Source organism: Lysobacter sp. Soil_N_51, from assembly GCF_057655755.1.
The window spans coordinates 171,853-228,539 of sequence record NZ_JBDGLR010000001.1 but is presented as its reverse complement, the minus strand read 5'-3'; the positions used below and the strand labels follow the sequence as shown (position 1 = coordinate 228,539).

The 56,687-nt window shown below is 66.2% G+C and carries 51 protein-coding genes and 3 tRNA genes (2 of these 54 only partly in view); 31 read left to right on the top strand and 23 right to left on the bottom strand.

Annotated features, from left to right (window positions below; translation table 11 throughout):
• A protein-coding gene (gene xseA / locus AC3A4T_RS01035; RefSeq protein WP_487673694.1) for an exodeoxyribonuclease VII large subunit crosses the window boundary here: on the bottom strand, nucleotides 1–234 show its start. 1,101 nt of this gene lie to the left of the window's left edge; 234 of the gene's 1,335 nt are visible here — the first part of the coding sequence; its start codon is at nucleotides 232–234; the stop codon falls past the left edge of the window.
• Between the two features lie 275 nt (nucleotides 235–509).
• Here xseA and ispG point away from each other — a divergent pair, with 275 nt between their 5' ends.
• The 5 genes from ispG to AC3A4T_RS01010 all read left to right on the top strand — a co-directional run bounded on the left by ispG (nucleotide 510) and on the right by AC3A4T_RS01010 (nucleotide 11,739).
• Nucleotides 510–1,781, top strand: a complete 1,272-nt coding sequence (ispG, locus tag AC3A4T_RS01030) for a flavodoxin-dependent (E)-4-hydroxy-3-methylbut-2-enyl-diphosphate synthase (protein ID WP_056111654.1) — start codon at nucleotides 510–512, stop codon at nucleotides 1,779–1,781.
• A 76-nt stretch (nucleotides 1,782–1,857) separates the two neighbouring features.
• On the top strand, nucleotides 1,858–2,532 hold the full coding sequence (locus AC3A4T_RS01025) for a phosphatase PAP2 family protein (RefSeq protein WP_487674025.1): 675 nt from the start codon (nucleotides 1,858–1,860) through the stop codon (nucleotides 2,530–2,532).
• A gap of 277 nt (nucleotides 2,533–2,809) precedes the next feature.
• Nucleotides 2,810–6,103 carry a S8 family serine peptidase gene (locus AC3A4T_RS01020; protein ID WP_487673693.1) on the top strand — a complete coding sequence of 1,098 codons (3,294 nt, stop codon included), beginning with the start codon at nucleotides 2,810–2,812 and terminating at the stop codon, nucleotides 6,101–6,103.
• A 151-nt stretch (nucleotides 6,104–6,254) separates the two neighbouring features.
• Complete coding sequence (locus AC3A4T_RS01015; RefSeq protein WP_487673692.1) at nucleotides 6,255–7,523, top strand: YadA-like family protein; 1,269 nt, start codon at nucleotides 6,255–6,257, stop codon at nucleotides 7,521–7,523.
• Nucleotides 7,524–8,418: 895 nt separating this feature from the next.
• A complete protein-coding gene (locus AC3A4T_RS01010; protein ID WP_487673691.1) occupies nucleotides 8,419–11,739 on the top strand; it encodes a S8 family serine peptidase in 3,321 nt (1,106 codons plus the stop codon).
• Nucleotides 11,740–11,943: 204 nt separating this feature from the next.
• Here AC3A4T_RS01010 and AC3A4T_RS01005 read toward each other — a convergent pair whose 3' ends face one another.
• Entirely contained in the window at nucleotides 11,944–12,330 is a 387-nt protein-coding gene (locus AC3A4T_RS01005; RefSeq protein WP_487673690.1) for a hypothetical protein, read from the bottom strand.
• A gap of 324 nt (nucleotides 12,331–12,654) precedes the next feature.
• Between AC3A4T_RS01005 and AC3A4T_RS01000 the strand changes: the two genes are divergently transcribed.
• The gene (locus tag AC3A4T_RS01000) at nucleotides 12,655–13,725 is read left to right on the top strand and encodes a sensor domain-containing diguanylate cyclase (RefSeq protein WP_487673689.1); all 1,071 of its coding nucleotides are present in this window, start codon (nucleotides 12,655–12,657) and stop codon (nucleotides 13,723–13,725) included.
• A 452-nt stretch (nucleotides 13,726–14,177) separates the two neighbouring features.
• On the opposite strand, the gene AC3A4T_RS00995 is transcribed toward AC3A4T_RS01000, so the two are convergent.
• The 5 genes from AC3A4T_RS00995 to AC3A4T_RS00975 form a co-directional block, all read right to left on the bottom strand.
• Nucleotides 14,178–14,807: a hypothetical protein gene (locus tag AC3A4T_RS00995; RefSeq protein ID WP_487673688.1), complete on the bottom strand. Its 630-nt coding sequence runs from the start codon at nucleotides 14,805–14,807 to the stop codon at nucleotides 14,178–14,180.
• 14 nt (nucleotides 14,808–14,821) lie between these two features.
• Entirely contained in the window at nucleotides 14,822–16,225 is a 1,404-nt protein-coding gene (locus AC3A4T_RS00990) for a pectin acetylesterase-family hydrolase (RefSeq protein ID WP_487673687.1), read from the bottom strand.
• A 674-nt stretch (nucleotides 16,226–16,899) separates the two neighbouring features.
• Nucleotides 16,900–17,769 carry a DMT family transporter gene (locus AC3A4T_RS00985; protein WP_487674024.1) on the bottom strand — a complete coding sequence of 290 codons (870 nt, stop codon included), beginning with the start codon at nucleotides 17,767–17,769 and terminating at the stop codon, nucleotides 16,900–16,902.
• Between the two features lie 38 nt (nucleotides 17,770–17,807).
• Nucleotides 17,808–18,848: a UDP-N-acetylmuramate dehydrogenase gene (gene murB / locus AC3A4T_RS00980; protein ID WP_487673686.1), complete on the bottom strand. Its 1,041-nt coding sequence runs from the start codon at nucleotides 18,846–18,848 to the stop codon at nucleotides 17,808–17,810.
• 61 nt (nucleotides 18,849–18,909) lie between these two features.
• Nucleotides 18,910–19,968, bottom strand: coding sequence for a quinone-dependent dihydroorotate dehydrogenase (locus AC3A4T_RS00975; protein WP_487673685.1), 1,059 nt, complete (start codon nucleotides 19,966–19,968; stop codon nucleotides 18,910–18,912).
• A 676-nt stretch (nucleotides 19,969–20,644) separates the two neighbouring features.
• Here AC3A4T_RS00975 and AC3A4T_RS00970 point away from each other — a divergent pair.
• Complete coding sequence (locus tag AC3A4T_RS00970) at nucleotides 20,645–20,866, top strand: hypothetical protein (RefSeq protein WP_487673684.1); 222 nt, start codon at nucleotides 20,645–20,647, stop codon at nucleotides 20,864–20,866.
• 341 nt (nucleotides 20,867–21,207) lie between these two features.
• Here AC3A4T_RS00970 and AC3A4T_RS00965 read toward each other — a convergent pair whose 3' ends face one another.
• Nucleotides 21,208–21,432, bottom strand: a complete 225-nt coding sequence (locus AC3A4T_RS00965) for a hypothetical protein (protein ID WP_487673683.1) — start codon at nucleotides 21,430–21,432, stop codon at nucleotides 21,208–21,210.
• 36 nt (nucleotides 21,433–21,468) lie between these two features.
• Between AC3A4T_RS00965 and AC3A4T_RS00960 the strand changes: the two genes are divergently transcribed.
• The gene (locus AC3A4T_RS00960; RefSeq protein ID WP_487673682.1) at nucleotides 21,469–21,705 is read left to right on the top strand and encodes a hypothetical protein; all 237 of its coding nucleotides are present in this window, start codon (nucleotides 21,469–21,471) and stop codon (nucleotides 21,703–21,705) included.
• Here the strand turns inward: AC3A4T_RS00960 and AC3A4T_RS00955 are convergent.
• The 8 genes from AC3A4T_RS00955 to AC3A4T_RS00920 form a co-directional block, all read right to left on the bottom strand.
• A complete protein-coding gene (locus AC3A4T_RS00955; RefSeq protein WP_487673681.1) occupies nucleotides 21,684–21,908 on the bottom strand; it encodes a hypothetical protein in 225 nt (74 codons plus the stop codon). The two genes, AC3A4T_RS00960 and AC3A4T_RS00955, sit on opposite strands and share 22 nt — an antisense overlap.
• A gap of 156 nt (nucleotides 21,909–22,064) precedes the next feature.
• Nucleotides 22,065–22,355 carry a DUF4190 domain-containing protein gene (locus tag AC3A4T_RS00950; protein WP_487673680.1) on the bottom strand — a complete coding sequence of 97 codons (291 nt, stop codon included), beginning with the start codon at nucleotides 22,353–22,355 and terminating at the stop codon, nucleotides 22,065–22,067.
• A gap of 210 nt (nucleotides 22,356–22,565) precedes the next feature.
• A complete protein-coding gene (locus tag AC3A4T_RS00945) occupies nucleotides 22,566–22,793 on the bottom strand; it encodes a hypothetical protein (RefSeq protein ID WP_487673679.1) in 228 nt (75 codons plus the stop codon).
• Nucleotides 22,794–23,107: 314 nt separating this feature from the next.
• Entirely contained in the window at nucleotides 23,108–23,335 is a 228-nt protein-coding gene (locus AC3A4T_RS00940; protein WP_056111701.1) for a hypothetical protein, read from the bottom strand.
• 386 nt (nucleotides 23,336–23,721) lie between these two features.
• Nucleotides 23,722–24,594 carry a hypothetical protein gene (locus tag AC3A4T_RS00935; protein ID WP_487673678.1) on the bottom strand — a complete coding sequence of 291 codons (873 nt, stop codon included), beginning with the start codon at nucleotides 24,592–24,594 and terminating at the stop codon, nucleotides 23,722–23,724.
• A gap of 110 nt (nucleotides 24,595–24,704) precedes the next feature.
• Entirely contained in the window at nucleotides 24,705–24,995 is a 291-nt protein-coding gene (locus AC3A4T_RS00930) for a hypothetical protein (protein WP_487673677.1), read from the bottom strand.
• 15 nt (nucleotides 24,996–25,010) lie between these two features.
• A complete protein-coding gene (amaB, locus tag AC3A4T_RS00925; RefSeq protein ID WP_487673676.1) occupies nucleotides 25,011–26,543 on the bottom strand; it encodes an L-piperidine-6-carboxylate dehydrogenase in 1,533 nt (510 codons plus the stop codon).
• 107 nt (nucleotides 26,544–26,650) lie between these two features.
• Nucleotides 26,651–26,727 (bottom strand) — tRNA-Arg (locus tag AC3A4T_RS00920).
• A gap of 345 nt (nucleotides 26,728–27,072) precedes the next feature.
• On the opposite strand from AC3A4T_RS00920, the gene AC3A4T_RS00915 reads away from it, so the two are divergent.
• Together AC3A4T_RS00915 and AC3A4T_RS00910 are read left to right on the top strand one after the other, a co-directional pair.
• Nucleotides 27,073–27,570 carry a hypothetical protein gene (locus tag AC3A4T_RS00915; RefSeq protein ID WP_487673675.1) on the top strand — a complete coding sequence of 166 codons (498 nt, stop codon included), beginning with the start codon at nucleotides 27,073–27,075 and terminating at the stop codon, nucleotides 27,568–27,570.
• Nucleotides 27,571–28,448: 878 nt separating this feature from the next.
• A complete protein-coding gene (locus AC3A4T_RS00910) occupies nucleotides 28,449–32,933 on the top strand; it encodes an autotransporter domain-containing protein (protein ID WP_487673674.1) in 4,485 nt (1,494 codons plus the stop codon).
• Nucleotides 32,934–33,384: 451 nt separating this feature from the next.
• Here the strand turns inward: AC3A4T_RS00910 and AC3A4T_RS00905 are convergent, their stop codons facing one another.
• Nucleotides 33,385–33,558, bottom strand: a complete 174-nt coding sequence (locus AC3A4T_RS00905) for a hypothetical protein (protein WP_487673673.1) — start codon at nucleotides 33,556–33,558, stop codon at nucleotides 33,385–33,387.
• 552 nt (nucleotides 33,559–34,110) lie between these two features.
• Here AC3A4T_RS00905 and AC3A4T_RS00900 point away from each other — a divergent pair.
• Together AC3A4T_RS00900 and AC3A4T_RS00895 are read left to right on the top strand one after the other, a co-directional pair.
• Complete coding sequence (locus AC3A4T_RS00900; RefSeq protein ID WP_487673672.1) at nucleotides 34,111–35,091, top strand: GlxA family transcriptional regulator; 981 nt, start codon at nucleotides 34,111–34,113, stop codon at nucleotides 35,089–35,091.
• 116 nt (nucleotides 35,092–35,207) lie between these two features.
• Nucleotides 35,208–36,269, top strand: a complete 1,062-nt coding sequence (locus tag AC3A4T_RS00895; RefSeq protein WP_487673671.1) for a DJ-1/PfpI family protein — start codon at nucleotides 35,208–35,210, stop codon at nucleotides 36,267–36,269.
• A gap of 186 nt (nucleotides 36,270–36,455) precedes the next feature.
• Here the strand turns inward: AC3A4T_RS00895 and AC3A4T_RS00890 are convergent, their stop codons facing one another.
• A complete protein-coding gene (locus AC3A4T_RS00890) occupies nucleotides 36,456–37,058 on the bottom strand; it encodes an energy transducer TonB (protein WP_487673670.1) in 603 nt (200 codons plus the stop codon).
• Nucleotides 37,059–37,365: 307 nt separating this feature from the next.
• Between AC3A4T_RS00890 and AC3A4T_RS00885 the strand changes: the two genes are divergently transcribed.
• Nucleotides 37,366–37,716, top strand: a complete 351-nt coding sequence (locus tag AC3A4T_RS00885) for a nucleotide pyrophosphohydrolase (RefSeq protein WP_487673669.1) — start codon at nucleotides 37,366–37,368, stop codon at nucleotides 37,714–37,716.
• Between the two features lie 171 nt (nucleotides 37,717–37,887).
• Here the strand turns inward: AC3A4T_RS00885 and parC are convergent, their stop codons facing one another.
• A complete protein-coding gene (gene parC / locus AC3A4T_RS00880; protein WP_487673668.1) occupies nucleotides 37,888–40,131 on the bottom strand; it encodes a DNA topoisomerase IV subunit A in 2,244 nt (747 codons plus the stop codon).
• Nucleotides 40,132–40,283: 152 nt separating this feature from the next.
• On the opposite strand from parC, the gene AC3A4T_RS00875 reads away from it, so the two are divergent.
• The 3 genes from AC3A4T_RS00875 to AC3A4T_RS00865 all read left to right on the top strand — a co-directional run bounded on the left by AC3A4T_RS00875 (nucleotide 40,284) and on the right by AC3A4T_RS00865 (nucleotide 43,508).
• Nucleotides 40,284–41,105 carry a glutaminyl-peptide cyclotransferase gene (locus tag AC3A4T_RS00875; protein ID WP_487673667.1) on the top strand — a complete coding sequence of 274 codons (822 nt, stop codon included), beginning with the start codon at nucleotides 40,284–40,286 and terminating at the stop codon, nucleotides 41,103–41,105.
• Nucleotides 41,106–41,362: 257 nt separating this feature from the next.
• Nucleotides 41,363–42,079 (top strand): heavy metal response regulator transcription factor, encoded by a 717-nt coding sequence (locus AC3A4T_RS00870; RefSeq protein WP_487673666.1) that lies wholly within the window; start codon nucleotides 41,363–41,365, stop codon nucleotides 42,077–42,079.
• Between the two features lie 7 nt (nucleotides 42,080–42,086).
• Nucleotides 42,087–43,508 carry a heavy metal sensor histidine kinase gene (locus AC3A4T_RS00865; RefSeq protein ID WP_487673665.1) on the top strand — a complete coding sequence of 474 codons (1,422 nt, stop codon included), beginning with the start codon at nucleotides 42,087–42,089 and terminating at the stop codon, nucleotides 43,506–43,508.
• Nucleotides 43,509–43,622: 114 nt separating this feature from the next.
• Here the strand turns inward: AC3A4T_RS00865 and rnk are convergent, their stop codons facing one another.
• Nucleotides 43,623–44,060 (bottom strand): nucleoside diphosphate kinase regulator, encoded by a 438-nt coding sequence (gene rnk, locus AC3A4T_RS00860; RefSeq protein ID WP_487673664.1) that lies wholly within the window; start codon nucleotides 44,058–44,060, stop codon nucleotides 43,623–43,625.
• A 467-nt stretch (nucleotides 44,061–44,527) separates the two neighbouring features.
• Here rnk and AC3A4T_RS00855 point away from each other — a divergent pair, with 467 nt between their 5' ends.
• From AC3A4T_RS00855 to AC3A4T_RS00785, 15 genes are all read left to right on the top strand, one after another.
• Entirely contained in the window at nucleotides 44,528–45,112 is a 585-nt protein-coding gene (locus AC3A4T_RS00855; RefSeq protein ID WP_487673663.1) for a sigma-70 family RNA polymerase sigma factor, read from the top strand.
• A 9-nt stretch (nucleotides 45,113–45,121) separates the two neighbouring features.
• Nucleotides 45,122–45,883 (top strand): anti-sigma factor, encoded by a 762-nt coding sequence (locus tag AC3A4T_RS00850; RefSeq protein WP_487673662.1) that lies wholly within the window; start codon nucleotides 45,122–45,124, stop codon nucleotides 45,881–45,883.
• Between the two features lie 194 nt (nucleotides 45,884–46,077).
• A tRNA-Leu gene (locus tag AC3A4T_RS00845) sits at nucleotides 46,078–46,162 on the top strand.
• A 303-nt stretch (nucleotides 46,163–46,465) separates the two neighbouring features.
• Nucleotides 46,466–47,155 carry a winged helix-turn-helix domain-containing protein gene (locus AC3A4T_RS00840; RefSeq protein WP_487673661.1) on the top strand — a complete coding sequence of 230 codons (690 nt, stop codon included), beginning with the start codon at nucleotides 46,466–46,468 and terminating at the stop codon, nucleotides 47,153–47,155.
• A complete protein-coding gene (locus AC3A4T_RS00835; RefSeq protein ID WP_487673660.1) occupies nucleotides 47,152–48,591 on the top strand; it encodes an ATP-binding protein in 1,440 nt (479 codons plus the stop codon). Before AC3A4T_RS00840 ends, AC3A4T_RS00835 begins: the two co-directional genes overlap by 4 nt.
• Nucleotides 48,592–49,596: 1,005 nt before the next feature.
• Nucleotides 49,597–50,388, top strand: a complete 792-nt coding sequence (locus tag AC3A4T_RS00830; RefSeq protein WP_487673659.1) for a hypothetical protein — start codon at nucleotides 49,597–49,599, stop codon at nucleotides 50,386–50,388.
• 2 nt (nucleotides 50,389–50,390) lie between these two features.
• Entirely contained in the window at nucleotides 50,391–51,608 is a 1,218-nt protein-coding gene (locus tag AC3A4T_RS00825; protein WP_487673658.1) for a TrbL/VirB6 family protein, read from the top strand.
• Between the two features lie 96 nt (nucleotides 51,609–51,704).
• Nucleotides 51,705–52,199: a DUF4189 domain-containing protein gene (locus AC3A4T_RS00820; RefSeq protein ID WP_487673657.1), complete on the top strand. Its 495-nt coding sequence runs from the start codon at nucleotides 51,705–51,707 to the stop codon at nucleotides 52,197–52,199.
• Nucleotides 52,200–52,330: 131 nt separating this feature from the next.
• On the top strand, nucleotides 52,331–52,750 hold the full coding sequence (locus AC3A4T_RS00815) for a DUF4189 domain-containing protein (RefSeq protein ID WP_487673656.1): 420 nt from the start codon (nucleotides 52,331–52,333) through the stop codon (nucleotides 52,748–52,750).
• 46 nt (nucleotides 52,751–52,796) lie between these two features.
• Complete coding sequence (locus tag AC3A4T_RS00810; RefSeq protein WP_487673655.1) at nucleotides 52,797–53,300, top strand: DUF4189 domain-containing protein; 504 nt, start codon at nucleotides 52,797–52,799, stop codon at nucleotides 53,298–53,300.
• Between the two features lie 14 nt (nucleotides 53,301–53,314).
• Nucleotides 53,315–53,806, top strand: coding sequence for a DUF4189 domain-containing protein (locus tag AC3A4T_RS00805; RefSeq protein ID WP_487673654.1), 492 nt, complete (start codon nucleotides 53,315–53,317; stop codon nucleotides 53,804–53,806).
• A 70-nt stretch (nucleotides 53,807–53,876) separates the two neighbouring features.
• Nucleotides 53,877–54,377, top strand: a complete 501-nt coding sequence (locus AC3A4T_RS00800; protein ID WP_487673653.1) for a DUF4189 domain-containing protein — start codon at nucleotides 53,877–53,879, stop codon at nucleotides 54,375–54,377.
• Between the two features lie 5 nt (nucleotides 54,378–54,382).
• Nucleotides 54,383–54,874, top strand: coding sequence for a DUF4189 domain-containing protein (locus tag AC3A4T_RS00795; RefSeq protein ID WP_487673652.1), 492 nt, complete (start codon nucleotides 54,383–54,385; stop codon nucleotides 54,872–54,874).
• A gap of 276 nt (nucleotides 54,875–55,150) precedes the next feature.
• Entirely contained in the window at nucleotides 55,151–55,477 is a 327-nt protein-coding gene (locus AC3A4T_RS00790) for a hypothetical protein (protein ID WP_487673651.1), read from the top strand.
• Nucleotides 55,478–55,551: 74 nt separating this feature from the next.
• On the top strand, nucleotides 55,552–56,010 hold the full coding sequence (locus tag AC3A4T_RS00785) for a hypothetical protein (protein ID WP_487673650.1): 459 nt from the start codon (nucleotides 55,552–55,554) through the stop codon (nucleotides 56,008–56,010).
• Nucleotides 56,011–56,098: 88 nt separating this feature from the next.
• Here AC3A4T_RS00785 and AC3A4T_RS00780 read toward each other — a convergent pair whose 3' ends face one another.
• From AC3A4T_RS00780 to rnd, 3 genes are all read right to left on the bottom strand, one after another.
• The gene (locus AC3A4T_RS00780) at nucleotides 56,099–56,320 is read right to left on the bottom strand and encodes a hypothetical protein (protein ID WP_487673649.1); all 222 of its coding nucleotides are present in this window, start codon (nucleotides 56,318–56,320) and stop codon (nucleotides 56,099–56,101) included.
• Between the two features lie 225 nt (nucleotides 56,321–56,545).
• Nucleotides 56,546–56,621, bottom strand: a tRNA-Ala gene (locus AC3A4T_RS00775).
• Nucleotides 56,622–56,666: 45 nt separating this feature from the next.
• On the bottom strand, nucleotides 56,667–56,687 hold the end of the coding sequence (gene rnd, locus AC3A4T_RS00770) for a ribonuclease D (protein WP_487673648.1). 1,104 nt of this gene lie beyond the right edge of the window; only the last 21 of its 1,125 coding nucleotides appear in the window; its start codon lies beyond the right edge, outside the window; it ends in the stop codon at nucleotides 56,667–56,669.

Genomic DNA, 56,687 nt, shown 5'->3' with positions numbered 1-56,687 from the left:
CAGGCCTTCGCGCGGGACGAATTTCAGCCAGCTGCTCTTGGGCTTGAACATCGCGCAGCGGACCTGGGCGCGCGCGTCCTTCAAGGTCATGTACAGATGCCCGGACGAGGGCCGCGACAGGTTGCCCAGTTCGCCTTCGACCCAGATCAGCGGGAAGGTGTCTTCCAGCAGGTCGCGGGCCAGGGCGTTTAGCTGGCTGGGGGTCAGGACTTCGTCGGCTTGGCTGGGGGGCATTTGATGGTGTGGCTGGTGGCAGGGGGCGGGCGTAGGTGCGCTTTTTTTGACGGGCTGGGAGATGCGTATTTCGTTGCAGCCTCGTCGCTGTCGATGGTATCGCGGTGAGCTCGCTACCGGCTTCACCGCCTGCCGGCCTTCGCCTTGCGCTGGCCTTGCCCTGGCTTCGCGGAGCCCGCGCCATGCAACCCCGCGACCCGCCGCACCACACCGTTCCCCCCGCGCTTCACCTCAGCGACACGTAAGCCGCGTGCCCCGGCGTTACAATGCCGGCCATGAATTCAGATGCCGCCTTGCCCTGCGCCCATCCCGGTTTCGGCCCCCTGCCGCGACGCCTGACCCGATCGGTGACGGTCGGCGGGGTCCAGGTCGGCGGCGGCGCGCCGGTGGTGGTGCAGTCGATGACCAACACCGACACCACCGACGTCGCCTCCACCGCCAAGCAGATCGGCGAATTGTGGCGGGCCGGCTCGGAACTGGTCCGCATCACCGTCAATACCGTCGAGGCCGCCGCGGCGGTGCCGCGGATCGTCGACAAACTCGCGATGATGGGCATCGAGGTGCCGATCATCGGCGACTTTCACTACAACGGCCATCAACTGCTCACCGCCGAGCCGGCCTGCGCCGAAGTGCTGGCGAAGTACCGGATCAACCCCGGCAACGTCGGCTTCGGCAAGAAGAAGGATAGTCAGTTCGCCACCCTGATCGAGTTCGCGATCAAGTACGGCAAGCCGGTGCGCATCGGCGCCAACTGGGGTTCGCTGGATCAGGCCCTGGCCACCCAGCTGATGGACGAGAACGCCGCCCGCGCCGAACCCTGGGACGCCGGCCGGGTGCTGCGCGAGGCGCTGATCCGCTCGGCCCTGGATTCGGCCGCGCGCGCGGTCGAACTGGGCCTGCCGGCCGACCGCATCGTGCTCAGCGCCAAGGTCAGCGGCGTGCAGGAACTGATCGCGGTGTATCGCGAACTGGCCACGCGCGGCGATTACGCGCTGCACCTGGGCCTGACCGAGGCCGGCATCGGCAGCAAGGGCATCGTCGCCTCCAGCGCCGCGCTCGGCGTGCTGCTGCAGGAAGGCATCGGCGACACCATCCGCATTTCGCTGACGCCCGAACCGGGGCAGTCGCGCAACAACGAAGTCATCGTCGCCCAGGAACTGCTGCAGACCATGGGCCTGCGCGCGTTCACCCCGATGGTGACCGCCTGCCCGGGGTGCGGCCGGACCACCAGCACCTTCTTCCAGGAGCTGGCGCAGACCGTGCAGGAACACGTGCGCAACAAGATGCCGGAGTGGAAGATCACCCATCCGGGCGCGGAGAACCTCACCCTCGCGGTGATGGGCTGCATCGTCAACGGCCCGGGCGAATCGCGTCACGCCAATATCGGCATTTCCCTGCCGGGCACCGGCGAGACCCCGTCGGCGCCGGTGTTCGAGGACGGCGAGAAGACCGTGACCCTGCGTGGCGAACACATCGCCCAGGACTTCGTCGCGCTGATCGACAGCTACGTCGAACGCAATTACAACGCCCGTGTCGCCGGCGCCTGAGTCGCGCGCCGCGGCCGAGCGCGCCGCCGCGGCCGATCAGGCCGCCGCGGTCCGGGGCGGTTCGAACGCCAACGCCGTGCAGCAGGTCACCCGCTTCGGCGCGGCGGTGCTGCGCCGGCACGGCTGGCTGTTGCTGCTGGTGTTCGCCGGCCTGCTGCTGCCGCTGTGGGGCTTCGCCGAACTGGCCGACGAAATCCACGAGCAGGAAGCCATCGTGTTCGACGTGCCGGTGCTCGAGTACGCGCACGGCCTGACCCGCGAGGGCTACGACAAACTGTTCGTGATTGTCTCGCAGTTGGGCTATCAGTACGGCGTGGTGCCGTTCGACATCGGCCTGGTCGTGGTGCTGGTCGCGCTGCGCCGTTTCCGCGAAGCGATCTTCGCCGCGATCGCGCTCGGCGGCTCGGGGCTGCTCAATATCGCGGCCAAGCAGTTCTTCGCCCGCGAGCGTCCATCGCTGTGGGAATCGATCGCGCCGGAACACAACTACAGTTTTCCCAGCGGGCACGCGATGGGGTCGATGACCCTGGCGGCCACCTTGATCCTGCTCAGCTGGTCGACCCGCTGGCGCTGGCCGGTGCTGATCGTGATGGCGCCGTTCGTGCTGCTGGTCGGCTTCTCGCGCCTGTACCTGGGCGTGCATTTCCCCTCCGACATCCTCGCCGGTTGGGCGGTCGCCACGGCCTGGGTGGTCGCGGTGTACCTGGTGGTCTATCGCGGCGGCCTGCTGCGTCCGTGGCCGAAACGCTGACCCGCGCGTCGGCGCGCTGATCCCGCCTTGTCAAGCCCGAAGCGGTCGCCGAGCGACCGCTGGTCGGGCCGCTGCATGACCCGTTCATCAGAAACGGCACTCGCGTCGCACGCCTGGGGTGGGGTAGTGTCGACTGGCACGCGTTGTGGATATCAGGGGTGGTTTTTACCCGCGTGTGACACCTCGGCAGTCGAATCATGATCACGGACCACTCCGCTTGCGCCATGTGCGCGGGCGGAGCGGATTGTTTTGCAAACTGGAGTGGGGGACGTTTCAGATGCAGCAGGTGTTGAAGAAATCTTCGATTGCGCTCGGTATCGCCGCGGTAGCCGCGATCGCCGGCGCCAGCGTGTTCGGACTGAGCGGTGGGGGCGGCGCCGGAAAGGCGGCGATCGGTGGCGCTCCGGCGCCTTCGTTGGCGGGCGAGGCCACGCTCAATCAGCAGCGTTACATCGTGGTTTATCGCGAAGCGCCGTTGAGTGCCTACAAGGGCGAACTCAAAGGCCTGGCGGCGCCCAAGCGCCTGCCCAGCGCCGTCGGCGGCGCCGGTCGCATCGACGTGCAGAGCGCGGCCGCGCGCAGTTATGTGCAGTACCTGGGCGGGGTCCAGGCCGATCATGAGCGCCGCATCCACGGCCTGCTCGGTCGCAGCCCGCGCGTCGACTTCCGCATGCGCCATGCGCTCAACGGCATCGTCACCGAACTCACCCCGGCCGAGGCCGACCGCATCTCGCAACTGGACGAAGTCCGCTTCGTCGAGCCCTATCAGGTGTACGACCAGGCCACCGACGTCGGCCCCGGCCTGATCGGCGCGCCGGCGCTGTGGAACGCCACCCCGACCGCCTACCGCGGCGAGGGCATGGTGATCGGCATCATCGACTCGGGCATCAACTTCGGCAGCCCGGCCTTCAGCGCGATCGACGACAGCGGCTATCACCACGTCAATCCGCTCGGCGCCGGCACCTACCTGGGCAGCTGCGCGCCCGGCGGCGTCGACGAGGGCCGTTGCAACGACAAGCTGATCGGCGGCTACGACTTCGTCTGCGCCGCGCCCGGCAACCAGTGCGGCGTGGCCGACATACGCGAGGAGCCCGGCTTCGGCGACACCAACAGTCACGGCAGCCATGTCGCCGCGACCGCGGCCGGCAATGCCTGGAACACCACCTTCCGCGGCAACAACCTGCGTATTTCCGGTGTCGCTCCGCGCGCCAACATCATCGCCTACGACGCCTGCTACACCGAGATCTCGACCGGTCGCGGCCGGTGCCCGAACACCTCGACGGTGCGCTCGATCGATCAGGCCATCGCCGACGGCGTGGTCGACGTCATCAACTACTCGATCGGCGGCGGTTCCAACCCGTGGGGCGAGGCGACCTCGCTGTCGTTCCTCAACGCCACCGACGCCGGCATCTACGTCGCCGCAGCGGCGGGCAACGACGGCCCGGATTCGTTCACCAGCGACCACCTGGAGCCGTGGGTCGGCACCACCGCGGCCTCGCAGCACGGCCGCGGCAGCTTCGAATGGGTGCTGGCGATTTCCGGCCCCGGCGCGGTGCCGGGCACGGTCCAGGCCATCGAGCTGACCGAGGGCAATGGCGGCACGCCGTTCGCCGTTTCGCTGCCGAGCACCACCCCGGTCCGGGTGAGCGCGGGCATCGACAGCGCCAACGACGGCTGCGCCGCGTTCCCGGCCAACACCTTCCAGGGCGCGATCGCGGTGGTTCGCCGCGGTACCTGCAACTTCACCGACAAGGTCGCCAATGCGGCGGCCGCCGGCGCGGTCGCGGTGGTCATCGCCAATAACCAGATCACCGGGCTGAGCCCGTCCGTTCCGGGCGCGACCGTCCCGGCCTTCGTCGCCAGCCAGGCCGACAGCAATGCGCTGCGCGACTTCGCCGCGAGCAACGGCAACACCGCCACCGGCGGCATTCCGTTCCCGGCGGTGATCATCCACAACACGCCCGACCAACTGGCCGATTTCAGCTCGCGCGGTCCCGCCGCCGACCTGGATATGGTCAAGCCCGATATCACCGCGCCCGGCGTGGACGTTCTGGCCGTCACCGCGGGCACCGCGATCAGCGGCAGCGAACAATCGGTGGGCCTGCTCAGCGGCACCTCGATGGCGTCGCCGCATCATGCCGGCGCCGCCGCGCTGGTGCGCCAGGCGCGTCCGACCTGGACCGTGGCCGAGGTCAAGTCGGCCCTGATGATGACCGCCAAGCAGGAAGTGCTGAAGGAGGACGGCGTCACCCAGGCCGACGCGCATGCGATGGGCGCCGGACGCATCCAGATCGATCAGGCCATTCGCGCCGGTCTGGTGCTCAACGAGACCAAGGCCAACTACCTCGCGGCCAACCCGGCCACCGGCGGTCAACTGGCGAACTTGAACCTGCCGAGCATGGCCAAGTTCAACTGCGCCGGCTCGTGCTCGTTCACCCGCGTGGTCCGCAACACTTTGAGCACGCGTCAGACCTGGACCGGCAAGGTGCAGGGCCTGAGCGCGCTGGTCTCGCCGTCGCTGTTCACGCTCAACCCGGGCGAAACCAAGTCGATCAAGATCACCGTCAGCACCAACGGGTTGCCGCAGACCGGCGCGTTCAACTTCGGCAAGCTGGTGTTGACGCCGTCCGGCGGCAATGCCACGCAGCCGGTGTTGCGCCTGCCGATCGCGGTCGCGGTGCAGCCGCCCAAGATCGACGCCACCCCGGCGGCCACGGCTTTGTCGCTGCCGGCCGGCGGTAGCGGTTCGGTCGCGCTGCGGATCGGCAACATCGGCGGTTCGAGCCTGGATTGGCAGATCGACAACACCGGTACCGGCAGCCGCACCCTGGTGGCGACGTTCGGCAACGGCGCCAACGGCCGTCGTTCCACCCGCTTCACCGATGCGGCCACGGTCGGTGCGCGCGCGCAGCTGTCGGCGGAGGATTTCACCCTGACCGATGCGACCGCGATCACCCAGATCCGGGCTGACGGCTTCGTCAACGGCGGCACGCTCGCGACCGCGCAGAGCATCAACTGGTCGATCTTCCGCGATGTCGGCGACAACCCCGAGGGCAATTCGGAATCGACGCCGCAGTTGGCGGTGTGGAGCTACACCGCGGCGCCGACCGCGGCGGGCGTGTCGACCTCGGGCTTCGCCACCATCAACCTCAATCTCGCGACCGCGGGTCAGAACGTCAATCTGCCGGCGGGCCGTTACTGGTTGGTGGTGTCGGTGCGCGCGCCGCTGGCGACGAGCTGGTTCTGGTTCAACGCCACCAGCGGCGACAACGTCTACCGCGGGCTGATCGTCAATCCCGACGGCAGCGGCGCGTGGTCGGCGCTGGCCGGCGCTCCGGGCCTGGCCTATGGCCTGCAGGGCGCCAACAACTGCGGCGCGAGCTGGATCGGCGCGCCGACCCGGGCGTTCGGCCGGGTCGCTCCGGCGGCGGGCATGGACACGCAGGTGCAGATCAACGCGGCCGGTCTGGCCGCGGGCAGCTACGTGGGCTACGTCTGCGTCGCCAGCAACGATCCCAGCCGTCCCAAGGCGGCGCTGCGGGTGGCCCTGACGGTCACGCCCGCTCCCTGAGTGCGAGCCGCATCGGACCCTGGCATGCGCCCGGGTCCGATGCCGAATTAACCCGGCGGGGCCGCATGCGCGGCCCGCGCCGACGAATCTTTCCGCCGCCGCGCGCGATCACCGCGTCGCCGCGGCGCACGACACCATTCCGGGGGACCGTTTGAACATTACCCACAAAACCATTCTCGCCACCGCGCTGTCGCTGGTCTGCGCTTCGGCCTGGGCCGGCGAACCCTGCCTGCTCGACGACGGCTTCGGCGGCACCACCAACGGCGGCGCCACCGCGCCCGGCGGCAGCGCCGTGGCCTGCGGTGAAGGCGCGACCGCCAGCGGCGACTTCTCGGTGGCCACCGGCGCCGGCGCGACCGCCAGCGCCGTCGGCGCTTCGGCGATCGGCGCGGGCAGCACCGCGTCCGGCGACCAGAGCACCGCGGTCGGCACCGGTTCCACCGCGTCGGGCGCGAACAGCAGCGCGATCGGCGACAGCGCCGTGGCCGACGGCGAGTTCGCGACCGCCAGCGGTTCGAGCAGCATCGCCAGTGGCCAGTTCGCCACCGCCAACGGCGCCGGCAGCTCCGCGAGCGCGGTCAACAGCACCGCGCTCGGCGCCAACAGCTCGGCCACGGCCGACAACGCGGTGGCGCTTGGCGCCAACGCCCAGGCCGACCGCGCCAACACCGTCTCGATCGGCGCGGCCGGCGCCGAGCGCCAGCTCGTCAACGTCGCCGCGGCCACCGCCGACACCGACGCGGTCAACCTGTCGCAGCTCAACACGCTGACCGGCGCGCTCGGCGGCGGCGCCAGCTTCGGCGGCGGCCTGTTCACCCCGCCGACCTACGTGATCCAGGGCGGCAACTACAACGACGTGGGCTCGGCGTTCGCCGCGGTCGACGGTCGCCTGACCGATCTGTACACCCGGGTCGGCGCCGGCGTGGCCTCGTCGGTGACCTACGACGACGCCTCGCGCAGCCAGGTATCGCTGCAGGGCGCGGGCGGCACGCGCGTGTCCAACGTCGCCGCCGGCACCGCGCCGACCGACGCGGCCAACGTCGCCCAGGTCCAGGCCGGCGACGCGGCGACGCTGCGCAGCGCCAACACCTACACCGACGCGCGCGTGACCCAGATGCTGGCCGCGCCGACCGAGGCGGTGAACCGCCTGCGCGACGACATGAACTGGCGTTTCAACAAGCAGGACCAGCGCATCGACCGGATGGGCGCGATGACCTCGGCGATGGTGCAGATGTCGGCCAGCGCCGCGGGCCTGCGCACCACCAACCGGGTCGCGGTCGGCGCCGGTTTCCAGGGCGGCGAGCAGGCCTTGTCGATCGGTTACCAGCGTGCGATCAGCGATCGCGCGACGGTCACCGTCGGCGGCGCGTTCAGCGATTCGGAAAGCTCGGTCGGCATCGGCGCGGGTTTCGGCTGGTGATCCAGGCGGCGCATCGGCTGCCGGTTTGGAGGCGATGACGCCGATGCGGGATCGGCCGGTGGGGTGAACGACCGGCCGGCCCTGATACTGCGATGCGATACACGACGGCGCCTGTGAGGGCGCCGTTTTTTTGTCGGCTTCGACATCAGAGTGCATCGATGCGGGTTATCGATTTCGCATCTGCCCCGGCTGGGTGCAATTGGCGTCGCGTGTTCGGGTCGGGTGATTCGACGCGGCGGAACGAAAGGCGTCGGGGCTGAAGCCCCTCCCACAAACGGCTTCGGGCTTGCGCCGATTTCGTATCGATTGCGGGGGTGTGCGATCACATTGCATCGAACCGAACCGAACCGAACCGAACCGAAACGAAACGAAACGAACCGAGGCAAGGTGGTCCAAGGTGATTCGAGTCGAGTCGAATCAAGGCGAAGCGAGTTGTCGTAAGCACGAAGTCTGTTGTGGGAGGGGCTTCAGCCCCGACGCTGTTCGCCCAGCTCGCCACGATGCACCGCAGCACGCCGGTTCCATACGCACAAGCACGGCGGCAACAAAGCCCGCTCGCGAAAGACGCGTGCGCAATGCGCGAAGCGCCGCATCCCGATTCATGAGGTTGCGGCGTTGAAACATGCAGAAAAACCATCTGCAACGGCACCGAAACTGTGCCGATGATCACGCCGTAAGCTTTCGCTCTCGCGCAGTGTGTGCGCAGGTGGGGAGTGCCTGCCGGGGACGTATGGGAATCGGCCGACGCGTGCACCGCGCCGGTCGCTGCGTCCGCGGCGTCAGGCCGCCGGCATTCGTCGGGGGCGATGCTCCCTCCTGAACTCTGGACCGCGACGTGCCTGGACAGGGCAGGCATGGGGCGGTCTCTTCGCGAACGAACGTGGAGGACCACTCGATGCCACATGCAGTCAATCGATTGACGATCGCCGTCAGCCTGATCGGGCTGGCCGCGCTCGCCGGCGCCGCGGTACGCGGCCTGAGCGGCGACAGCCCGGCCGACGCCGGCGCGATCGGCGGCGCGCCATCGCCGCAACGCGCCAACAGCGGCCTGGAAACGCAAACCAGCCGCTACATCGTCTTGTACAAGGAAGCGCCGCTGAGCACGTATCACGGCGAAATCGCCGGCCTGCCCGCGCCGCAGCGCCTGGCCGGCGCGCAGAACGCCAACAGCGCCGCGGCCAAGAGCGCGAGCGGCGGCACCAGCCGCATCGACGTCCACAGCGCCCAGGCGCGCAGCTACGTGCGCCATCTCGACACCGTGCAGCGCGATCACGAACGCGGCATCAGCTCGCTGATCGGCCGTCCGCTGGCGATCGAGCGGCGCATGCACCACGCGGTCAACGGCGTGGTCACCCGCATGACCCAGAACGAAGCCGCGCGCATCGCCAAATTGCCGGGCGTCGAACTGGTCGAGGAATACCGCGAGTACCCGCTCGCCACCGACGTCGGCCCGCAGCTGATCGGCGCGCCGGCGTTGTGGAACGCCAACCCGACCAACTTCCGCGGCGAAGGCGTGGTGGTCGGCATTCTCGACACCGGCATCAACTTCGGCAGCCCGGCGTTCGCGGCGATCGACGACACCGGGTATCACCACGTCAATCCCAACAGCAGCGGCAACTTCATCGGCACCTGCGCGCCCGGCGGCGTCGACGAAGGCCGCTGCAACGACAAACTGATCGGCGGCTGGGACTTCGTCTGCGGCCCGCCCGGCAATACCTGCGGCGTGGCCGGCCTGCGCGAGGAACCCGGCTTCGGCGACACCAACAGCCACGGCAGCCATACCGCCTCGACCGCGGCCGGCAACGCCTGGACCGCCAACTTCAAGGGCCGCGACATCCGCATCTCCGGCGTCGCGCCGCGCGCCAACATCATCGCTTACGACATCTGCTATACCATCGCCGCGACCAACCAGGGCCAATGCCCGAACACCTCGGCGGTGGCGGCGGTCGACCAGGCGATCGCCGACGGCGTCGACGTCATCAACTACTCGATCGGCGGCGGCGCGTCGCCGTGGGGCGAAGCGGTGTCGCTGGCCTTCCTCAATGCCTCCGACGCCGGCATCTTCATCGCCGCGGCGGCCGGCAACTCCGGTCCGGGCCCGAACACCACCGGCCATCGCCAACCCTGGACCTCGACCACCGCGGCGGCCCAGCACGGCCGCGGCACCTTCGCCTATCTGTTGCAGGTGACCGGCCCCGGTGCCGTGCCGCCGGCGCTGCAGGCGATCGAACTGACCGAGGGCAGCGGCGGCACCGCGTTCGCGGCGTCGTTGCCGCCGACCACGCCGCTGCGGGTCAGCGCTGGCATCGATGCCGCCGACGACGGCTGCAACCCGTTCGCCGCCGGTACCTTCAGCAACGCGGTCGCGGTGATCCGCCGCGGCACCTGCAACTTCTCGATCAAGATCCAGAACGCCACCGCCGCCGGCGCGGTCGCGGTGGTGATCGCCAACAACCAGCCGGCCCTGACCACGCCCAGCGTCCCGGGCACAACGATCCCGGCGTTCATGGCCTCGCAGACCGACAGCGATGCGCTGCGCGATTTCGCCGCCGGCAACGGCAACACCTCCACCGGCGGCATCAACTTCCCGCCGTCGCCGATCCCGAATACGCCCGACGTGCTCGCGGCGTTCAGCTCGCGAGGACCGGCCGCGGGCCTGGATCTGATCAAGCCCGACGTGACCGCGCCCGGCGTCAACGTGCTCGCGGTGATTTCCGGCACCACCCTGACCGGCAGCGAGAACCTGGTCGGCCTGCTCAGCGGCACCTCGATGGCCTCGCCGCATCAGGCCGGCGCCGCCGCGCTGTTGCGTCAGGCGCAGCCGACCTGGACCTCGGCCGAGATCAAGTCGGCGCTGATGATGACCGCCAAGCAGGAGGTGTTCCGCGAAGACGAGGTCACCCCCGCCGACGCGTTCGACATGGGCTCGGGCCGGATCCAGGTCGATCGCGCCACCCAGGCCGGTCTGGTGCTCAACGAGACCACCGCGCGCTTCCTGGCCGCCGACCCGGCGACCGGCGGCGATGTGTCCGCGCTCAATCTGGCGAGTCTGGAAAAGAGCGAGTGCGTGGGTTCGTGCACGTTCAAGCGCACCTTCCGCCATGCTCAGGGCAAGCCCGAATTGTGGCTGGCGCAGGTCAAGGGCCTCAACGGCATCGCCTTCCCGCCGATCTTCGTTTCGGCGCAGGGCAGCAGCACCACGGTCAACGTGTTGGTGCTGAGCCAGAACTTCGCCAAGGACGGAAGCTGGCACTTCGGCAAGCTCGAACTGCAGCCGCTGTTGAACCGCAACGCGCCGCAGCTGCATCTGCCGATCGCGGTGTCGGTGCCGCCGCCGGCGATCGAGCTGAGCCCGTCGCAGGTCGCCTTGACCCTGCCGGCCGGCAGCCGCGGTTTCGCCGACTTCAGCATCGGCAACACCAGCGCCGCGCCGCTCGAGTTCCAGGTCGACAACACCGGCACCGCGTCGCGCACCTTGATCGACGCCAGCGCCGAAGGCGTCAACAGCGGCTTCCGCAGCACGATCTATACCGACCCGGCCAGCGCCGGCGTGCCGGCGCAGTTCTCCAGCGACGACTTCACCCTGGCTGAAACCACCCAGCTGTCCAAGCTGTTCTCGGCGGGCTTCGTTTCCAGCGGGCAACCGCTGGCGAGCACGGCGGCGAGCTTGAACTGGGCGGTGTACGCCGACAACGCCGGTAGCCCGAGCAGCAATCCGCTCGCCGGCAACGCGGTATGGAGCTACACCGCCGCGCCCACCGCGACCGGGGTGAGCGTGCAGGGCGCCAACATCACCCTGGACCTGGCGGCCGCGGGCCAGAACGTCGAACTCGCGCCGGGCCGCTACTGGCTGGTGGTGAGCGCGCGCACCAGCTTCGCCAACCGCTGGGTGTGGTTCGCCTCGAACACCGGCGACAACCAGTTCCGCACCATCGCGCCGAACGCGGGCGGTGTCGGTAGCTGGGGCGCTGGCGAGGGCTTCGCCGGGCTGGCTTACAGCATCGACGGGCAGAGCCAATGCGGAGCGCCGTGGATCGGCGCGCCGCAGCGGGCGTTCGGGCGGGTGCCGGGCAACGGCAGCTTCGCCAACCGGGTACGCATCAACACCGCCGGCCTCGCGCCGGGCGCGCACAGCGGCTACGTGTGCGTGGCCAGCGACGATCCGATCCGGCCGAAGGTGGCGTTGCGGGTGGCGTTGACGGTCACCGCGCGCTGAGTCGCGGCATTCGAAAAGCCGGGTCCGTGCGCGGGCCCGGCTTTTTGTTGCGTGGGCGTCGGCTGGTTTTGCAATGGTTGTGGTGTCGCGGTCGCGGCTCACGCCGCTCCTACAGGGAGCCCATGTAGGAGCGGCGTGAGCCGCGACCGCAAAAATCCAACAACGACGAACCTCGAACGCGGCATCGCAACCTTCAGCCGCGACTCACCACTCCCGCCACTCCTCGGTAATGTCGTCACCCTCGGCGCACAGGCCGGCCACCACCGCCGCGCCCAGGATCAACTCGCATAACCCTTCGCGCTGATCGGTCTCGATCAGGCTGTGCCCGCAGCGCGCATTGAGCGCATTCAAGCCCAACACCGCGTCCTTGACCGCGCCGTGCGCGGCGGCGCTGTCGCCGCGTTCGGCCGCCGCGCTCATGGTGTCCAGAAAGCGGTCGATGATGCCTTCGCATTCGTCGATCTGTTGCGCGCTGTAGCCGGCATCGACGCCGTCCTGCGCGAGGTCTTCGCGGTAGCTGCGCATGCCGTCGAGGATCTCGCTCTTGAGCTCGACGTAATTGTTCGTTTCCACCTGCACCTTGCCCTCCATCGTGGCGATCCGTGGCCGGCGCCGCGCTCGTTCGCGGCATCGCCTTGCCGTGGTGAGTCTATCGGTTCGACATTGCAGGCAGTGCGGCAGCGCCCCGTTCCACGGTCGCGCAATCGCTGTGACGGATATCGATGGTTGAGGCTGTTGCGCTCCAGTCGCATTGACGCCGCCGGGCCGGCATGCTGCATCCGGCTGTCCGATCAGGCGCGGGCAGGGCCGGGAACGGCCGGTTCAGACCGTTTTGTTAGACTGGCCGCCGTGACCCGCCGTCCGCGAAAACGGTGCCGACGCGCCGTAACCCGGACACTTACCGGACGTGGTGCCGTGCACAAACCGCAAATTCCCGCAAACGAAACCGCGCGCCTGGAAGCGCTTCGCCATTACGGCGTGCTCGACACTCCACCGGAACAGGACTTCGACGATCTGGTTGCGATCGCCGCGGCGATCTGCGACGTGCCCACCGCGCTGGTCAGCCTGATCGACGCCGATCGCCAATGGTTCAAGGCGCGCATCGGCCTGGACGCGCAGCAGACCCCGCGCGATCTCGCGTTCTGCGCACACGCTATCCTCGAGCCGAACCGGACCATGGTCGTGCCCGATGCGCGCAACGACGAACGCTTTTTCGACAGCCCGCTGGTCACCGACGATCCGCATATCCGTTTCTATGCCGGCTCGCCGCTGGTCACCCCCGGCGGCGAAGCGATCGGCACCTTGTGCGTGATCGACAGCGAGCCGCGCGAATTGCAGCCGCATCAGTTCAACGCCTTGCAGGCCTTGTCAAAACAGACCTCGCGCCTGCTCGAACTGCGCCGGGTCAGCCGCGCGCTGGCGCAGCAGTTGCAGGAAAGCGATTGGTACGAACACAAACTGCTGCAGTACCAGGCCGAACTGGAAGCCAGCAACGCCGACCTGACCGCCTTGACCCGCACCGACCCGCTGACCGGCCTGCCGAACCGCCGCGCGTTCGCGCTGGCGCTGGAACAGGCGGTGGCGCGCAGCGACGCGGCGGCGCCGCTGCAGGTCGCGGTGCTCGACATCGATCATTTCAAGCTCATCAACGACGTCCACGGCCATCCCGAAGGCGACCGCATCCTGCAGGCCGTGGCCGACGCCTTGCGTCTGTATTCGGCCGGTCCCAACAGCGTCGCGCGCTACGGTGGCGAAGAATTCCTGATGCTGTTCGAAGCGCCGTCGGCGCAGGCGCAACTGCAATGCGAATTCGTGCGCGAAGCGATCGCCAACCTGCCGGTCGGCCTGCCGCTGACGGTCAGCATCGGCCTGGCGGGTCATCGCGCGGGCGAGGAGACCGCCGCCACCTTCGCGCGCGCGGATCAGGCGTTGTATGTGGCCAAGCGCAGTGGGCGTAATCGGGTGATTGTTGCCGACGAGGTGTAGTTACAGCGAGTAGACGCAGCTTCCCGAAGCATTCCCCCCTTTGAAAAAGGGGGGGCTAGGGGGGATTTGCTTTTATCCGCAGATCACCGCGCCCCGCACGAAGAGCAAATCCCCCGCGCGAATGAGCGAAGTACAGACATCTCGCGTGCGCAGCGCGCCGCCCCCTTTTTCAAAGTGGGCTGATTGACGTGCAACGCTGCGAGGGCGAGATGGCGCGCCGATTCCAAACCAAGACGCAGCTTCCCGAAGCTTTCCCCCCTTTGAAAAAGGGGGGCTAGGGGGGATTTGCTTTTACCCGCGGATCGCCGCGTTCCCGAAAAAGAAACGGGAGCATTTGTCACGATCCGTACGCGGTCGCGAAAACAGGGTGCCGGAAATAGGAACCGAACCAACGACCTGTCGAAATCTGCTGGCGGAGCAGCAGAGACGATGATCGCTGCTCGAATCAGCAATCACCGATACACCCGCTCCCGCTCCGCTTGCAACCGCTGACGCAGATACTCGTCGCGCGTGACGCCGCCGGGAATCTGCTGCATCGCCAACACCTCGGCGACCACCACGCGTTCGCGCTGCTTGTAAGCCTGAAACTTCGTGTCGCGCTGCTGCTGTTCGATCCACTGCTGCTCGCGGCGTTGCGCATCGGCGCGGTAACGCGCAGCCAGTTGCTGCACCATCGCCGCCTGCTGCGCTTCGTCGGCGACGGTGGCCTGGATCAGGCCGACCCGCAGCAGCATCGATTCGCCGGCCGACAGCTCGCTCGCGTTTTCGTAGCGTTCGATGTCCTCGCGCAGCGCCTGCGCGCGGCGTTCGCGTTCGGCCGGCCCGAGCGAGGCGGCCTTGCGGAAGAAGTCGTGGGCATCGGACTGGAACTGCTTGCGTTGCTGGTAATCGCGCGCTTTCGGCGTCGCCAGCAGGTTGTGCAATGAAGGATCGGGATTGCCGGCGGCGAGCGCGGCTCCCGTCGATGTCGTGGGCGCGGCCTGCGCGCGCGCCGGGCGCAGCGGGTTCCAGCCCAGGCTGACCGCCGCGGCGCAAGCCGCGACGGTCAGTGCCACACCCAGCATGAGGATGTTGCGATTCATGCCTTATCGTCTCATCAGGCCAGCAGCTGGTCGACCAGCCAGTACAGCAGGTTGAACGGCTTGGCCTTGTCGGCCGCGTCGCTGGCTTCGCTGGCGTCGAGCACCTTGCCGTTGCCGTCGAGCACGCTGTCGATGAAGTTCTTCAACTCCAGGTTCTGCGCCTGCACGTCGCCGTTCTTGAAGTCGACGATGGTCGTGCAGTGGCTCTCATTCAAGGCGCGGTACTGCGGGAAGTAACCGCCGAAGTTGTCCAGCGTGTTCAAGCGCGCGGCCAGGCGGGTGGTGTCGGCGCCCCACTTGGCGTGGATCAGCGCTTCCTTCGCGGCCTGGTTCGGCGCCTGGGCGATATCGTCGTGGAAACGCTCGTACGAGTACGACGAATAGTTCAGGTCCTGCCAGAAATGGGTCTGGCCCAGGCGGTCGTTGCGGTGCTTGTTGGCCAGCGCCGGATAGATCGAACCCAGTTCGTTGAGGTCGATCTGCGGCAGACCGGCGGCGAGGAAGGCCAGCGGGCCGTTCGGCGCGTCCAGGCCCCACACGTCGCGGATCTTGTTCATCAGCGGCTGCGAGGGGTATTCGGCCGGATTGCCGTTGCGCGGGGTCGGGAAGATCGGGCCGGAGTCGTCGATCAGGTACGCGCTGCTCGGCGCCAGATCGCTGCGCACCGAATCGTAGGCGATCAGGCTGCCGGCGCCGCCGGCGCTGCAACCGGTGCTGAGCATCTGGCCCGGACGCGGCAGGTTGTCCTTGAGCCAGGCGGTCATCGCGCGGGTATTGCGCAGGCCGTTGTGGTGCCACACCAGCGGCTGCTGCTGTCCACTCGGATCGGGATACACCGCGACCTTGTCGCCGCTGTAAATATCGCCGGTGCAGTAGGGCACGTAGACCATGTTCCAGTTCTGGGTCTTGACCGCATCGAACGGGCTCACCCGCGTCACGAACGGGCTGACCAGGCTGGCGCCGGGGTTGAGCAGCTTCATGTAGTCGTCGGGCACGCCGTTGGGATTGCGCGCGCCGCGCACGCCGGTCGCGCCGGTGCAGCTTGCGTAGTCCCAGCACGCGCCGCCGCCTTCCATGTAGATGATGGTGTTGGTGGTGTTGGGCACGCGGTTGACGAAGATCTTGTACGGCGAACCGTTGCCGCAGATCGCGCCGGTTTCCGCCGGCAGTTGCACGGTCTGCCATTGGTAGTACGCGGCCGGGTCGAAACCGTCGGCGCGCGCGGCGTCGCGGCTGAGCAGCGGGTATTGGCCGGTGCGTTGCGCGGCCTGGACCTTGTTGTCGGCCTTGGGCGGCGACACCAGGTTGCGAATGGTCTGGAAAAATCCGTAATCGCCCTGTTCGGCCTGCGAGGGCAGGCTCGACAAGGCGACGGCGCCGCCCACGAGGGCGACGGCCAGATAGCGGCTTACTGCCATGATGTCTCTCTCCTTTGAATCGTCATGAAGGGAGGAGCGAAACGCGTATTCGGCGCGTGCTAGGGCGTGCGCGCGGCCGGTTCCCCTCCGTACTGCAGCGTCCGGAATAGCGGTGGCGACGTGACGGGTCAATCGCGACGGCGCGTGTTTATCGGCCGCGCCGCAGATTGGCCGCGAATGCGGCTACCGGTGGCCGCTATTGCCCCTGAAACCGTCACGAAACGGCGCGGCGCGCGCGCGGCTTCGTGCGCTGCAGCATGTGATCCGCATCGCCTATTGCGCGCGCGTGTGCCGCGTCACTGCGACTGCGTGTCGGCGGTGACGTGTCGGCCGCTGATGCGGGGACGGATGTGACGTGGGCCGCGGCCGCGATGGTGCGTATTCGCCGCGATCGATGAGCGCGCGGTCACCGAGTGGTTTCGCATCGCGGGGTAGGAGCGGCGTAAGCCGCGACCGCGCCACATCACGTTCGCGATGAAAGACGGTTTTGTCGCGATCGGTTGGTTCGCGGTACAGCTAGCCCAGGTCGCTGTGGCTTCGTATTGCACTGTAGGAGCGGCGCAAGCCGCGACCGCGCTGGATCATGTTCGCGGCGAACGATGGTTTCGCGGTTATCGGTGGGGGCGCGGTCGCGGCTTGCGCCGCTCCTACAGGTAGCCCAGCTCGCTGCCTCGCTACTCGCCAGGCACCGCGCCCGCCGTCGATGCGGCCGACGCGCGCCGCCGCGCCAGCACCGCTTCGCGATGGGCGATGTAGGCGTTCGATCCGAGAATGATCGCCGCGCCGATCACCGTGTAGATGTCCAGCGATTCGCCGAACCACAGCCAGCCCGCGGCGGCGACCAGCGGCAACTGGGTGAAGCTGATCGGCGTGAGCGCCGAGACCTCGCCGAGCTTCAACGCATGCGTCCACAGCACCTGACCGCCGGTGCCGAACAGGCCGGCGGCGGCGATCCACAGCCAGGTGATGCCGTGCGGCCATTGCCACACGAACAAGGCCGGCAGCAGCGACATCGGCACCCAGAACGCATAGGTGTACAGCACGATGGTGTTGGCCGAATCGACCTTCGACAGTTGCTTGATCTGGATCGCTATCACTCCGCCGAGCACCGCGGCGAGCAGCGCCGCCAGGCTGTCGACCGAGAACTCCGCCGAGCCCGGCCGCACGATGATCAACACGCCGATGAAACCGGCCGCGACCGCGAGCCAGCGCCGCGCGCGCACGTGTTCGCGCAGGAACAGCACCGCGGCGATGGTGACGAAGATCGGCGTGGAGTAGGTCAGCGAAATCGCCTGCGCCAACGGCAGATGACCCAGCGCCCAGAACCCGGCGAGCATCGAGAACATGCCGATCAGGCAACGCACGAAATACTTCGGCAGTTGCCTGGTGCGCAGTTCGGCGCGCTGCGCGCCCAGCAACAGCGGCAACACCGCCAGCAATCCGAACAGGTTGCGGAAGAACGCGATCTCGAAGGTATGCAGCGAGGCCGAAGCCAGCCGGATCGCGATCGCCATGACCCCGAAGGACAAAGTGCTCGCCAACATCAGCCCGGCGGCACGCAGCGGATGCGCCGGGGTTGCGCTCACCAGCGCGCGCCGACGATGCGCGGCTCGGGTTCGATCGCGACTGCGAACCGCGCCTGCACCGAGTCGGCGATGCGGCGGGCGAGGTCGAGCAATTGCAGGCCGCTGGCGCCGCCGTGGTTGACCAGCACCAGCGCATGCGCGGCGGACACGCCGGCGTCGCCGTCGCGATGGCCTTTCCAGCCGCAGGCGTCGATCAGCCAGGCCGCCGACAGTTTGCGCGTGTCGGCATCGGCGCCGCGGAACACCGGCATCGCCGGATGCTGCGCGAGCAAGGCCTCGGCCTGCGCGGCGGCGACGATCGGGTTCTTGAAGAAGCTGCCGGCGTTGCCGAGCACCGCCGGGTCGGGCAGTTTGCGCCGGCGGATCGCGATCACCGCGTCGGCCACTGACTGCGGCGTCGGCGTGTTCACGCCCATCGCCGCGAGTTCCTCGCCGATGCCGGCGTAGTCGAGCTTGAGCGCGGGCGCGCGCGGCAGCGCGAATTCGACCGCGGTGATCAGATAGCGATCGGGCGATTGCTTGAATCGGCTGTCGCGATAGGCGAATGCGCAGGCCGCGTTATCGAAGCGATGCCATTGCCCGCTGGCCGGTTCGAAGGCTTCGACCGCATGCACGAAATCGCGCACTTCCACGCCGTAGGCGCCGATGTTCTGGATCGGCGAGGCGCCGACGGTGCCGGGGATCAGCGCCAGGTTCTCCAGGCCGGCGAGGCCCTGGGCGAGGCTGTGCATGACGAACTCGTGCCAGATCACTCCGGCGTCGGCGCGCACGATCGCGCGATCGCCGTCGCCGCCGAGGGTCGCGATGCGGCGGCCGCTGAGTTCGAGCACGGCGCCGGCGGGATCGCCGGCGAACAGCAGATTGCTGCCGCCGCCAAGGGTCAGCGCGATGCCGTCGTTCAACGGCCCGGTCTGCAAGGCCTGCGGCAGCGCCGCGGCATCGTCGATCGACACCAGCCAGGGCGCGCGCGCGGCCACGCCGAAGGTATTGCGGTGTTGCAGCTCAGCGTCGCGCACGATGCGCGGTTCAGCGGTCATGCGCGAAGGCCGGATTGGGAGACATCGGGAAGCGGGCGGACTCGAAAGCGATGGCGGCGGCTCAGATCGTCGGCGGCACGTGGCCGCGACTGGGCGCTTCCTTGCGGCGGCGGATGGCGTCGACGCATTCGTGCACCAGCGCCGGGCCGCGGTAGACCAGGCCCGAATAGCACTGCACCAGGCTCGCGCCGGCGGCCATCTTGGTGACCGCGTCGGCGCCCGACAGAATGCCGCCGACCCCGATCATCGGGATGCTCTCGGGCAGGCGCGTGCGCATCTTGCGCAGCACCGTGGTCGACTGGGTCATCAGCGGACGGCCGGACAGGCCGCCGGTCTCGTTCGCGAATGGGCTGCCTTCTACGCCGTCGCGGGCGATGGTGGTGTTGGTCGCGATCACGCCGTCGACCTGCAACTCGCCGAGCACGCGGCCGGCGGCCTCGATATCGTCGTCGGACAGGTCCGGCGCGATCTTGACCAGCATCGGCACTCGCTTGCCCTCGCGCGCGGCGAGCTTCTCCTGCGCCTCGCGCAGGTTGCCGACCAGTCGCCGCAGCGACTGTTCTTCCTGCAGTTCGCGCAAGCCCGCGGTGTTGGGCGAGGAAATATTGACGGTGATGTAGTCGGCCAGCGGGTACACGCGTTCGAGGCAGTAGAGGTAATCGTCCTCGGCGTTCTCGTTGGGCGTGTCCTTGTTCTTGCCGATGTTGATGCCGAGCAGGCCGCGCTTGCGCCGGGCCTTGGCGACGTTGCGCACCAGCGCGTCGACGCCTTCGTTGTTGAAGCCCAGGCGATTGATCACCGCCTGCTGTTCGGGCAGGCGGAACATGCGCGGCTTGGGATTGCCGGCCTGCGGCTTGGGCGTGACCGTGCCGATTTCGATGAAGCCGAAGCCCAGCGACAGCAGCGCGTCGATATGCGCGCCGTTCTTGTCCAGGCCGGCGGCCAGGCCGACCGGGTTGGGGAAGCTCAGGCCGAGGACTTTGGTCGGCAGCGGCTTGGGCGGCCGCGCCATCAGCGGGTTGAGGCCGCTGCGATAAGCCGTCTCCAGCGCCGTCAGGCCGAGGCCGTGCGCTCGTTCGGCGTCCAGTCCGAAGAGGAAGGGGCGGGCAAGGCTGTACACGAGGTCGGGGGGCGCTCGGGTCGGGGAACGCGGATTATCGCCCAAGCGGGCGCTTGGGGGCGAGCCTTGCGTGGCAGTGCGGCGCATGCGCGGCATCGGCGCGTTGCTGCGACGCGAGCGGCCTGACGCTGGGCCGGGTGCCCTCCTGTAGGAGCGGCGACCGCGACACTGCAACCGCGACGCACGCGAGCTATCCCGGTTTACGACCCAGGCGAGGTGTCGCGGTCGCGGCTTACGCCGCTCCTACAGGGGGCTGCGTGCGATGGCGCTTAGTCCGGATCCGCCGCGTGCGGGCGTGGTTTGCTGCGGCCTTGCGTGCATTTGCGTTGCTGTGCGACGCATGCCCGGCATCGGTGCGTTGGCGCGACGCGAGCGGCCTGACACTGGGTTGGGTGCGTTCCTGTAGGAGCGGCGTGAGCCGCGACCGCGACACTGCAACTGCGACGTACACGAGGTAACCCGGTTTGCGACGCGGGCGAGGTGTCGCGGTCGCGGCTCACGCCGCTCCTACAGGGGGCTGCGTGCGATGGCGAGCCGTGTGAGCGGACATTCCAAGCCGGTCTGGTTGAATTCCACGCAGGCGATCGCGAAACACGCACCCGTCCCTTGACCCTTCCCGTCGGCGCCGCCTAGCGTGACTCCGCCAGAACGCACTGGCATCACAGGAGGGATTCTCGTGAACATGAGCTACCGCAGCATCCGCCTGACCGCGCTCGCGGTCGGCCTTTTCGGCTTCGCCGCCTCGCTCGCCGCAACGGCCGGCGAGGAAGATTGCGAACGCTGCCGACTGCTGTTCCAAATGTGCATGACCAGCACCCCGGGCGACCTGGCTTGTTACGAGCAACTTTGGGATTGCGAGCGCCAGGCCGAGTGCCCGATCGGTTTGCAAACCATTTGAGTCGAGTGCGCGCGAGCCGGCGCCCGGACGTCCAGGCCGCATCTGCGCGCGCTTGGACGTGGCTGGGCGTTGCGGCGTTTTGAGCGGCCGCGGTGTTCGTGCGTGGTGTGGGCGGACGGCATGCGGTTGAGCGGGGCCGTTCTTGCGGGAGCGGCCTCCTGCGTCGGATTGGCTTCGGTCGTGAGCCGCGCCGCGCTGCTTCGTTCGCGGACTAAGCCGCGACGCCTGAGGTTTGTCGTGATTGCGGTATCGCGGTCGCGGCTTGCGCCGCTCCTGCAGGGCGCTGCGTGCGATGACGCTTAGTCCGGACCGCGCCGTGTGCGGGCGCGGTCCGGGACGAATCAGATTTCCTCGACCGGGCAATCGAGCGTGCGCACGCACTGGGCGTAGCGCACATCGCAATTGCCGCCGCCGGGAATTTCGCTGAACATCAGGCAGTTTTCGTATTCGATCCGGCATTGACGGCAGGCGGTATCGTCGGAGGCCACCGCCGACAGCGAGGCGGCAAAACCGAAGGCGGCCAGGGCGATCAGGGCCAGGCGGGTGGAACGGGTGCGGGTCTTCATCGGGTCGGTCCTGGTTGGGATGAGTGTGGCGGTGCAATGAAAGCGAGCGCGGCGAGCGAAAATGCCGGCGAAAACCGTAGCGTTCGCGTGGCGCGGGGCATCGCGGACGGCTGGCGGCGCGAAAATCGCATAGCCGCGGGCCACGCGGCGTTAATCGATCGTGCGCCGGACGCGCGCGCCGACGCGCGGAACGTCGTGCGCGCACACGGGCGAAGCTGGCCGACGACCTCGGTCGCGGCCGGCCCGAAGGCTCAAGGCTCGATTACGATCTGACAGCGGTTCGCGGTCAGGCAGGCGCGATACTGCAGCCAGCAGCTCGGCGTCGCATCGGGGGTGTTGGCCTCGCACCACTCCAGCACGTCGGTATAGCACTGGTGGCATTTGTCGACCGCGGCGAACGCGGTCAGCGAGGCGGAGAAGCCGAAAACGCCGGCCGCGATCGCGCTCAGGCGGGCTGTACGGGTCCATGTCTTCATCGAGTGTGTCCTGTCCTTAGCGCCAGTCCATCTGGCCGGGCCAAGCTTGTGACCAGGACGCGCGCGGAACAAGCTGCGCCGCAGCACTTTACGGCGCGCGCCGCTCAAATTCGCCAAGTCGCGGTGCGCCGGGGCCGGGCCTGTCCCGCAACCGGATCAATGATTCGCGGCGAACGCGAACACCGCGGCCAGGCCGCCGAAGAACAGCACCACCACCAGCAGGGTCAGCAGCCCCACGATCACCGACGACCAGCCCAGCACCAGTCCGGCGATGGCCATGCCGTCGCCGTCGTAACGGGCCGGTTCGCGACGGATCTGCGCGCGCGCCATGTGGCCGCAGACGATGGCGGCGGCGCTGCCGATGATCGGCAGCGCGATCCAGCTGAGAATACCGGCGATCAGGCTGATCACCGCCATGGCATTGGTTTCGCGTACGGGTGCTTGCATGCGTGACGATCCTTCGTGGGAGTAACGCCGAAGCATACCCGCGTGGCCGCGAGCGGGCCGTGCATGCACCGGCCGTAAGAAACGCGGGAAGAAATTGCAACCGAGCCGCGGGCGGCGTGTTGTGCGGTCGTGCAAGTACGACCAAGCCCGCGAATGCGCATTCGCGGGCTTGGTCGATAACGCCTCCGGCACCGCCGGCCGCGACCGCGATCAGAAATCCGGCGGCAGGCTGATCATGCAGCCGTTCGAGGTCTGGCAGTTCCAGAAGTCCGTCAGACATCCGTCGCGGTTGTCGGGATTGGCGTTGACGCAGTCGTAGTAAATCGGCAGGCAGTGGTCGCATCCCCACGGCCCGGCGAGCGCGCTGAGCGAGGCGGCGAATCCGAACGCGCCGAACGCGACGGCGGTCAGGCGAAGACTACGGGTCCTTTTGTTCACAAGGCATCCTTCATGTGGCGCCAGTCCATCTGGCGCAGCCACGCTAGGCAGGCGAACGGGCGCGGTCAAGTTAACGCCGTCGCAGTCCGCGCTTGCGGTTTCGCGATCATGGGCCGCGACGTTTTTCGTTCGCACACGCCGCGACGATCCGCGCGCCACGAGCGTGGAATCGTGGATGCGGATGGCGTGTTCGGACCATTGGTCGCGCGACGATCCGGATCGTGGCGGCGTCCGCCGATGCGACTATCGCGGGGTCGACGCAAGGCCGGCGAATCGACCTTCGCGGGCCTTGCGTCGTACCGCGTGCGCGATGCTCAGAAATCCGGCGGCAGGCTGATGGGGCAGCCGCCGTCCTGCTCGCATTGCCAGAATTGCTCCAGGCAACTGGGTTGCGCGTCGGGCGTGTTGGTGCGGCAGGCGTAATAGCCCGGCAGGCAGTGGTCGCATCCCCACGGGGCGGCGAAGGCGGTGAGCGAGGCGGCGAAGCCGAATACTCCGACGGCGACCGCGGTCAGGCGAATGCTACGGTTCCCTTTGTTCACAAGACGTCCTTCATGTGGCGCCAGTCCATCTGGCGAGGCCACGCTAGGCACGCGTGCGGGCAGGGGTCAAGCGATGCGCTCGCAGTCTGCGACCGCGCGCTCATGGCCGGTGCGGGGCTGATTGAAACGCCGCATTCAGGGTAGGGCGTGGTCGATGGGGCGAGGCGTGGATCGCGAAGGCGCAACTCGCAGTCGCAAAGTCGCCAGGTTGTTCGAGGTCTTTCGTGGGCGGAGTTCCAGCCTCGAAACTCTCGGCTCAGGTCGCCGGAAACTTCACTGCTTGGTAGCGAACGGCATCGGGTGAAACTCACCCTACAAAAGTATCCGCCCGACCGTTCGATCAGAAAAGCCGCGTTGGCAGTCAAGCCGACACGTCATGCGATCGCTCAGCGAATCACCACCACTTTCCCATCCGCGATCGCCTGCCGGTAATCGTGGACATGGCGCGTCCTGTCGCTGGATTCGCGCAGCAGTTCGGGCTCCTCGATGGGTTTCATCCGGCCCGAGCGCAGCGCTTTCTTGTTGGCGGCGATGCGTTCGCGGAACTTGCACATTTCCACCCACCAGATCCGATACTGAAGCAGATCGACCCGCTGCGGATCGACGAAGCCCAGCAGTCCGAAGATGCGCGTGGGCGCTTCGCTAGGCGCCAGCATGCCCCAACTGCCGGTCAAGGCCATGCTGCCGCAGACGACAGCGCAACCGGTCAGGACCAGCAACTGCAGTTGCAGCGCATCCCATCGGCCCGGCCCCAGCAGCCACACCGTCGCGGCCATGCACGGATATGCGAAACAGAAGGTCCACCACGCGAACAGGCGACCCTCCTTCGCGTCCGCGGCGCTGCCCAATGAGTGATGCGTCCAGACATAGCCTTGCTGCGGGTCGAGGATCGCGCGCGCATACAACACGCCGCCGCTGCGGGAAACCACGGCCTTGACGCGATGGCCGGGCTTGAGCTTCTCGGCGCCGGCGAATTCTCCGCACACCACTTGTCCCTCGATCAGGCAGGCGAAGTACTGCACGTCTTCGGAGAAATACAGCGCGCGCTCGATATCGTTCGCCGCCTGCGCGATCAGCGCGTCGATCGGAGCGTTGGCGCGGTCACGGACGATCGCATCACGAGGCGGTTGCGCGATCCGGCGCAGCAGTTGCTCCGGGTCGTCTTCGACGTGCAACTTTTCGAGCACGCCTTCGATCAGAAACAGCGCATCTTCGCGTTGCGGCAGCGGCGGGACGTCGCGATTGGTGCTGATCTTCATGATCCCTCAGCAAGGGCCAAGAGGCCGTGTCGAAATCCGTCGACTGTGCAGTGGTGCGTGGCGCGGGCTTGCGGCACCGGGTTCTATAAATAGCCTGTAGTGTTGCCTGGTTAAACAGATTCGCTTTCGAGAACTACTTCGGTTGGTCTCAGGCTGAACCAAGGCGCGTGTTCGCCGAACCAAACAAACCCGTAGCCATCGATTTCCAGCACCGGCAGCACCTGGCCTTCAACGCTGCGCAGATGCGCGACGTCTTCGGCGGGCAGATCATGGATCAGCGAGTGCGGCATGACCGGGATGCGGACCCGGCTGCCTTCGACGATGGGCCGTCCCGACGCGTCCACCGCCGCCAGGGGAAACCCCGGCGGCAATGGACCTTGCGGCGGATCGAAAAACGCCACGGTCAGCGTGTCGGCTTACAGATCGAACTTGATGCCCTGCGCCAGCGGCAGCGCATCGGAGTAGTTGATCGTGTTGGTCTGACGGCGCATGTACGCGCGCCATGCGTCCGAACCGGATTCGCGGCCGCCGCCGGTTTCCTTCTCGCCGCCGAACGCGCCGCCGATCTCGGCGCCGGAGGTGCCGATGTTGACGTTGGCGATGCCGCAATCCGAACCTGCGGCCGACAGGAACGCTTCGGCCGCTTTCAGATTCGCGGTGAAGATCGACGACGACAGGCCCTGCGGCACGTCGTTCTGCAGCGCGATGGCTTCGTCGAGGGTCTTGAACTTCATCACGTACAGGATCGGCGCGAAGGTTTCGGTCTGCACAACTTCGGCGTCGTTGGTCAGGCCGGTGATGATGGTCGGCAGGACGAAGTTGCCCTTGCGTTCGATCGCCGCGCCGCCGGTGGCGACGGTGCCGCCGCTGGCCTTGGCCTTTTCGATCGCGTCCAGATACGCCTGCACGCCGTCGCGGCTGTTGAGCGGGCCCATCAGATTGGTCGGATCGGTCGGATCGCCGATCTTCTTCTCGACCTGCTTGAACGCGGCGACCAGCTTGGCCAGCACGTCGTCATGGATCGATTCGTGCACGAACAAGCGGCGCGTGGTGGTGCAGCGCTGGCCGGCGGTGCCGACCGCGCCGAACGCGATCGCCGGGATCGCCAGTTTCAGATCGGCCGACGCGTCGACGATGATCGCGTTGTTGCCGCCCAGTTCCAGCAGCGAACGGCCCATGCGGCGCGCGACGCGCTCGCCGACGATGCGGCCGACCTTGGTCGAACCGGTGAAGCTGACCAGGCCGATGCGCTTGTCGTCGACGAAGTTCGACGCCAGCTCGGTGCCGGCATCGTTGAACAGGAAGAAGATGTCCGGGAAGCCGCCGGCGCGCAGCGCTTCGTTGCAGACCTTCATCGACGCGATCGCCGACAGCGGGGTCTTGGGCGAGGGCTTCCAGATGGTGATGTCGCCGCAGATCGCCGCGATGAACGAATTCCACGCCCACACCGCGACGGGGAAGTTGAACGCGGAGATGACGCCGACGATGCCGAGCGGATGCCACTGCTCGTACATGCGGTGGCCCGGGCGCTCGGAGTGCATGGTCAAACCGTACAGCTGACGCGACAGGCCGACGGCGAAATCGCCGATGTCGATCATTTCCTGCACTTCGCCGTCGCCCTCGGGCTTGGACTTGCCCATTTCCAGCGCGACCAGCGAACCCAGCGCGTCCTTGTGCTTGCGCAGCGCGTCGGCGCACAGGCGGATGGCTTCGCCGCGGCGCGGCGCCGGGGTGGTGCGCCACACCGCGAACGCGGCCTGGGCGCGCTCGACGATGGTGTCGTAGTCGCTCTGCGAGGAGGCCTGCACGCGCGCGAGCACTTCGCCGTCGGTGGGGTTGACCGGTTCCAGCACGCCGGCGTCGGCGGTCTTCGCCCATTCGCCGTGACCGAGGTAGGTGCCGGACTCGGTGTCGTTGAGTCCGAGTGCGGCGAGAACGGGGTGAGTCATACCGAAAGCTCCATGTGATTGCACGCCGGTGGCGCGGCATATAGCGGTGGATTGGCACGCGTCCGGTGGACGCAGACGGCGCGCGACAGGGCGCGCGGCCGTGGAGGTGGCGACCCCGACACGATTCGAACGTGTGACCTTCCCCTTAGGAGGGGGATGCTCTATCCAGCTGAGCTACGGGGCCGAAGGTTTGAAATTCAAGCGGTTGCACGATCCGGATCGACTATCCCGGAGCCCGCGCGGCGACGCGTCGCCGTGCAGGCACGATCGACGCGACCGGCCCGGATTGTACTCGGCCGGGCCCGCGCGCCGCCATGCCGCGGCCGGCGGCGAGGGAGCATGAACGCCGATTTGATTGCCGCGTGGGCGTAACGCTTCGCTCACAAGCGCCTGATGTGGGCTGGTTATGCTCGGCCCGACGCGATCGGTCTGCCGCGTCGTTCGCCGCGCCGATGCGCCGCGCGGCGCGGCAGCCAGGGATTCGATCCGCCGGTCCGTCGGGACCCTGTAGCGACTCAAGGAGCAGTGCATGTCATTCGATCGACTCGGACGTACGTCCTCATCCCCCCAGGCTTCATCCCCCTGGTTGTTCAAGACCGCGGTGGCCGTTGCCCTCGCGCTCGCCGCCAATGCCTCCTGGGCGCAGAGCGATGCGCAGGTGTACGAATCGGCCATCGCCGAAGCCGCGCGCCTCTGCCCCGGCCATTCCAAGGAACGCACCACGCCCGGCATCCGCGCGGTTCCGGTCGGCGCGCTGCGGGTGTTGGCGCAGCGCAATTACACGATGTGCCCCGATCGTCGCCTCGACGCCGCGACCCCGGCGGTGTGGTACGGCGCGGCCGGCGTATTCGCCTGGAATCCCGACAACAAGGGCGCGGCCAAGCTGATCGCGGGCAAGGTCGATGCGATGACCCGCAAGGAAGAGTTCCCGGCCGAAACCCTGGTGTGGAAGGCCGATGGCAGCGAGGCCAAGGGCGTCACCGTGCCGATGTTCGAACCGCGGCCGCGGCCGGCCGGCGCGTACTGATCCGATTCGGTCGGGACTGGTTCGGTAGGGAGCAATTGCTGATAAAGAGCGACTGATCGAGAGGGCGACTGCCGCGAGGCCTCTTGGAGGGGCGCTGGTCTCGATGCTTTTCGATGAGGTCGTCGGTCACGACGCCGCTTCGGATCGAAAGGCATCGGGGCTGAAGCCCCTCCCACAAAAGACCTCGTTGTTACGCTGGTGGCGGGTGCCTGATCGGCGCAACCATTGATGGCCGGGTGGGCTGGATCCTCAAACGGCGAGTGGTCCGGGCCCCGGCCGAACCCTGGGCAGCTTTTGTGGGTGGGCTTCAGCCCCGACGCCCTTCGCTCAGGTCGCCGATCAGCGGCATCGCTTCGGACCGACTGTGCCCAGGTCGCTTGTGGTCTCATCGCTTCAGAACGGAAGGCGTCGGGGCTGAAGCCCTCCCACAAAAGACCTCGTTGCTGCGCGGGTTGTTGATGCCTGATTGGCGTAGCGACCGGCGGCCGTGTAGGCCGTAGCTGCAAATTGCGACGGATGCGGTGGTAGTTCGCCCCCCCAACCCCGTTGCGGCTCATTCCCACGGCGCCCCGACTCGCCGCCCCCAGCGTCCACCTGCATCTGACCGCCCCCCTGAACACGTACCACGGCACATCAATTACGAACTAATTGTGTTTGTGACGGCCGTTTTCGGCGCCTGATTGCGTTACATGCCAGTAACCCTGGATGTTTCAGGACAGTAACGGCCACCACGGCGACCTCCCGACGAGCGGGATTGCTGTGGAGGAAGTACGTATTTAATGTGTGATCGGGGTCGCATGTTCGAGGCGCGCCGTCAGCGGCGCAGTCAGAGGCATCGGTTTTTTCGGCCGCGGGGAAGCGGTCGTCTAGGGGACAACATGATCGGTTTGAAGAACTGGGCGCTGCGCGCCCGTGCGGCGCTGCGCGCGAGTGCGAGTCCGTCGACGCGGTTGGGCTGGGTGTTGCTGTTGCCGGGCCTCGGCCTGGCCGGCGCGGCCCAGGCCCAGAGCTGCGGGGTCGGTGAGGTCCCGGCGGCATTCGGGTTCACCGGCGGCGAGCAGACCACCACGGTCCCGGCCGGCGTGCATTCGCTGACCGTATACCTCAGCGGCGCGCAGGGCGGCGCAGGGCGCAGCGGCGCCGGCAGCATCGGCGGCAGTCCGAATTCTCCGGGCGGCACGGGCGGCCTGGGCGGCCGCGTGCGCGGCACCCTGGCGGTCACGCCGGGCGCGGCACTGTCGATCTGGGTCGGCGGCCAGGGCTCGCAAGCGGTCAATCCTGGCGGCATCGGCGAAGGTGTCGACGGCATCGGCGGCGGCGCCACCGATCTGCGCGTGGGCGGCAACGGCATCGGCAACCGGGTCGGCATCGCCGGCGGCGGTGGCGGTGGCGGCAACGCCGGCTGGAGCACGACCAACGTGATCGCCGGCGGTAACGGCGGCGTCGGCGGCGGCGGCGTGGGCGGCGTGGGCGCGACCGTGCCCGGCGGTCCCGGCCCGTTCGGCGGCGGCGGCGGTTCGGTCGGCACCGGCGGTGCCGCGGGCGCGGGCTGCGGCGGCTTTCCGGCCACCGCCGGCAACGCGGCCAACGGTAACGGCGGCGACTCCTTCAACTTCTCCGGTTCCTTCACCGGTGCCGGTTACGGCGGCGGCGGCGGCGGCGGCGCCACAGTCGGCGCGGGCGGCGGCGGTGCCGGCGTCGGCACCACCGGCTGTCAGCAGAACTGGAACGGCGGCGGTGGCGGCGGCGCGGGCGGCAGCTCGGGCGCGACCGGCCTGACCGCGGTCACCATCAACAATGGCGTGCAGGCCGGCAACGGCGCGGCGCTGATCTGTTTCGCGCCGACCCAGTTCTCGGTCGGCGGCACCGCGACCGGTCAGACCGGTCCGGTCACCCTGCAGCTCGCCGGCACCAACCCGGTCAGTTCGCAGCAAGTCGTGGTGGCGCAGGCCGCGACGAGCTTCGTGTTCCCCACGCGTCTGCCGCAGGGCGCCAACTGGACCGTCAGCGTGCTCAGCGCGCCCGCGGGCCAGCTGTGCTCGGTCACGCCGGCCAGCGGCCTGGCGATCAACGCCGACGTCACCAACGTCGCGCTCAGTTGCGTCACCGTCGCGGTGACGGTCAATCCGGCCACCTTGCCCAACGGCGCATTCAATACGGCGTACTCGCAGACGCTCAGCGCCACCAGCGCCAACGGCGGCACCGCGCCGTACACCTTCGCGGTCACCGCCGGCGCGTTGCCGGCCGGGCTGACCTTGTCCAGCGCCGGTGTGCTGTCGGGTACGCCGACCGCGGCGGGTTCGTTCAACTTCACCGTACAGGCCACTTCCAGCAACGGCTTCAGCGGCACTCGCGCCTATACCCTGGCGATCGCCCAGAACGCGCAGGCCATCACCGCGTTCGCCTCCAATCCGGTTTCGCCGGTGTACTCACCGGGCGGCACCTTCACCGTGTCGGCGACCGGCGGCGGATCGGGCAATCCGGTCGTGTTCGCCAGCACCACGGCGGCGGTGTGTACGGTCGCCGGCAACACGGTGACGATGGTCGCCGCGGGCAATTGCGCGCTGACCGCCAATCAGGCCGGCAACGCCAACTACAGCGCCGCGCCGCAGGCCAACCTGGCGGTGACGATCGCTGCGGCCAGCCAGGCCATCACCGCGTTCGCGTCCAACCCGGCTTCGCCGGTGTATACGCCGGGCGGCACCTTCACGGTGTCGGCCACGGGCGGCGCGTCGGGTAATCCGGTCGTGTTCGCCAGCACCACGGCGGCGGTGTGTACCGTCGCCGGCAGCACGGTGACGATGGTGGCCGCGGGCAATTGCGCGCTGACCGCCAACCAGGCCGGCAACGCCAACTACAACGCCGCGCCGCAGGCCAACCTCGCGGTGACCATCGGCCTGGCGAATCAGGCGATTACCGGTTTCGCCGCCAACCCGGCCGCGCCGGTGTATACGCCGGGCGGCACCTTCGCCCTGTCGGCCACGGGCGGCGCGTCGGGCAATCCGGTCGTGTTCGCCAGCGGCTCGCCGGCCGTGTGTACGGTCAGCGGCAGCACCGCGACGATCGTGGCCGCGGGCACCTGCTCGCTGACCGCCGATCAGGCCGGCAACGCCAACTACAACGCCGCGCCGCAGGTGGCGTTGGCCGTCGCGATCGGCGTGGGCACCCAGGCGATCAACAACTTCGCCGCCAATCCGGCCTCGCCGGTGTATGCGCCGGGCGGCACCTTCGCGGTCTCGGCCACGCCGGGCGCGTCGACCAGCCCGGTGGTGTTCGCCACCACCACGCCGGCGGTGTGCAGCGTCGCCGGCAGCACGGTGAACACGCTCGCCGCGGGCACCTGCTCGCTGACCGCCGACCAGGCCGCCGACCCCAACTACGCCGCGGCGCCGCAGGTCCTGCTCGACGTGACCATCGGCGTGGCCGCCCAGACCATCACCGACTTCGCCGCCAATCCGGCGACGCCGGTGTACGCGCCGGGCGGCACCTTCGCCGTCTCGGCCACGCCGGGCGCGTCGACCAGTCCGGTCGTGTTCGCCAGCACCACCGCCTCGGTGTGCACCGTCAGCGGCAGCACCGTGACGATGCTGACCGCGGGCACCTGTTCGCTCACCGCCGATCAAGCCGCCGACGCCAACTACAGCGCCGCGCCGCAAGTGACGCTGGACGTGAACATCGGCGCGGCCGCGCAGGCCATCAGCAACTTCAGCGCGAATCCGTCGGCGCCGGTGTACACCCCGGGCGGCACGTTCGCGGTGAGCGCGAGCGGCGGCGCCTCGGGCAATCCGGTGGTGTTCGCCAGCACCTCGCCGGCGGTGTGTACGGTCAGCGGCGGCACCGTGACCATGCTCGCTTCGGGCACGTGCGCGTTGACCGCCGATCAGGCCGGCAACGGCAACTACAGCGCCGCGCCGCAAGTCGCGTTGCAGGTCTTGATCGGTGGCGGCACGCCGACCCTGTCGTGGATCGGCGATGTGTCCAAGACCATCGGCGAGGCATCGTTCGATCTGCCGAACCCGACCAGCAACAGCAGCGGCGCCTTCACCTTCTCCAGCAGCAACACCGCGGTGGCGACGGTGAGCGGACGCACGGTGACCATCGTCGGCGCGGGCGTGGCGACCTTGGTCGCGACCCAGGCCGCGGCCGGCAGCTACCTGCAGACCACGATCAGCGCGACCCTGACCGTCGCCGACCGCCCCGATCCGACCCGCGACCCGAGCGTCGTCGGCGGCTTGCAGGCCCAGGTCGACGCCAGCGTGCGCTTCGCTTCGGCGCAGCAGTCCAACATCCACGACCGCCTGCGCCAGCAGCGTTTCGCCGGTGCCAACACCTCCAGCGACGGCCTCAGCCTCAATCTGAGCAACCGCTCGGGCGGCGCGATGTCGCTGACCGCGGGCCAGGTGGCCTCGGTCGATAACGTGCGCCTGCCGGAAGGCTGGGGCTTGTGGACCGCCGGCAGCATCACCAACGGCCAGCGTGAGCCCAACAGCCGCAGCGACGGGTTCGACTTCCGCAGCGACGGCATCACCGTCGGCGCCGACTGGCGCATGGGCGAGCGCTTCCTGCTCGGCGTGGCCGGCGGTTTCGGCTGGAACGACACCGACCTGGACGACGGCCGTTCCAAGCTCGACGCCAAGCAGCGCGCCCTGTCGCTGTACGGCCTGTGGCGCCCGAGCGAGCATTGGTTCGTCGACGGCATCATCGGTTGGGGCCGCCTGGACTTCGACATCCGTCGTTACAGCGCGACCGCCGGCGCCACCGCCACGGCCGAGCGCGACGGCGACCAGGTGTTCGGTTCCTTGACCGCCGGTTACGAGCACCACGGCGACGGCATGACCCTGACCGGTTACGGCCGCTTCGACACCAGCCGCACCAAGCTCGACGGTTACCGCGAACACGGCCTGGGCATCTACGACCTGAACTACGGCTCGCAGACGGTCGAGAACAACGGCGCCTCGCTGGGCCTGGAGGGCAGCTTCCCGATCGTGACCACCCGCGGCAGCATCTTCCGTCCGTACTGGATGGTCGAATACCGCGAATCGCTCGACAACCGCAGCGACGTGAACTTGAACTACGTGGTCATGCCGGTCGCCAACGACTACAGCCTTTCGCTGCGCAGCTACGGCGACAACGCGCTGACCTACGGCGCGGGCATGGACATGGACTTCCGCGCCGGCTGGAAACTGTCGTTGCTGATGCGCCGTCAGCACGGCAACGGCCAGGACCCGAGCACCAGCTTCGGCCTGCTGCTGTCGTTCTCGCCGAGCATCCAGCCCTCGTCGCTGACCGCCCCGACCGCGCAGGAAGTGGCCGAGCAGATGGACGCGACCGCATCGACCAAGGAGCCGCAGACCGGCCGTTGAGCGAGCGACGGGCCGGTCGGATCAACGACCGGCCTGTCGAGACAGGTGAGGCATTCGACCGGCACCGCGAAACGCGTTGCCGGTCGGTGGTTTCAAGCCGTGTCGTGGTCGGGAAGTTTGAAGATGCAGCCGCTCGACCAAGTGGATTCGCATCAGCCGGCCACGAAACAGGTCCGCGAAAAACCGATCGCCAAGCGAACGCTCCCGGTTAACCCCGTGGAGCGTTCTGCTTTGGGCAGGTGCAAGATTGTGTTGGCGTATTCTTCGACCATCGTGAGTTCGCGGTCGCAGCGTGCGCCGCTCCCGCAGCGAAGAACGAACCCGCGATCACCCCTGTAGGAGCGGCGCAAGCCGCGACCGCGACACCTCATTCGCGGCGAAAGATCATTCGCGCGAAGGATCATTCACGTGAAGCATCACGCAAGCCGCAAGCGCCGCCCGTACCCTCGCTTCACCCTGCGCCACCTTCCACACGCGACACCAGCAACTTATCGACGATCGCCTGATACAACGACGCCGCGAATTCGGCATCGTTGCCGGTATCGTCGGTCATGGCGTATTGCCCGCTGGCCAGCATGCCCGCCGCCAGATGCGCTGCGACTTGTTCGGCTTGTTCGCGATTCATGTCTAACTCCCTATGAGGTGTACGAGTAGCGCCCACAGCACGCGTTGAGCGCATGAATTGCAGCCTACGCCCGCGTGTGCAAGAAGCAGGTCGCGAAAATGGAACTGATTGGGCCAGCACAATCGTCACGACTAATTGGGCAATACACCATGGCCCAACTCGGCAAACCCAAACGGTGGGCCGACGGCGATTCGTTGAAATAGTGACCGTTGGGGTCACCGGACTTTCAAGCCGGTACCTGATCGTTTTGAGCAGGTTCGATGCGCCGACACATCGTACTCTCGATCCGATTTGCGTTGCGGTTGCATCTTTGATGTCGGCCATCGAATCGGTGGATGTAAACGGAAAACGACAATCGATGATGGCGAATACGAACATCGACGATCGGCAGGCGGCCGCACCAAGTGCCGGAGTGAAGCCGCTTTGCATAGGCTGTCGATGGAGGTTTTCGGGATCTTGCACTGGATTGCGCGCCGACTCCCATCGATTCTGCGTAATTCCCTCCACCCGCGTTCTGGTCCATCCTGAGCGTCTTTCCCGCCGACCCGCGCCGTGCCCAAGATCATCTGCATGCTGGTGTATGCCGACGCGCAGTCGCTGGACATCAGCGGGCCGCTGGAGGTGTTCGCGCTCGCCAGCCGACAGGCGCAGGAGGACGATCCGGCCTGCGAGCCGTTGTACCGGCTACACGTGGTGGCCGAGCAGGCGGGCCCGGTCGTGCTGGCGTCGGGGATGCAGTTGCTGCCGGACTTGCTGTGTTCGCAGATGCCCGAAGCGGTCGACACGCTCTTGGTCAGCGGCGGCATGGGCGATGCGTTGGATCGGGTGCGCGCGAATGCCGGGCTGGTCCGATGGCTGCGCGAAATCGCGCCGCGGGTAGGGCGGATCGCATCGGTGTGCAGCGGTGCTTTATTGCTGGCCGAGGCCGGGGTGCTCGATGGCCGCAAGGCGACCACGCATTGGCGCGATCTGGCCGAGTTGCGCCAGCGCTATCCGCGGGTGCAGGTCGAGGCCGATGCGATCTACACCCACGACGGCGCGGTCTGGACTTCGGCCGGCATCACCGCCGGCATGGATCTGGCGCTGGCGATGGTCGCCGCGGATCACGGCCTGCCGCTGGCGTTGAAGGTCGCCAAGCGCATGGTGATGGTGAGCAAGCGCTCGGGCGGGCAGAGCCAGTTCAGCCGGCAATTGGACGAACTCGATCTGCCCGATCAGTTCGCGCAACTGGCCGCGTGGGTGCGCGAGCATCTGCGCTCGCGCCTGGACGTGGGACGGCTGGCGCAGCAGGTGCATATGAGCCCGCGTCAGTTCGGCCGGAGGTTCCAGTCGCTGTTCGGCACCACGCCGCAGAAATACATCGAGCAACTGCGGGTCGAGGCGGCCAAGCCCTTGCTGGAAAGCACCCGCAAGGAATTCAAGCGGATCGCGTCCGATTGCGGGTTCGCTTCCGACGAAGCGATGCGGCGCGCGTTCGTGCGCCAGCTCGGCATCCGTCCGAGCGATTACCGCGAGCGCTTCGGTTCGCCTTGAGCGGGGCGTAAGGCCGGCCGATCGCCGATGTCCGAAAGCGCGGCTTCGATGTCCGCCTTTGCGCCCCGCGTTTGCGCACGCTGACGGCCTTCCGAACGATTTCAAAGGCTCATTGCATGCGCGCTGGATCGACGAACGTGGCGACGTGGTGGCTGTCGCTGTTGCTCATGCTGCTGCCGCTGTCGGCCTGGGCCGCGCACGCGCCGCATTCCAAGCCGGAGGTGCGGGTCGGCATCGTCCTGTTCGACGGCGTGCAGATCATCGATTTCGCCGGGCCGTACGAGGTCTTCGGCACCGCCGGGTTCGGGGTAACGACGGTGTCGGCGGACGGCAAGTCGGTCAAGACCGCGATGGGCTTGACGGTCACGCCGGACACCAGTTTCGCCGACGCGCCGGCCTTCGACGTGCTGCTGGTGCCAGGTGGCGACGTCGACGCCGCGCAGAAAAGCACCGCCGTGCTCGACTTCATCCGTGCGCGTTCCGCGCCGTCGCGTTACGTACTGTCGGTCTGCACCGGCGCCTTCATCCTCGGCGCGACCGGATTGCTCGACGGCCTCAAGGCGACGACGTTCCGGCCGGCGATCGAAGGCTTGGCCGCCGAGTTCCCGAAGATCGAGGTGATCTCGGACGTGCGCTGGGCCGACAACGGCAAGTTCATCACCGCCGCCGGCCTGTCGTCCGGCATCGACGCGGCCTTGCACGTGGTCGAGAAAGTGCGCGGCGACCCGTTCGCCCGAGCGACCGCGCTGCGCCTGGAATACGACTGGCAGCGCGAACACGGCTTCGTGCGCAGCAAGATGGCCGATCGCTATTTCCCCAAGCAATTTTCCACCGTGGTCGCCTGGCCGAAAGACATCAAATTCGAAGGCCTGATCTCGGTCGGCGATGCGCAGCAATGGCGCATCCGCTACCGAGTCACCACCGCCACCTCGGCGGATGCGCTGTCAAAGTTGATCGATTCCGGCGTGATCAAAGCGGGCGGCTGGACGCGCGAACCGGCGCCGAGCGGCTTGCGTTGGCGCGGAGAGCAGGAAGGCCATCGGCTCGTCATGGCGCTGGGCACGTATTCGTCCGATGTGGGTGGCAGTTATGAGATCGAGATGACGATCGCGGTGGACGATGCGTATGTGCCGGATGCGGCTGCTGGCGTCGGGGTTACGAAACCCGCGGCGCCTTGAATCGCTTGGTGAGACGCTCGGCCGGCACGTTTGAGCTCAGGGTCGTCATGACGTCTGCTCTCAAGCTGCGGCGAAGCGGGGCGGCATGGGGTCATGCCGCCCAAGGCCAAAAAAGCGGTGCTATCTAGGGTGTCGGCTCAGTGGCACGCGTCAAAGCCTGCGCCAGCCCTGACTTGCACAGTGAAATCAGCGAGCGCAAGTATTCACGCTTGCAACGAGCGCGATCGGTTGTTTACGCGGAGGAAATCGCCAACTCTCGACGATGCGCTTCGCCGCCAGGTCGCATTGCATATTCATGGATGAACGCCTGAACCTGATATGGGTGACGGCACCGGTCGGCGATACCACAAACTGCATTTTCGCCATCGGCACAAGTGCGTCATCGGGCAGGCATCGCGGCTCGGCGCCACCCTTGTTTATCGGTTTCGGCGCCGTTTCCCTGGAGCCGATAAGGTCGGCCAGGCGCAGGTCGGGCCCTCGTTTCCATGAAATCACCCCGGTATGTTTCCCGATCAGAATCGCATCTTGATCGGCGACTCCGGCTACTCCCGTTTTTGGCGTGATTACCCAGTCCAGGTTACGGTCGATGGCCGGATAGGCTGAGCTGCACCCGCCGATAAAACGCTGACAATAATAGTGAGCCATTGTTTCGGCTTGTTTCTGGGTGATGCCTGCGTTGAGGTCGACTCGGCCGATTTCACCGGCCAGTTCATCCGCCAGCGTTTTGATATCTTGCGCATGAACCGGCGCGCACAAGATCAAAGCCAAGGCTGCGATAAGTTTTTTCATCATGTCGGCCAAGCTGGATGACAAAGCGGCTATGGGAGATGCGTTGCGAGGCGGAAGCCCGAGCCACTATCGGCATGGCCCGTCATACGGCCCGACTCTTGGCTGAGCATAGTGGCAACAGGGCTCGTTGCGCGCCACAGGCTCAGGGTATGGCAACGGCACGCTCAGCCTGAGCGCGCGGCGCGAACCTCGACCGCGCTCAAACCGTCCCCAACATGCGCCAACCCATCATTCACGGACCGCCGACGTGACTGTCAGCCGCACCGCGCAGTTACGATGAGCCAACCGTCAAGGAGCCCCTAGCCCCATGAGCACCGAGATCGAATCACTGCAATCCGACCTGCGCCGATTCGCGGACGAGCGCGAGTGGGGGACGTTCCACACGCCCAAGAACCTGGCCTGTGCCTTGTCGGTGGAGGCGGCCGAATTGCTGGAGCATTTCCAGTGGCTGACCGAGGCGCAAAGCTGGGCGCTGGACGAGCCCAAGCGGTCCGAGGTGGCCGCGGAAATGGCCGATGTCTTTCTGTACCTGCTGCAATTGTCGATGCGCCTGGACATCGATCTGGTCGCCGCCGCGCGGCGCAAGATGATCGCGAACGCGAAGAAGTATCCGGTCGAGCATACGAAAGGGCGCATCGCCAAGATCGCCGAGGAATGAGGCGCGCGCGGTCGCGGGCCGCGGACATTTCGGTGAACAACCTCGCCGCTGTTCCCGCTCAATCTTGCGAACGCGGCCCATGAAAAAGCCGCCCTTTTCACGGGGCGGCTTTTCAATGCTTGCGATGGCGATGTATGCCGCGAGGCCTCGCGCCTGCGCGCGCAGCCGTGATCACTCCACCGCCAGGCCTTCGACCTTCTGCCAGCCGCGCGGCAACAAGCCGCCGCGGGTCGCGCGCGCGCCCAGGTAGGGCTCGAGTTCCTTGAACGACAGGCTCATCGTGCGCGCGCCCGACTTGATGCTCAACGTCGTGCCGGGCGCGACCACCGCCACCGCGACCACGCGCTCGGTGCCGAGCTTGGCCTTGGGGATGTCGATGATCTTGTTGCCCTTGCCCTTGTCGAGTTCCGGCAGTTCGTTGACCGGGAACGCGAGCAGGTGGCCGACGTTGGTCACCGCGACCACACGGTCTTGTTCGACATCACCGACCTGCGCCGGTTGCAGCACCTTGGCGTTCGGCGTGAGCGACAGCATCGCCTTGCCGGCCTTGTTGCGGCCGGTGAGGTTTTCGAAGCGGGTGACGAAGCCGTAGCCATGAGAACTGGCCAGAACGAAGCGCATGTCGTTGTCGCCAGCCGCCAGCGTCTGGAATGAAGCCCCCGCGGCAGGCGAAAACCGCCCCGTCAACGGCTCGCCGTTACCGCGCGCCGAAGGCAGGCTGTGGATCAGCGTCGAATACGAACGCCCGGTCGAATCCAGGAACGCGACCTGTTGCGTGCTGCGACCGCGCGCGGCGCCGAGCAGGCTGTCGCCATCGCGATAGCTCAGGGTCGCCGCGTCGATCTCGTGGCCCTTGGCCGCGCGCACCCAGCCCTTTTCGCTGATGACCACGGTCATCGGTTCGCTGGCGACCAGTTCGGTTTCCGACAGCGCCTGCGCGGCGCTGCGCGCGACCAGCGGCGAACGGCGCGCGTCGCCGAACTTCTTGGCGTCGGCGATCAGTTCGTCCTTGATCAGCTTCTTGAGCTTGGCCTTGCTGCCGAGCAGGGCGATCAGGTGTTCGCGTTCTTTCTGCAATTCGTCCTGCTCGCCGCGGATCTTCATTTCCTCCAGGCGCGCGAGCTGGCGCAGCCGGGTTTCCATGATGTAGTCGGTCTGCTCCTCGCTCAGGCCGAAGCGCGCCATCAGCACCGCGCGCGGTTCGTCCTCGGTGCGGATGATGCGGATCACTTCATCCAGGTTGAGGAACGCGACCAGCAAGCCTTCCAACAGGTGCAGGCGGCGCTCGACCTTGTCCAGACGGTGGGTCAGGCGGCGGGTCACGGTGTCGGTGCGGAAGGTCAGCCACTCGCTCAGCAGCGCCTTGAGGCCCTTGACCTGCGGGCGGCCGTCCAGGCCGATGATGTTGATGTTGACCCGGAAGCTCTTCTCCATGTCCGTGGTCGCGAACAGATGGCCCATGAGCTGTTCGACGTCGACCCGGTTGGAGCGCGGCACCAGCACGATCCGGGTCGGATTGGCGTGGTCGGATTCGTCGCGGATGTCTTCCAGCCACGGCAGCTTCTTGGCCCGCATCTGGGTGGCGATCTGTTCGATCACCTTGCCCGGCGAAGCCTGGTAGGGCAGCGCGGTGATGACGATGTTGGCGCCGTCTTTCTCGTAGATGGCGCGGGCGCGCACGCTGCCCAGGCCGGTCTCGTACATCTGCAGCAGGTCGCTGCGCGAGGTGATGATCTCGGCCGGGGTCGGATAGTCCGGGCCGAGCACGTGCTCGCACAGGTCGCGGGTGGTCGCGTCCGGATCGTCGAGCAGGCGCACGCAGGCGCTGACGATTTCGTTGAGGTTGTGCGGCGGCACGTCGGTGGCCATGCCGACCGCGATGCCGGTGGTGCCGTTGAGCAGCAGGTGCGGCAGGCGCGCCGGCATCCAGGTCGGCTCTTCCAGGGTGCCGTCGAAGTTCGGCGTCCAGTCGACCGTGCCGTGGCCGAGTTCGCCCAGCAGCACTTCGGCGATCGGGGTCAGCTTGGATTCGGTGTAGCGCATCGCCGCGAACGATTTGGGATCGTCGCTGGAACCGAAGTTGCCCTGGCCCTCGACCAGCGGATAGCGGTACGAGAACGGCTGCGCCATCAGCACCATCGCCTCGTAGCAGGCGCTGTCGCCGTGCGGATGGAACTTGCCGATCACGTCGCCGACGGTGCGCGCGGATTTCTTCGGCTTGGCCGCGGCGTTGAGGCCGAGCTCGCTCATCGCATAGATGATGCGGCGCTGCACCGGCTTGAGGCCGTCGCCGATGAAGGGCAGGGCGCGGTCCAGGACCACGTACATCGAGTAGTCGAGGTAGGCGCGCTCGGCGTACTCGCGCAAGGGAATCTGTTCGAAGCCGTGGAACACCGGACGTACGGGATCAGTCATGGAACCTTGAGGCGGGTAGGGCAGACCGGGGATTCTACCCGCGGACGCGTTTCACCGGGTGCGACTGGACGGCGACGCAGGCAGGGCAAGGCTTTGGCGGTATCCTCGGCGGCCTGTCGATGGCCGTTGACGGCCGCCAAAGGGAGTTGCCCATGCCCGTGAGCCTGTTGTGGATGCGTTCGCCGGCCGTCGCCGCGGCGATCCTGGCCCTCGCCAGCGCCTGTTCGCAGGGCCCGGCGCAGGCGCGCAGCCATGTCCCGGTCGATTCCTACCGGGTGGTGGCGAGCTATCCGCACGACCCGGGCGCCTTCACCCAGGGGCTGATCTTCAAGGACGGCTTTCTGTACGAGAGCACCGGCCTGTACGGGCAGTCGTCGGTGCGCAAGGTCGAGCTGGACACCGGCCGGGTCGTGCACAAGACCGACCTGCCGGCGGCGGTGTTCGGCGAAGGCATGACCGACCGCGGCCAGCAATTGCTGGTGCTGACCTGGACCTCCGGGGTCGGCTATGTGCTGAACCTGCCCGGTTTCGATCAGGCCGGCACCTTCGCCTACCCGGGCGAGGGCTGGGGCCTGACCCGTTCGGCCGACGCGCTGTACATGAGCGACGGCAGCTCGCAGATCCGCGTGCTCGACCCCACGACGCTGAAGGAGCGCGCGCGCATCGACGTCCGCGACGAGGGCCGCCCGATCGACCAGCTCAACGAGCTGGAGTGGGTCAAGGGCGAGCTGTACGCCAATGTCTGGCAGAGCGACCGGATCGCGCGGATCGATCCCAAGACCGGCCACGTGCTCGGCTGGATCGACCTGAGCGGACTGCTGCGCGAGCACGGCCGCCCGCATCGTGGCGTCGACGTGCTCAACGGCATCGCCTACGACGCCGCGCGCGATCGGTTGTTCGTGACTGGCAAGCTGTGGCCGGATTTGTTCGAGATCCAGCGGGTGCCGGCGGCGAAACCATCCGCCGGACGCTGAGCGCGGCGGCTCGCGCGCAACCCGGCGGGTCGTTGGCGCTGAAGCCCGCGCCAACTGACGAATTTGTCAGCCAGGCGACAGCGTGGCGTGGGCCGGGCGGGTCTAGAGTCGCCCGATGGCCCTGTCCTCCCACAGGCGCCATCGGCGGCGCACCTGCAAGGACGCCGCCCTCTTTTCGGTCCGCCGCCCGGCGCGGTTGTACGATGGCTCAAGCCCGGCCGCCGCCAGGACACCCACGCCGCAATGAAGTCGCCGCAATGAAACTGCTGATCGTCGAGGACGAAGCCAAGACCGCCGACTACCTGCGCGACGGTCTGGCCGAGCAGGGCTGGGCGGTCGATGTCGCGCGCGACGGCACCACCGGCCTGCACCTGGCGCGTGAACTCGACTACGACGTGATCGTGCTCGACGTGATGCTGCCCGGCATGGACGGCTTCGCGGTGCTGCGCGAACTGCGCCTGCGCAAGCAGACCCCGGTGATCATGCTGACCGCGCGCGATCGCATCGACGATCGCGTCCACGGCCTGGGCGCGGGCGCCGACGATTATCTGGTGAAACCCTTTTCCTTCATCGAACTGCTGGCGCGCTTGCAGGCGCTGGTGCGGCGCGGCCGCCAGCAGGAACCGACCGAACTGCAGATCGGCGACCTGCAGATCAATCTGATCGCGCGCCGTGCGTTCCGCGACGCCACCCGGCTCGACCTGACCGGCAAGGAGTTCGCGTTGCTGGCGCTGCTGGCGCAGCGGCGCGGTCAGATCCTGTCCAAGACGGTGATTGCCGCGCAGGTGTGGGACATCAATTTCGACAGCCACACCAACGTGGTCGAAGTGGCGATCAAGCGCCTGCGCGCGAAGATCGACGGCCCGTTTCGCAACAAGCTGCTGCACACCGTGCGCGGCATGGGCTACGTGCTGGAAGCGCGCGAGGGCGACGAAGACGACGACGCGCCGGCCGCGGGACGAAACTCGGCATGAGGCCGGCATGAAGCGCATGCGCGATCTGTCCATCGCCCAGCGTCTGGCGGCGATGTTCGCGCTCGCCGCGCTGCTGGTGTTCGCCCTGGTCGGGGTCGCGCTGTATCACGTGCTGCAGACCCAGATCGTGCGCTACCAGCACGCCGAACTGGCGACCAAGCTGCGTTACGTGGTCGGCAGCGTGGCCTTGTGCGAAACCCGCGAGCGCTGGCTCAAGGTCGAGGACAAGGTGCAGAACCTGATTTCCAGCGACCGCAGCACCAAGGTCTGGGTCTGGAGTTCGAATCCGGATTACCGCATCGGCGACGGCGAACCCAAGATCAGCGGCGCGATCAACCGCCGCGATCTGGGCATGGGCCGGCTGCTGCTGCCCGGCGCCGAATACCCGTATCGCACCTTGCAGGAACGGGTGCCGGCATTGGGCGATCGTCCCGCGGTGCACGTGTCGGTCGCGATCGATTCCAAACCCTATGTGTCGGCGCTGCGCTGGTTCACTCTGATCATGCTGGCGCTGGGCGTGTGCGGCATCGCATTGGTCGCCTTGCTCGGGCACTGGATCGCGCGGGTCGGCCTGCGCCCCTTGCAGCGGTTGTCGAACGAAGCGCAGACCTTGAGCCCGAGCAATCTGTCGCAACGCCTGCAGCCGGCCGAACTGCCGCCCGAACTCGGGCGCCTGACCGGGACGTTCAACGGTGCGCTCGATCGGCTGGAAGCGGCCTACACAAGGCTGGATGCGTTCAATGCCGATGTCGCCCACGAACTGCGCACGCCGCTGACCAATCTGATGGGCCAGACCCAGGTCGCGCTGTCGCGTCCGCGCGAGGTCGCGCAACTCGAAGACGTGCTGCAATCGAATCTGGAAGAGCTCGAACGCATGCGCGGCATCATCAACGACATGCTGTTCCTGTCGCGCGCCGGGCAGGGCGATATCGCCCTGGACCGGGTCTGCGTGCCGCTGGCCGAGGAGGTCGCGAAGACCGGGGAATTTCTCGAGTATTTGCTTGAGGAAGCGGGCATGCAGTTGCGTATCGACGGCGCTGTCGATGCGTGGATCGACACCTCGTTGTTTCGCCGTGCGATGACCAATCTGTTGCATAACGCGGTTCAGCACGCGACTCCGGGTTCGGAAATCGTGGTCGAACTGCGCGACGGCGACGCGGCGCACAGCGATTGCGGCACCGGCGCGCGCGTGGCCGTGCGCAATCACGGCGCGGGTGTGCCGCCGCAGCATCTGGCGCGGATGTTCGATCGCTTCTACCGGGTCGACGCCGCCCGCGAGCATCGCGGCGAGCGGCATCACGGCCTGGGCCTGTCGATCGTCAAGGCGATCGCCTCGCTGCACGGCGGCACGGTGTTCGCCGACAGCCGCGAGGGCCGCACCACAGTCGGTTTCAGTCTGGCGACGCCGCGACCGCATTCGCCGGCCTAGCCGCCTGCGTTATTTCGCGAACGCGGCGAGGTCTCGATGGGAGGGAGTTTCAGCTCCGACTCCCGAAGTATCGTCAGCGTAAGCACGCGCCGCGCCGAAAACCGCGCCCCATGCTCAGCGATGCAGATCGCCCGCCGCCTCGGGCTGATAACGCAATCCCAGCACGCGCAGGCGCGCGCTGCGTCCGCCCGGCAACGGCCAGGCGATATGCGCGCCGACCCGCAGGCCGAGCAATGCGCTGCCGACCGGCGCCAAGATCGAAATACGTTCGGCGCTGCCGTCGGCATCGCGCGGATACACCAGCGCGGCTTCGCGCTCTTCGCCGCTGGCCTCGTCGACGAAACGGATCACCGAATTCATCGTGATCGCATCGGCGGGGACCTGCGCGGGTTCCACTACGTCGGCGCGGTCGAGTTCGCGGCGCAGGCCGGAGACATCGACGCCCGCCGGCAAGGCCTGTTCGAGCAAGGCTTCGAGCCGCTCGCAATCCAGGCGCGAAATCACCAGCGGAGGCGGCAAGCCGGACGGGTGGGGCAGGTGACGGTCGTTCATGGTGGATCTCCAAAGCAAGAACGGGCGACGCACCGTGTACGCCACCCGTGGACTGAGAGTAGCTGCGGACCATAGCCCGCACGCCCGGCTTCATCAAGCCGGCCGCGCCGCGCCGCCGCGCGTTTGCAGCGCGCATCCATCGCCGCGCACCGACCGTATCAATCCGCGTGGGCCGAACCGCGGCCGTTTCGTGAATCGCGATGGATGCCGTCGTCTACAACGCCAACCCGTTCCGCGCCGCGAGTCCGAACGACGACGCGCGGGATTCGCCGATGCGTGCGTGGCGGGCGGCCCGGCCGCCACCGGGCCGGACCGGCCCGGCCGCGCGACCGCGCCCGGGCTGCCAGCAACCGCGCCCTGGCGCACGCTTCGCTCACGCCGGCGTCGGACGTTTGCCGAATCTGTCCCCAGCACGGCTAGTATCCCAGCCTGAGCGTGCTGTTTCGGCACGCATGACCGAGACTCAGATGACCGACTACACGGCCGCGCATCCCGCCGACTTCCCCGGTGGCTCCGATCCGACCAGCGAGTTGCTGACCGCGGTGGGGCGCGGCGATGCGAGCGCGTTCGAGCGCTTGTATCGCGAAACCTCCTCGCGCTTGTTCGGCGTGTGCCTGCGCCTGCTGCCCGAGCGCAGCGAGGCCGAGGACGTGCTGCAGGAGGTCTACGCCACCGTGTGGCGCAAGGCCGGGCAGTTCGACGCCAGCCGCGCCAGCGCGATCACTTGGCTTGCGATGATCGCGCGCAACAAGGCGATCGATCGCCTGCGCGCCGCGCCGTCATCGCTCAAGCGCGCGCCGATCGAACTGATCGAAGAAATCGCCGATTCCGCGCCGAGTCCGTCGGCGCAGGTTGAGAGCGCCGACGAAAATGAACGCCTGCGGCTGTGCATGGAGGAACTCGATGCGCGCCGGCGCCAGCTGATCCGCACCGCGTTCTTCGACGGCGCCACCTACGAAGAACTGGCGCAGCGCAGCGGTTCGCCGTTGGGCAGCATCAAGAGTTGGATCCGGCGCGGCCTGATCCAGCTTCGCGCTTGTCTGGAACGGTGAGGCGCAGCCATGACCATTCGTGAACACGATATCGAGGGCGAGCCGCCGAGCGCGGACGTGCACGCCGGTGAGTACGTGCTGGGCGTATTGAATTTGCGCGAACGCCGATTGGCGGAAGTGCGGATCGAAACCGAGCCGGCGTTCGCGCGGTTGGTGGCCGACTGGGAGCGTCGCCTCGCCGCGCTGCTCGCCGAGATCGATCCCGTCGCCGTGCCCGCGCACCTGTGGCCGCGCTTGCGCACGCGCCTGGGCTGGTCGCCGGTCGACGGCGCCGCGCCGCGCGGGTTGTTCAACAGCGTCGGCTTCTGGCGCGCCACCGCCGCGCTCGCCGCCGCATTGGCCGTGGTCGCGCTGTTCGTCGGTCGCGGACCGGCGCCGGTCGCGCCGCCGCCGCTGGTGCAGCAGCCGCCGACGCAGCCCGACGAAGCTGGGCTGACCCGCCCGGTCACCCGGCTGGCGCGCGACGACGGCAGCACCGGCTGGCTCGCCACGGTCGACCGCGGTCACGGCAAGGTCCTGATGGTGCCGGTGCCGGGTCCGGCCGATGCGCAGGGCCGGATCGCCGAACTGTGGATCATCCCGAGCGGCGAAGCGCCGCGTTCGCTGGGCGTGGTCTCGACCGAGGTCGCCCATTCGGTCGCGGTTCCGTCCGAACTGATCGCCAAGCTGGTGGCCGGCGCGACCCTGGCCATCACCCTGGAACCGTCGGCCGGCGTGCCGCACGCCGCGCCGACCGGTCCGATCGTCGCCAAGGGCGGAATCTCGTTGTAATTCGTCGTAAGAGGCGTCAATCCGCGGCGCCGGGCCTTGGGCCGGCGCCACGGACGGCGCAGCGAGGCGGGGCGGTCGTTGCGGGTTCTGGCGATCGAGTGAAAAAGTTGTGACACAACCGTTGACAGCCGCGCCGCCGCAACGCAACATACGCCCCTCGCAGCGGCGACGGTTCATCGAAACCGCAGCGATTGGCCCAGGTGGCGGAATTGGTAGACGCACTAGTTTCAGGTACTAGCGGGTAAAACCGTGGAGGTTCGAGTCCTCTCCTGGGCACCACTACATCGGTCATCGCCACGGCGATGATCCAACGAGAAACCCCGCTCACGCGGGGTTTTTTGTTGCCCGCGATCGACCCGTTCGCATCGGATCCGCGAGTCGCCCACGGATGTTTTCCGAACAAGCAGCGCGCCATCCAGGGTCGTGGCTTGCCCGACTTTCAGCTGAAGACCGCGATGCGCGGGCGGCGCGGGCCGCGTCGCCGCGGACAATAATCGGGCGAACCACGCCTCGACAACGGCCCCGGCGATCACCGACGATCGTGCCGACGGGTCGGCGGCGTACCGCGAGCGCGCTCCGCCCATGACCGACATCCTGCTGATCGAAGACGACGAACGCCTCGGCGCGCTGGTCGCGCATTACCTGGGCAAGCACGGCTATCGCGTCGCGGTCGAGGCCGACGGCGCGCGCGCGGTGCAGGCGATCCTCGAACGCGCGCCGGCGCTGGTGCTGCTGGATATTTCCCTGCCCGGGCAGGACGGCTTCGAGATCTGCCGCGCGGTGCGCGCGCGCTACGCCGGGATCATCTGCATGCTGACCGCGCGCACCGACGACATCGATCAGGTGCTGGGTCTGGAACTGGGCGCCGACGATTACATCGGCAAGCCGATCGAGCCGCGCGTGCTGCTGGCGCGCCTGCGCGCGCATCTGCGCCGCGACAACGCCACGCGCCAGGGCGGCAACCTGCTGTGCTTCGGCCAACTGCGCATCGATCGCGGCACCCGCGAAGCGACGTTGCATGCGCGGCGCATCGAGTTGACCACCGCCGAATTCGACCTGCTGGTGCTGCTGGCCGATCGCGCCGGCCACATCCTCAGCCGCGACGATCTGCTGCAGTCGCTGCGCGGCATCAATTTCGACGGCCTGGACCGTTCGATCGACGCGCGCATCTCGCGGCTGCGGCGCAAGCTCGGCGATCTGGCCGAAGAGCCCGAACGCATCAAGACCGTGCGCGGCAAGGGCTATCTGTTCAACCGGGCCGCGTGGGAGTGAGCGCGGAGCGCGGCTTCGCCTGGAGCGATCGCGCCCGACGCTGGTTCGGCCCCGCGTCGCCGCTGCGCCGCGCGTTCACCGCCGACGGCGCGGGCGCGGGCGGCAAGTCCCGGCACGGCCATTTCAGCCTGTTCGTGCGCTATTACCTGACCGTGTTGTTGATCTACGCCGCGGTCATCATCGGCGGCGTGTCGGCCTGGATCTACATCACCGACGAAAACAGCCGCGACTACTCGCAAGCGCAGATGCGCGGCACCCATTATCTGATCGAACAACGTTATCTGCACACCGACCCGGCGCAGTGGCCGGCGTTGACCGACGAACTGCGCGCGCACTTCGCCTATCCGCTGAATCTGGTCGCGCTCGACTCGCTGCAAGGCGTCCTGACCGCGGCCGAATGGCAGCGCCTGCGACGCGGCGCGTTGGTGATGGACAGCGAGAACGAGGCCTACACCTATCAGCGCCTGCCGGGCACCGACCGAGTGGTGGCGTTGGGCGATTTCGACGAGGTAATCGTGCAGGGCGTGCCCTGGCGCGATCTCGATTTCGTCGATTCGCTGGTGATGCTGGCGATGTACTTCCTCGCGATCGCCTTGCCCTTGTACTTCCTGGTCTACCGATTCTGGCGCGACCTGCGCAAGCTGCGCGCGACCGCCGAAGCGCTGAGCGCCGGCGACCTGGAGGCGCGCGCGCCCGAGGTGGTCACGCGCTTGGTCAATCCGCTCGGTCACGCGCTCAACCGGATGGCCGTGCAGGTGCAGCAGGTGCTGGAAAGCCAGCGCATCCTCGCCCAGGCGGTCGCGCACGAGATCCGCACCCCGCTCACGCGCATGCGCTTCGCCCTGGAAATGCTGGAGTCGGCCGACGACGAGCGCGAGCGCGCGAATCTGCAGCACGGACTGGAAACCGACATCCGGCGCCTGGAGCATCTGGCCGCGAACAGCGTCACTTACGCGCGGATCGGCCGCATGGTCGGAATCGAGCGCGTCGAGATCGACCTGCGCGCGCTGTTCGCCGACCTGGCCGATATCTTCGCGCCGTCGGCGTCGCAGCACCTGCGTTTCGACCGCGGCGGCGTCGACAGCGTCCAGGCCAATCGCGAAGCGCTGGAGCTGGCCTTGCGCAATCTCATTGCCAATGCGCTGCGGCACGCGCGCTCGGCGATCGAGATCAGCGTCGTGCAGGAGGGCGACAGCACCGTGTTCCGCGTCGACGACGACGGCGAGGGCGTGCACGAGGAGCTGAGCCAGCAGGTCTTCCTGCCGTTCACCCAACTGCGCAAGAACCCCGACGGCTTCGGCCTGGGCCTGGCGCTGGTGCGGGTGGTCGCGGAGAAACACGGCGGCCGCGCCGCGGTGGTGCCATCGTCGCTGGGCGGCGCGAGTTTCCGGATCGAACTTCCGACTCATCCCTCGCATCCCGCTACGTCCTGCTGAGTCGTCCGATCACCGGTTGACTGCGCGGGCCGTTGCGCGAGTGGCCGAGGCCTTGCTCGAGGAATTACGACTGCGCTGCGAGGGCCTGTTCTATAGCTGTGGCGTTCCGCACGCTGTGCGGCCAATTTCTCGGCTACCAGCGCATGACATACACCTTGTGGGTCGTGCTGATGGTCCAGGACTGGTTGCAGCGTTGCCAGTCCGCGCTGATCGTAGTGCCGTTGCCGATCGGGTCACGTATTGAGGTCGCACCAACGCGGCTCGGATCGATTTGCCCGAGTCGACGCCGCCTGGGCGGATGCATCAGCCGGCGTCAGTACTCAGCCCCACAATTGATGTTTCGCCTCCGTCCCTGGCGGGAATCTGGCTTTATGTGGCAGGAATTATGCCTAGGCCGGGAGGCTGCGATTAGTGTCACATTCGCTTTGCGCCAAGGCTGGCTTTATGAACGTGGCAGTTATTCGGTTATGAATGGCAGGAATGCCGCCAAGACGTGTTCGCGGGCATGAAAATATGGATGCGGAGCAACTTGAAGTCGCGCTCTGTGAGCCGCGCACCCTTTAATCTGGTGGCATTGTGCCGTAAACGTGTCCCGGGTGGGCTTCCGTCTTTTGTGTGCTTGATCACATCGTAATGGAGTGGGAGTAGCACCTAATCTGTGCGGAAATTTGCTTGTTTGCTCGAATCGGATGCGTATTTTTGACGTGCTTATTCGGGTTAGTACGTATTGGCTATGTGCTGTATCAGTAAATGTTGCACAGAATTTCAGGATGTTTAATGCAGGGAGCTTGTCAGAGGCGCGAACAAGGATTGTGGACTCGGTTAGCCCGGTGCTAGCCTGATTTTCATTGGGGGATTTGACGGGCGATCCGTATCGCGCTCGGACGAATGGCCCCGTCGCCCGTCCGGGCAGTTCGAATGCGCATGAAAGCAGTTTCGATGATTTCGAACCTTGCCACGCATCACGGCCGCTCAGACAAGCGCTACATTCAATAAGGAGATGGAATGAGCGGGATCAACATCAATGGCGCACGCGCGGCCATGCTCGCGCTTGGCAACGCCGCAGTGCTCGTCTGCGGCCTTAGCGCAGGCCAGGCATTCGCGCAGAACAGTTGGGAAGTCAACGACAGCCAGGCCGGCAAGTACCTGGAGGAAATCCGCAACGGCCTCGGCAAGGAAGGAGCGACCGACAAGGACAACGTCAACGGCAAGTTGAACAACATCATGAAGATCGGCAGCGCCAAGAAGAGCGGCGAAGCCGCGCCCGAGCCGACCGAGAAGATGGAGAAGGACAAGCCCAGCCAGGTCGCCAAGACGATCCAGGAGCGCTGCCCCTCGAACCAGGGCAGCTCCGATCAGTCGATGAAGGACTTGCACACGATCTGCGAGGAGCTGGTCAAGACCGAAACCGCGCAATACAACTATTCGTTGGCGATGTACGAGATCTTCAAGAAGCGCAAGGAGCGCCTGGACGAGATCGAAAGCAATCGCAGCAACCTCAGCAGCACCGACCAGGGCAAGCTGCAGGACAACACCAATGCCTTGCTCGCGCTGATGGCGCGAATGGAATTGGACATGAACCAGTACCGCTTCTACATGGAAGCCTACGCCGCGCGCACGACGTACCTGAAGACCGTGCGCGACAACGTGAGCAACCAGGTGGTCAACGGCCAGAGCAAGGACAAGAGCTCGCTCGGTTCTATCGGTCGTGAAGTCTTCGGCGCGGGTGTGCTGAAGGGCGCGATGGATGCGATGAAGACCAACCGAATCGAATCCCCCTGGAAATCTCGAGACTGAATATGGATATCTTGCATGTCGCGGGAGGGATCCCAGGTGCGCTGGCGGCCACCGGTTTCGAACAAGTAGGCGAGTGGGCGTTCTTCAAGCTCATCTTCGAATTCATCGACTCTGAAATCGCCGTTCTGCAGGACAACATGCTGACCCGGTTGGCGTTCTGGATCGGTTCGATCGGCGTGATGCTGATGACGTTGTGGATCATCTTCAACGGCTTCCGCATCCTGACCGGCCAGTCGCGCGACTCGATGATGGCGCTGGTCGTCAACTCGTTGCGTGCGACCCTGATCCTGGTCGCCGCATCGACGCTGTCGTTCGGCAACGCCAACATCTATGGCCTGCTGACCACCGGGCTCCAGGAAGAAGTGTCCTACATGGTGACCGGCAATCGCGATTCGCCGGCGGAGCGGATCGACAGCAACCTCACCAAGATGCAGTTGACGATGGCGGCGATCGAGACTTTGCCGACGTTGGAAAACCAGAGCATCAAGCAGGACGTCGACAAGGCCGTGCTGATGACCGGCATCGGCGTGGCCGGTCCGGCGGTCGTCGGCGGCGCCTTGCTGTTGATGTACAAGGTCGCGCTGGCCTTGTTCGTCGGTCTTGGGCCGCTATTCATCCTCAGCCTTCTGTTCGAGCAGACCAAGAGCATGTTCAGCCGATGGCTGTTCTACGGCATAGGCACCATGTTCTCGATGGCCGTGCTCAGCTTCATGGTGTCGATCGCGATGAAGATCGTCGGCGCGGTCGCGGCGCAGACCGCGGCGAAGTACGCGGCCGCATTGGCCTTGAACAATTTCGGCGTGTCCGTGGACATGCCCAGCGTGAGCAGCCTGGCCATGCAGCAGGGCGGCCTGGGTTTGGTGCTCACCGTGCTTCTGATCACGATTCCGCCGATGGCGGCTTCGTTCTTCCAGGGTGCATTGGGTCAGTTTGGTGCTTACTCGGCGTTTGGTGCGGTTGGGCGTGGGCAGGATGGGTCGGCGCAGCAGCCTGGGGCGCGGCCGGGAAATGGAAATAACGGCGCTCCTGGATCGAATGGAAGTGTTAAGGACGGCACTGTGGAGCAACGTACCCTGCCCAATATGGGTTTGAATTCTCAGGCTGCAAATCACTCAGACACAGTTAAAAAGACAGTGAACCAACAAAAGTCGGACGCGCTATTGGAGTCCTCTAACTCGGAGGTTGCAGTCAACACGGGGAAAAAAGTGCCGCCACCCTGATAGATCAATGAACGGGTAGGGTCTGTTTGGTCTGCTCATTGATGACGAATGGTAAATTCCAGATCAATTGAGCGATCGCTCGCGGGGAGGTGGCTAATGAAGTTTTCTATTTTTCTTGCTCTTATGTGTTTTAACGGGGCTGTGTTCGCTCAGTGTCCAGCAGGGATACCTTCGGCTGGCAATCCCGGATGTATTCCTCCTGATCAATCCAATTCACCTTACTATCAGCCCGGCTCTAATTCGTCGGCTACATCGTCCGTGCGCTGGGCTGATCGTTGGGGCGCGATAGCACTCGACGATCGTGACAATGGAATTGGCCTCGGCGTGGCTCAAATGGCTGGTAGCGAGCGCAAAGCAAAAAAAACTGCCTTAGATGATTGCCGAGCGAAAGGCGGGCTGAGCTGCAAAGTTATCCTTGCCTATTACAACCAATGCGGCGTGGTGGTTGCTGGTGACAGTGGACTGAACTCGACGAGTGCGGCATCGGTTGATGAGGCGGCAAAGCGTGGTTTTGAAAAGTGTGAGCGAGATGGCTTTAAGGGCTGCAAGGTTTACTACTCCAATTGCAGCTTCAACGAACGAGTTAGGTGACTCGGCCTATGCTAGGTCCTTGTCTCAGACTGGCCGATTTGTTTTGCGTTGATCTTTCCGCTAGGGCGGGTAAGTGGCTCTTGGTAGTAGCGTCTGGGTTTTGTGGCAATGTTCTTGCTCAGGGTTGTCCCGTGGGTATTTCTTCCGCGGGCAATCCGGGCTGTATACCGCCAGATCAGTCGAACTCCCCCTACCATCAAGCCGGCGGGTCTTCTGGGGCCGCACCCGCTGGTCGATGGGAAAAACGCTGGGGAGCATTTGTCATTGACGATAAAGTTGGGTTGGGTGTGTCCAAAAACATGCCTAACAAGCAGATGGCTCAGACTGCGGCGATGGATGATTGCGTCCAAAAAGGAGGGACGCAGTGCAAGATCCAGTTGGTGTATTCCAATCAGTGTGGTGTGATCATTGAGGGTGACAAAACTTACAATGCTGCGCGGGCGCCTACGGTTGAGAAAGCCAAAGAAATTGGTTTGGATGTTTGTAGGCGATCGGATAAGAATTGCCAGGTGTATTTTTCCGATTGCAGTTATCCAGCGCTTGTTAGGTGAGAGGCTGTACTTGTCTGGCACTTGAGTAAGCGATGGAAGGTTCGCAATGAGAGTCTTGTTTTTAGCTGGGTTGATGATGGTTGTGGCGCCGGTATTTGCGCAGTGTCCGGCAGGAATTCCCGCGGGAAACAACCCGTCGTGCATTCCGCCGGACAATCCCAACTCTCCCTACTATCAGCCTGATTCTGATGCTCCCAGCACACCCGGTGTTCCAGCTCAAAAATGGGCTGATCGTTGGGGTGCCATCGCAATGGATACTGCGCGAGACAGTGTGGGTATTGGTGTCGCGGAAATGATGGCTAGCGAGCGTAAGGCCAAAAATACGGCCATGCAGAACTGTCAAAAGAAAGGTGGTAAGCAATGCAAGGTCGCATTGTCTTTCTACAATCAGTGCGGTGTGCTGGTGTGGGCGGAGTCTGGTTACAACACGATGCGTGCCGGCACTGTCGAGCAGGCAACCAAAATGGGTATGGAAAAATGCAGTAGCGATGGACTGAAAGATTGCAAAGTGTATTACTCAAGCTGTAGCTACCCCGTGCGAGTCAGGTGAGATAGGTGTATTGGATGTTGGTTGCCGCAGGGATGTTGAGCTTGAGTGGGTTGGCGGCTGCGCAAGGTTGTCCGGCAGGAGTTCCATCAGCTGGCAATCCGGGATGCATTCCGTCGGATCAATCCAACTCGCCCTACTATCAATCCGGCTCTTCTGGTCAGAGTGCCCCAGCAGCTCGTTGGGAAGATCGCTGGGGCGCGATCGCCATTGATGATCGAGATGGTGGCGTTGGTCTTGGGACCGCTCAAATGATGGCCACCGAACGGAAGGCAAAAAAGACCGCGTTGGGCGAGTGCAGAGCAAAAGGCGGAACTAGTTGCCGCGTGATCCTGGCTTATTACAACCAGTGCGGTGTTGTGGTTGCTGGTGATGCTGGGTGGAACTCGACCAGCGCGGGGTCTGTCGATGAGGCTACGAAGCGAAGTTTTGAGAAGTGTGAAAAAAGCGGCTTAAAGAACTGCAAGGTGTACTACTCAAATTGCAGTCTCGCTGAGCGAGTTAGGTGATCGGTTTTTTGCTGCGCTGTTGTTAGAAGAAGAGCCTTGCTTGATTTCTAGACTTGTCTGTGGGGTGGGGATGTACAGGATGTTGCTTCTGTCGGGATGCTTGTTTGTGAGCGTAGCCGCATCGGCGCAGGCATGCCCTAACGGAATTCCCTCAGCTGGTAATCCTGGATGCATTCCTCCCGACCAGTCGAACTCGCCTTACTACCAACAAGACGGAGCTGCAACGACTCAGTCTCGGGCTGTATGGGCCGATCGATGGGGCGCAATTGCTGTAGACAAAAGTAAGCAGAGCGTTGGTATTGGTGTCGCTGAAATGATGGTCAGCGAACGCAAGGCTAAGGCGGGTGCTATAGGTGACTGTCGGGCTAAGGGTGGAACACAGTGCAAAGTCGTCTTGGCTTACTACAACCAATGTGGTGTGTTGGTTGCCGGCGATGCGGGATATACCTCGATGGGCTCCAGTACCGCTGAGGCAGCCGCAAAGCTCGGAATGGAGCAATGTACTAAGACCGGGCTAAGCAATTGCAGGGTTTATTACTCGGCATGCAGCTTTCCCGAAAGAGTTCGGTGAAATAGATGTATCGATCGTTGGCTCTGGTATGGGCGCTCAGCTTGAGTGGAATAGCGGTGGCGCAGAGTTGCCCATCTGGGATTCCTTCCGCGGGAAACCCCGGATGCATTCCGCCCGGCCAGTCCAACTCTCCTTACTACCAATCTGGCGGTGCAAGCGTTTCGACAACAGCCGTGAAGTGGGAGACCCGTTGGGGTGCCTTCGCGATCGACATGAAGACCGGGCTCGGTACGTCAAAAGGAATGCGTAGTAAAAGGGCGGCGCAGAACGCAGCCATCTCCGCCTGTAGGAATAAAGGTGGACAGAGCTGCAAGATCCAACTTGCGTACTTCAACCAATGTGGCGTGATCGTTCAAGGCGAAGCTGGATTCAACGTTGCATCCGCTGAAACACTCGAACGAGCAACTGAAATTGGAATGAAGGGTTGTGGCGCAGCTGGGGATCGCAATTGCACGGTCTACTTTTCCGAATGCAGTCCGGCTGAGCTAGTGAGGTAACGCTGCAACATTGAGGGTGCGAGCGGAGCTTGGCAAATGAGGCGATGCTTCAGCAAGGCGCGCGCGATGTGGGCTTGTCGTCCAATGAAGAGATGGACGAATTTGCTCTCAACCTTTCATCAAGTGCAGATTTTGTGCAATGACTGAAGTGAGCATCCCGCGTCGGGCTTGATTCCCGATTTGCAGCGAATCATTTAAGTCGAAGAGTAGCTTCAAAGAACGTGCTATTCGGTGTTCGTGTTCAAGATCAGGCGTGGTATTCACAAGGAGAGTTACATGAAACGTTCAATCGTGGCGTTCGGTCTGGTGGCGTTGTTCGCGGTCGCGCCGGCGATGGCGCAGGGCAAGCGCGGTGTGTACGAGGAAGTGCCGTACAACAACAACCCGGACAAGTTCTGCAAGATCGGGTACCCGGCGCATAACTGGATGGCCATCAACGGCAAGATGGGGCTGTGGACCGTCATCAACCCGTATTACGCCGTGAATTATCAGTACATCAACACCTTCATGTACGTCTGCATGGCCGGCGGCCGGCCGATGGTGCCCAGCCATGGCGCGGGCAAGAAGGGCGGCGGATCGTCGGACCCGGCAGCCACCTTCTGATGGCCGCGCGATTCCACGGATGGGAGCGCGTCGATTGGTCCGGAACCGTACGACGGATTCGCTGGACGGCCGCAATGGCCTTCTGCGCGATGATGTCGGCGTTCGTGCTGGCGGTGTACTGGATGAAGACCGGCATCGGCAGCTTGCTGATGCTGGCTCAGGCCGCGGCCGCATTGGCCGCGCTGCTTAGGCTGCGCGAGGCGGTGCTTGAAGCGGGGCTGGTGTTCAAGGCGTGGCGTTACGTCAAAGACTCCTGGGGCGGTGTGCGGCGCGAGGACATCCGTCAGCTGCGCAGCTATGTGCTCAGGTCGATCGTGCCGGCGCTCGGCGCCTGGCCGGTCGTGGCCGGCATGGCCTGCCTGCCGTTTCTGATGCACCTGCCGGTCGTGGTCCCCGGCGGTGAAGAAGTGTTCGCGATGGCCACCTTGCTGTTCGTGATGCATTTCGCCGCGGCCGAAGTGAGCTATCGGCGTCTGGCGGGTGCGGTGGTCGATAGTCTCGATTCGCGCTACGTCTGCGCTGTAAGAGTCTGAGGCGACGACACCGGGTCGTCGCCTCCGGCCTCGGTAGCCAATACGCGCCGCGGCCTCATCATGGCGCTCCTACAAATGCTGGAGCGCCTCAAGAATCGGCTTGTTCCGATGAGCGACTTTTTGCCATTCGGGGCGAGAGCGTGTCCTGCATACCGCGCTGCTCATTGAGCACGGCGTCCCGATCCTCGGGTTGATCGCCCTGGACGAACTGATACGCGAATGTCTCTATGAATTCGCCTTCATCGGTAGGCCGCTGAACGTCCTTGGAGTCGAACTGCTTGCGGATGGGCCTGCCATGGCGCAGAGCCATGTCTTGATCGAGCATCGCGGTCCCGGCGCAGGGTGTGATGGCGATCGGGGGCGGCGCAAGCGGGCGCAAGCAGCGTGCGTGCGCATCGGCGCTCGCGGTCTGGACGCGACGCGAATGAAGCGGTTTCGCCGCATTGCGCGCGACAGCGGCATCGATTCGCGCCCGACAGGGCAGAGGCGGGCAACAAAAAAGCCGACGATTGCTCGTCGGCTTGTTCGCATGAAGTGGTGGAGCGGAGGGGGATCGAACCCCTGACCTTCGCGATGCGAACGCGACGCTCTCCCAGCTGAGCTACCGCCCCACATACTTCAAGAAGACGAAGTTTAGCGGGATGAAACCGCTCGCGCTAGCCCCGGCTGCTCGATGC

Excerpts from the sequence above, each read along its gene's own strand:
- ispG (WP_056111654.1), top strand. The coding sequence starts at position 510 with ATGAATTCAGATGCCGCCTTGCCCTGCGCCCATCCCGGTTTCGGCCCC.
- AC3A4T_RS01020 (WP_487673693.1), top strand. The coding sequence starts at position 2,810 with ATGCAGCAGGTGTTGAAGAAATCTTCGATTGCGCTCGGTATCGCCGCG.
- AC3A4T_RS01010 (WP_487673691.1), top strand. The coding sequence starts at position 8,419 with ATGCCACATGCAGTCAATCGATTGACGATCGCCGTCAGCCTGATCGGG.
- AC3A4T_RS01005 (WP_487673690.1), bottom strand. The coding sequence starts at position 12,330 with ATGGAGGGCAAGGTGCAGGTGGAAACGAACAATTACGTCGAGCTCAAG.
- AC3A4T_RS00995 (WP_487673688.1), bottom strand. The coding sequence starts at position 14,807 with ATGAATCGCAACATCCTCATGCTGGGTGTGGCACTGACCGTCGCGGCT.
- AC3A4T_RS00990 (WP_487673687.1), bottom strand. The coding sequence starts at position 16,225 with ATGGCAGTAAGCCGCTATCTGGCCGTCGCCCTCGTGGGCGGCGCCGTC.
- AC3A4T_RS00985 (WP_487674024.1), bottom strand. The coding sequence starts at position 17,769 with ATGTTGGCGAGCACTTTGTCCTTCGGGGTCATGGCGATCGCGATCCGG.
- murB (WP_487673686.1), bottom strand. The coding sequence starts at position 18,848 with ATGACCGCTGAACCGCGCATCGTGCGCGACGCTGAGCTGCAACACCGC.
- AC3A4T_RS00965 (WP_487673683.1), bottom strand. The coding sequence starts at position 21,432 with ATGAAGACCCGCACCCGTTCCACCCGCCTGGCCCTGATCGCCCTGGCC.
- AC3A4T_RS00960 (WP_487673682.1), top strand. The coding sequence starts at position 21,469 with ATGAAAGCGAGCGCGGCGAGCGAAAATGCCGGCGAAAACCGTAGCGTT.
- AC3A4T_RS00955 (WP_487673681.1), bottom strand. The coding sequence starts at position 21,908 with ATGAAGACATGGACCCGTACAGCCCGCCTGAGCGCGATCGCGGCCGGC.
- AC3A4T_RS00950 (WP_487673680.1), bottom strand. The coding sequence starts at position 22,355 with ATGCAAGCACCCGTACGCGAAACCAATGCCATGGCGGTGATCAGCCTG.
- AC3A4T_RS00935 (WP_487673678.1), bottom strand. The coding sequence starts at position 24,594 with ATGAAGATCAGCACCAATCGCGACGTCCCGCCGCTGCCGCAACGCGAA.
- amaB (WP_487673676.1), bottom strand. The coding sequence starts at position 26,543 with ATGACTCACCCCGTTCTCGCCGCACTCGGACTCAACGACACCGAGTCC.
- AC3A4T_RS00915 (WP_487673675.1), top strand. The coding sequence starts at position 27,073 with ATGTCATTCGATCGACTCGGACGTACGTCCTCATCCCCCCAGGCTTCA.
- AC3A4T_RS00910 (WP_487673674.1), top strand. The coding sequence starts at position 28,449 with ATGATCGGTTTGAAGAACTGGGCGCTGCGCGCCCGTGCGGCGCTGCGC.
- AC3A4T_RS00905 (WP_487673673.1), bottom strand. The coding sequence starts at position 33,558 with ATGAATCGCGAACAAGCCGAACAAGTCGCAGCGCATCTGGCGGCGGGC.
- AC3A4T_RS00895 (WP_487673671.1), top strand. The coding sequence starts at position 35,208 with ATGCGCGCTGGATCGACGAACGTGGCGACGTGGTGGCTGTCGCTGTTG.
- AC3A4T_RS00890 (WP_487673670.1), bottom strand. The coding sequence starts at position 37,058 with ATGAAAAAACTTATCGCAGCCTTGGCTTTGATCTTGTGCGCGCCGGTT.
- AC3A4T_RS00885 (WP_487673669.1), top strand. The coding sequence starts at position 37,366 with ATGAGCACCGAGATCGAATCACTGCAATCCGACCTGCGCCGATTCGCG.
- parC (WP_487673668.1), bottom strand. The coding sequence starts at position 40,131 with ATGACTGATCCCGTACGTCCGGTGTTCCACGGCTTCGAACAGATTCCC.
- AC3A4T_RS00875 (WP_487673667.1), top strand. The coding sequence starts at position 40,284 with ATGCCCGTGAGCCTGTTGTGGATGCGTTCGCCGGCCGTCGCCGCGGCG.
- AC3A4T_RS00870 (WP_487673666.1), top strand. The coding sequence starts at position 41,363 with ATGAAACTGCTGATCGTCGAGGACGAAGCCAAGACCGCCGACTACCTG.
- AC3A4T_RS00865 (WP_487673665.1), top strand. The coding sequence starts at position 42,087 with ATGAAGCGCATGCGCGATCTGTCCATCGCCCAGCGTCTGGCGGCGATG.
- rnk (WP_487673664.1), bottom strand. The coding sequence starts at position 44,060 with ATGAACGACCGTCACCTGCCCCACCCGTCCGGCTTGCCGCCTCCGCTG.
- AC3A4T_RS00855 (WP_487673663.1), top strand. The coding sequence starts at position 44,528 with ATGACCGACTACACGGCCGCGCATCCCGCCGACTTCCCCGGTGGCTCC.
- AC3A4T_RS00850 (WP_487673662.1), top strand. The coding sequence starts at position 45,122 with ATGACCATTCGTGAACACGATATCGAGGGCGAGCCGCCGAGCGCGGAC.
- AC3A4T_RS00840 (WP_487673661.1), top strand. The coding sequence starts at position 46,466 with ATGACCGACATCCTGCTGATCGAAGACGACGAACGCCTCGGCGCGCTG.
- AC3A4T_RS00830 (WP_487673659.1), top strand. The coding sequence starts at position 49,597 with ATGAGCGGGATCAACATCAATGGCGCACGCGCGGCCATGCTCGCGCTT.
- AC3A4T_RS00825 (WP_487673658.1), top strand. The coding sequence starts at position 50,391 with ATGGATATCTTGCATGTCGCGGGAGGGATCCCAGGTGCGCTGGCGGCC.
- AC3A4T_RS00820 (WP_487673657.1), top strand. The coding sequence starts at position 51,705 with ATGAAGTTTTCTATTTTTCTTGCTCTTATGTGTTTTAACGGGGCTGTG.
- AC3A4T_RS00810 (WP_487673655.1), top strand. The coding sequence starts at position 52,797 with ATGAGAGTCTTGTTTTTAGCTGGGTTGATGATGGTTGTGGCGCCGGTA.
- AC3A4T_RS00805 (WP_487673654.1), top strand. The coding sequence starts at position 53,315 with ATGTTGGTTGCCGCAGGGATGTTGAGCTTGAGTGGGTTGGCGGCTGCG.
- AC3A4T_RS00800 (WP_487673653.1), top strand. The coding sequence starts at position 53,877 with ATGTACAGGATGTTGCTTCTGTCGGGATGCTTGTTTGTGAGCGTAGCC.
- AC3A4T_RS00795 (WP_487673652.1), top strand. The coding sequence starts at position 54,383 with ATGTATCGATCGTTGGCTCTGGTATGGGCGCTCAGCTTGAGTGGAATA.
- AC3A4T_RS00790 (WP_487673651.1), top strand. The coding sequence starts at position 55,151 with ATGAAACGTTCAATCGTGGCGTTCGGTCTGGTGGCGTTGTTCGCGGTC.
- AC3A4T_RS00785 (WP_487673650.1), top strand. The coding sequence starts at position 55,552 with ATGGCCTTCTGCGCGATGATGTCGGCGTTCGTGCTGGCGGTGTACTGG.
- AC3A4T_RS00780 (WP_487673649.1), bottom strand. The coding sequence starts at position 56,320 with ATGGCTCTGCGCCATGGCAGGCCCATCCGCAAGCAGTTCGACTCCAAG.